The following is a 56,875-nucleotide window of genomic DNA, read 5'->3' on the forward strand; positions in this document are numbered from 1 at the left end:
AAGAAGCCCCATTCTTAAATCCGCTTTTTAAATGCAATCAAGTGCTATATTTAGTTTAAATCCGCAAAATACTCCTTAACCAATGCAATGTATTGCTTTTTAGCTTCCTCCTCGCTAAGTCCGCGAGCTTGGAATAGGGCATTAGCCTTAAAAGCGTTTATAATGGCTCTTCGGCTACTGGGCGGTTCGCTATTTTGAGTGGCCTTTTTGTAGTAGGCATATAGGCGCAGCAGAAAATCTGCTGGAAAAGAATTTTCATAATTATTGACTCTTTCCACGGCATCTTCGAATTCCTTATGTAGTTCCTCTGCTGTCATTTTTTTAAGAAGCTATAATATCGATACCTCCTTTTACTTTTTGGTTAAGCGCTACTTTCACATCGCTTCCTAGTGGAAGGAATAAATCTACTCTAGACCCAAATTTAATAAAGCCACCATCGGCTCCTTGAGTAACTGTTTCACCTTCTACGGCATAATTTACAATTCGCTTGGCAAGGGCGCCTGCAATTTGTCGGTAAAGAACCTCACCGTAAACGGGATTTTCTATTACAACCGTTGTTCTTTCATTTTCTTCGGAAGACTTTGGGTGCCAGGCCACTAAAAACTTACCAGGGTGGTATTTGCTGTATTTCACAATGCCACTTAATGCATAGCGGGTTACGTGCACATTAACTGGGGACATAAAAATAGAAACCTGAAGTCGCTTATCTTTAAAATATTCTTTTTCAAATACTTCTTCAATAACCACTACCTTACCGTCAACGGGAGCTATGATGTTCTCGTCGGTAACTTTTGTTATTCGCTTAGGGTTTCTGAAAAATTGAAGGATTAGAATTAAAAGGATTAAAAATGCTACTTGAACTGTAATTTTCAACCAATTTATATCCACATAAAAATGCGCTAAAAGTATTCCAATAGCGGCTATAATGAAGGTGATGGCTATAATTTTATGCCCTTCTTTATGAAACATAATGAAAAATTTGTAGTGTTAAATATGCAAAAGGAGCTGCGAAAATAAGGCTATCAAGTCGGTCCAACAATCCTCCATGTCCGGGTAAAATAGCTCCACTATCTTTTACACCTGCCAATCGTTTAAATTTAGATTCAACCAAATCCCCGAGGGATCCTGTAACAACCACGACTACCGTTAAAATAAGCCATTGGATTAAATTTAGCTCCTTGGTGGTTATATACAAAACATACGATGCTATAAGGGCAAATACCAAACCTCCCAAAAAACCTTCAACAGTTTTCTTAGGTGATACACTTGGGAAAAGTTTTGTTTTGCCAATGGTTTTTCCTACCAAATAGGCAAACGAATCGTTAACCCAGATCAATATAAAAATACCAATTATTAAAGATTCGGCAAAATCGTCTGGTTCTTTATATGGAATCATAGTAAGGAAAATACAGCCTCCTCCAATATAGCATAAAGTGAGAACGAATCGCTGTGCATTGGTATAGACAATTCTTTTTTTTGAAAAAAGCTGACTAACAAGAATTAGGTTTACAGCGATGCAAACCAACAGTAAAGTGTATCTTAGAAAAGGTTGATGCTGAAGTTCGCCAAGAAGATAAATATAGAGCCACCAAACTACTAAAAAAGCGATAAAAATATAATAGCCAGTTAGTCGGATGATTTTTTTAAACTCGTAAATACAGGTGAGACCGAAAATCAAGAAAAGAAAGTCGAACGCATCATTACTTAAATATACGGCAGCTAAAAGTAAAAAAACATAAATAATACCGGTTAGGGCACGTTTAAAAAGTTCTTTCACAAAGTTGGGTTTTAATTTATATTCGGCTCTCGAAGTTAACCATTTTTAGAGGTCTTCTAGCAGCAGCAAATATAAGTTTTTTGAACTACTTCCATACGTAAGAAAATCATTTTCTTCTTTTATATTGAAGTGTTTTATAGTAGTAATGTTTGTGGGAATCTGATTCTTGTTTTTGTTCTTAATTCCTCTTAAGCCTTCTCCAATAGTGTCCACTAATTGACTGGTGGTAGCGAAAATGATAAAATTATCAGGAAGGTCGTTTAGTTTGCTTTCCTTTATTTGGTTAGAGGATATTAAAATAGCTCCATTATCGGCCACTAGGTTTTCGCATGGAGATAAGAGGATTTTAGCGTTGTTGCAATTGTTTGTATTCGAAAACTTTGAATCTTTAAAAATCTCATTCAGCTTTGGATCCAAGCAGCAAACACTTCCGGTTGACCAATTATTTTCAGATAATATATTTTTGAAACAGTCGTGAATTTCGGTCAGCGAATCGCAATACAAAAATTTACCTCCGTTTTTTTTGAAATTTATAGTGAACTTTTCATCGGTAGGAAGCTTAATTTCGGGCATAAACTTTCCTCGTTGATCAGCGCCGGTAGCAGTTGCTTCTTTTTTTTGCTTCGATCCGAAAAGTTTTTTAAATAAGCTCATTATTGTTTTAATGGGGGATTATTTTTAATCGATTTTTAGTCTCGTATATATAAAAATATGAAATTAATAAGGATAACGTAGAAAACAGGAGGAAATTTTATGAACTCCTCCTGTTTATAACTATTATTTTTCTTGCAGCTTTTCCTGTTCTTCTTCGTTTGTTTCCTCTTCTTTGTCAAAAGGACGTTTTCCGAAGATACGCTCTAGGTCATCTTTAAAAATAACCTCTTTTTCCAACAGGCGTTCTGCAAGCTCTGTAAGTTTATCTTTGTTTTTCTCTAATAAATCAATAGCTCTTTGATATTGCTCTTCAATTATTTTAGAGATTTCTCTGTCTATCAATTGTGCAGTTTCTTCACTATACGGCTTAGAGAAATTGTAATCCGTTTGTCCTGAAGAATCATAATAAGTAAGGTTACCGATTTCTTTATTCAAACCATAAATGGTAACCATTGCACGTGCTTGTTTGGTTACTTTTTCTAGGTCGCTCAATGCTCCAGTTGATATTCTGTTAAACATTACTTGCTCTGCGGCTCTTCCTCCCAAAGCAGCACACATTTCGTCTGACATTTGTTCTGGAAGCACAATAAGTCTTTCTTCAGGAAGATACCAAGCAGCTCCTAAACTTTGCCCTCTTGGCACGATAGTAACTTTTACCAAAGGCGCGGCATGTTCTAACATCCAACTTACCGTTGCGTGACCAGCTTCGTGGTATGCAATGGTTTTCTTTTCGTTCGGAGTAATAATTTTATTTTTCTTTTCAAGACCACCAACAATTCTATCAACGGCATCGAGGAACGATTGTTTATCCACCGCTTTCTTGCCATTTCTAGCAGCGATTAAGGCAGCTTCATTACAAACATTCGCAATGTCAGCTCCGGAAAATCCGGGAGTTTGTTTTGCCAAGAAATCCAAATCTAGGGTTTCGGAAGTTTTAATAGGGCGTAAGTGTACCTCGAAAATTTCTTTACGTTCGCGCACATCCGGAAGGTCAACATAAATCTGTCTGTCAAAACGTCCAGCACGCATCAATGCTTTATCCAATATATCGGCACGGTTGGTCGCGGCCAACACAATAACATTGGTGTTAGTGCCGAAACCATCCATTTCCGTAAGCAATTGATTCAGCGTATTTTCACGTTCGTCGTTACTTCCGGTTAGATTGTTTTTACCTCTTGCTCTACCAATAGCATCAATTTCATCTATAAAAATGATAGCAGGAGATTTATCTTTCGCTTGTTTAAAAAGGTCACGAACCCTAGAGGCTCCTACTCCTACAAACATTTCAACAAAATCAGAACCTGAAAGTGAGAAGAAAGGAACTTTTGCTTCTCCCGCCACTGCTTTGGCTAATAAAGTTTTACCAGTACCTGGAGACCCTACAAGTAAAGCACCTTTTGGTATTTTACCACCTAAAGAGGTGTATTTTTCTGGATTTTTAAGAAAATCTACAATTTCCTGCACTTCTTCTTTAGCACCTTCCAATCCAGCAACATCTTTAAAAGTTACTTTCATGTCCGTTTTCTCATCGAATAAACGGGCTTTTGATTTTCCTATGTTGAAAATTTGTCCACCCGCGCCACCGGCAGCACCACCCGACATTCTTCGCATAAGGAATATCCAAATTCCAATAATAAGAACAAAAGGAAGGATAGAGAAGAGTAGTTCTCCAAATAAGTTTGATTCCTGCTCGTACTCTACCGAAGCCGCTAGGTTGTCTTCGCTAATGGTATTGTTTATATCATTCTCGAAATTCTGTAAATCACCGTACTTAAGTTGATACTGCGGGATTTGTGTAGAAGACGGTAAAATAGATTTACTTAAGGCGTCTTTATGAATGTCTTTTTGCTGTGCTTCTTTCGTTAAAAAAACTTTCGCTTGCCTTGTATTGGTAATAATCTGAATTTTTTTAACATCGCCATCTTTCAAAAACTCTTGCAATTTGGCAGGAGTTATGTCTGGTGGTGTTTGCCAACTGCTACCACCAGAGAAAAATTGCATACCTATTATAATAACCAATATAGCCCCATATATCCAGTAGGAGCTAAATTTTGGCTTTTTAGGGTTTGAATTGTTGTTGTTTTCTTTTGCCATTAATTCTTATTCTTGTTCCGCCCACGAGGGCATTATATTTCTATGCTTTTACGTTAAAAAGCTCGTTTTAACTATTCACTACTTCGTATGGAGTACAAAGGGAGTAGATAGATTTAGTTAGAGATAGCAGTCACTTTTGCGTCCCCCCATAATCCTTCAATATCGTAATATTCACGTACGTGTTTTTGGAAAACGTGAACTACCACATTCACATAGTCCATTAGTACCCATTCGGCGTTGTCTGTACCTTCTACATGCCAAGGTTTGTCTTTAGTCTCCCGACTCACAATTTTTTGAATGGAATTTACGATGGCGTTTACCTGTGTGTTTGAAGTACCGTTACAGATTATGAAGTAATCGCAAACCGTATTCTCAATATCTCTCAAATCCAAGATGTTCACATCTTTTCCCTTAACCTCTTCAATCCCTTTTAAGATAAATGTTATTAATTGATCTGCGCTACTATTCGTTTTTGCCATTAAAAATTTTTATTTTCACAAAGTTATTATTTTTTTAGTTTTTGAACTATTCTAAACGGTTCAAATTAACATAAGATTACATATTTAAGATAGTAATTCTCTATGAATTTAATCAAACTTAATGCCACTGATTCCACAAACACTTTTTTAAGGCAGTTGGCGCAGCATCATGCGGTGGAAGATTATACGGTTGTGATGGCAGAAAAACAACTGAACGGCCGGGGGCAAATGGGTACCACGTGGGTGTCTGAGCCGGGGAAAAACCTTACGTTTAGTGTCTTTAAGAGAATTGAGCATCTTGATAAAAGTGAACAATTTTACATAAGCATGGCGGTGTCTTTGGCTATTTATGATGCACTTACATACTTTACTATCCCTCAATTGAAAATAAAATGGCCTAACGACATTTTGTCAGTGAATAGCAAAATTTGCGGAATTTTAATTGAAAGCATTATCCAGAAAGGGGAGATGTTTGCTTGTATCGTTGGTGTTGGACTTAATGTTAATCAAACTGATTTTAATGGCGTTACTAATGCATCATCTTTAAAATCCATTACTGGAATTCATTACGAAAAAGAGGAAGTGCTTCAAAAGATTATCGAGTGTTTTAGACAATATGAAACTTGGGTGGCAAATAAGAAACTTCAAAAGATAAAAGAAAAATACGTCGAACACCTTTTCAGAAGAGATAAGCCTTCGACTTTTAAGCTACAAAATGGAGAACTCATTATGGGTTTTATAAAAGGAGTCGCTGATAATGGCTGTTTACAAGTGCTTTTGGAAGATGAAGTTTTAAAGGAATTCGATTTGAAAGAGTTGAAATTGCTGTATTGAAGAAGAGTTTAAAAGTTTGAAAGTTGAAAGTTAAAAAGTTCTAAGTCAACTCTAAGTTAAGTAGTTAATAAGTTAATAAGTTAAAGAGTTAAAGGTTGAAAGTTATTCCTAATTAAATTGATTTTTACTGACCACTGACCACTGACCACTGACCACTGACCACTGACCACTGACCACTGACCACTGACCACTTCAAGACCATAGTCTAAACTAAACCTCCTTAATATAGATTTCCCTTACTTTTTTGAATAAATCGGAAGAATAAACAAAACTGGTTACCGCTTCGTTATCCGTTTTGAAAATTTCTTTGTTGGTACCTTCCCATTCTTTATATCCGTTTTTAAGGAAAACAATTTTTTGTCCGATTTCCATTACCGAGTTCATATCGTGGGTGTTGATTACGGTGGTGATATCGAATTCCTGTGTAATTTCCTGAATCAACTGGTCGATAATGATGGCTGTTTTAGGGTCCAGACCGGAGTTTGGCTCATCACAGAACAAATATTTAGGTCGGTTTACAATAGCACGGGCAATGGCAACCCTTTTTTGCATTCCTCCAGAGATTTCCGAAGGTAATTTATGATGGGCATCTACCAAATTTACTCTTTTTAGAACTTCATCAACGCGGTCGTTCATTTCGTTTTTAGGGAACTTGGAGAACATCTTCAAAGGGAACAATACATTTTCCTGTACCGTCATGGAATCAAATAACGCACTTCCTTGAAATACCATGCCCATTTCCTGTCGAAGATCCGTTCGTTGGTCCTCGTCCAAATCGGCATACTTTTTATCATTGTAAATAATCTGACCTTCTTCAGGGCGATGCAGCCCTAGTAAACATTTTAAAAAGACAGTTTTCCCCGAGCCACTTTGCCCAATAATTAAATTGGTTTTGCCTTTTTCAAAATTGGTAGAAATACCTTTTAGTATTTCAGTGCCTCCAAACGACTTGTGTATGTTTTCAACTTTTATCATTATCCTAATAACATTTGAGTGAGCAAGTAATTAGCAATAATAATGGCAACACTCGTCCAAACGAAAGCGGTTGTACTTGCTTTACCAACCTCAAGGGCACCACCCTTCATGTAATATCCGTAAAAAGAGGGAATGGTGGCCAAAATAAACGCAAAAACGATGGTTTTGGTAAAGGCGTACACCACATGAAATGTGTCAAAATCTATTTGTAATCCTTTAATAAACTCGGCGCTGGTACTGTAACCACCTAACACTACCGCTACCCATCCACCTAAAATTCCCATGTACATGGCAATGGCCGTAACAAAGGGATAAAGCATTAGTGCGATAATTTTTGGAAAAACCAAATAGTTTAGGGAGTTTACACCCATAACTTCAAGCGCATCAATTTGTTCGGTTACCCGCATCGTCCCAATACTGGAAGTGATGTAAGAACCTACTTTACCAGCCATAATAATGGAGGTGAAAGTAGGAGCAAATTCCAATATAACCGACTGACGGGTAGTGAAGCCAACCAAGTATTTTGGAATAAGGGGATTATCAATATTGAGGGCAGTTTGTATCGCTACAACGCCTCCAATAAAAAAAGAAATGAATATAATAATCCCTAAAGACCCATAAATTAGGTCATCAATTTCTTTAAGTATCAATTGTTTGAGCATGCTCCATTTCGTGATCCTGCTGAAAACTTCCTTCAGCATAATAAAGTAACGCCCAATATTTTCAATATAAGTCATACATCCATGATAGATCAGCTAAAGTAAAAAAATAAAATTACATCTCTTTTAACCATTATTTAAACTTGTGAAAAGTTTTAAAACTTTACTTTTGGTCAAAACTTAATAAGAATGAAGAATATTTTTCTGGTTGGCGCTTTTTTCTTTGCAAATTTAGCGTTACTGGCTCAGCAAAAAAAAGAAGAAAAACCTTTTACCAGACCTAAATTGGTAGTTGGGATCGTGGTTGATCAAATGCGTTACGATTATTTAACCCGATTTTGGGATCAATATGGGGAAGGTGGTTTTAAAAGGATGGTGAACGAAGGCTTTAATTGTAAGAACAATCATTTTAACTACATCCCAACGAAAACTGCAGCAGGACATGCTTCCGTATACACAGGGGCTACTCCTAAGGTGCACGGTATAATTGGTAACGATTGGTACGATAAGACAGAAGATAGAATGGTGTACTGTACGGAAGATGGTGTCGTTGAATCCTTGGGAACCGATTCGGATGCTGGAAAAATGTCGCCGCGCAGAATGGTTGCCAGTACGATGACAGATCAGTTAAAGTTGGCTACGGTTTCCCGTGGGAAAGTCATTGGAATTTCTTTAAAAGATAGAGGTTCTATTTTGCCTGCAGGCCATGCTGCCGACGGAGCTTATTGGTTTCACGGAAAGAAAGAAGGACATTGGGTAACCAGTACGTACTATATGGAAAAGCTTCCGAAATGGGTAAAAAAGTTTAACGATTCTGATGCTGCTGAAAAATATAAAAAAGTATGGAATCCGCTTTACGATATAGAGACTTACACGGCAAGTATTGAAGATGATAATGAGTTCGAAGGCACTTTTTCCGGTGAAAAGAAACCAACATTTCCACACGATCTTCCTAAATTATGGAAGGATAATGGCAGATTTGATTTGTTGAAAGGAGTTCCTTTTGGGAATTCTTTAACTACAGATTTTGCTGAAGCCGCTATTGAAGGAGAGGATTTAGGGAAAGATGATATAACCGATTTCTTAGCGGTAAGTTTTTCCGCAACAGATTATGTAGGTCACCGCTTTGGGGTAAGTGCCAAAGAAACACAAGATACTTATTTGCGGCTCGATCAAGATTTGGAAAGATTCTTCGCCTTTCTCGATAACAAAGTGGGTAAAGGGGAATACACAGTGTTTTTAACCGCCGACCATGCCGCAGTGGAAGTGCCGAGCTATTTGGAAAGCATGGAAATTCCTGGCGGATATTTCAGTAAAAAAGATTTTATTGACTCACTTACTGAGTTTTTAGATGATACATTCGGCAGTGATAAGCTGATAAAAAACTTTTCTAACGAGCAAATATTCTTAGATCAAAAAGAGATTAAAAAGTTGGGAATTTCTTCTGCTGAAGTTGAAAATGCCATTGTTACTGAAATTAAAAACTACAAACATATTACAGAAGCATATTCAGGAACCGATTTAAGGAACCAAGAGTTTACTGATGGTTTGGCAAATCGCCTGCAAAAGGGGTATCATTTTAAACGCTCTGGTGATGTCCTTGTGGTGCTCGACCCAGGTTTTATTAATTCTACAAACCGAAAAGGGACCACACACGGTTCTGGACATGCATACGACACTCATACACCTTTATTATTTTTCGGAAAAGGAATAAATCACGGTGCAACGGTAAGACGTACCGAAATACCGGATATTGCCAACACGGTGTGCGCGCTGTTGGGGATTACTTTTCCCAGCGGAAAGAGTGGGGAGCCTATCTGGGAAGTTATAGAATAGTGCGTCCAGCGTAAGAATTGTTATGCACCAATTAATTTTAAAATTGATTGGTGCGAACTCAAATAAATCGCTGTGGTTGCCATTTTTGGTGATAGTTAAAGCAATATTAATTTCAAAGCAAATTGAAAAAGATTAGTAGTTTTGCAGAATGCTAAATAAATTGAGAAATAGTGTGTTGACTAAAATCCTTTGCGGATTTATGGCAATTTATTTGCTCAATATTAGTGTAGATGCTGCGGATCCTCACCCAGACTATATTCCAGAAGACTTGTCGTTTAACGATCAAGAAAGTATTGCCGAGATTATTATTGAAAAAGTATTGGGCTTTGAAAATGCTTTTGAAGAGTATGACGACCACGATCCGGAAGATCATAATAAAAGCAACAACGTGAAAATTAATTTGTTGATGCATCAAGTCCAATCATCGGATAGCGGCATTAATGAGTTTATGCAAGAAAGAAAATTGCCCCCTCACTATAAAGTTCACTTCACAAACTTCTTTAAGGAGATAGATAGTCCTCCGCCCAATGTTTAATTTGTTTTAATAGTCTGCAGCTCCTGTAATCAAAATTTACTTGGAGTATTTTTTAGTAACTAAAAACAAATTAAATATGAATACAAGCAAAGTATCGATGCTTATGCTGGCATTGCTGTTATTTTCATCTACGTACGCACAAATTTCAGATAAAGAAAAAGATAGCCTTTACATACATCAAGTTGAAGAAGAGAAAGAACCCGCAAAAGTTTTGCACGCTGAACCTCTTTATATAGATTTAATTAGGGATTTAGGAGCGCGAAAGGGCGAAAGAGAATGGAATGTTGGGTTAGGAATTACCGATAATCTAAAATTCGATTCTTATGAAGCCCTTGTAGAATACGAATGGGCTCCAGCAGACCGTCTTGGGCTAGAAGTGGAATTGCCGTTTACATTTTATGCTCCTATGAGTGGCGTAGGTAGGGACTCCATTCCTTCAAACCAGTTAAACAGTATAAAAATTGCGGCGCAATGGTCGTTTTTTGTAAATGAGCCCATGGCTATCTCCATGGCACTCGGCTATATAAATGAATTTGAATTGTCCGATTTTAGGAGTTTTGGTAAACCATTAGTTACGGGGAATGTTTATAATCCATTTTTGGTAGTCGCTAAACGTTGGGGGGATAACTTCCATTCTTTAATTTATACCGGTCCAATGATTGCGCAACATTTTAGTACGAATACTTTTCATACTACATACGATATAAATACCAGTTTTCATTATATGATTCCAGGGTCAAGAAATTTTATCGGAGTTGAATTTAATAAAACGTTCGATCACGGAGATTTCGATATGACAGTGCGTCCGCAAATGCGGGTAGGAGTAGCCGACGATTTAATGATCGGGATTGTGGCTGGAGTTCCAGTAAGCAGGGAAAACGAAAGATTAAGTTCTTTTCTTCGCCTAATTTGGGAGCCAAAACATAAGTAGAGAGCAAAAAAAAGACTGCTTTTTGGAACAAAGCAGTCTTTTTTTATTGTTATTTCCAAAGCTTAAACCGCCTTGTCCATATTATTTGTTAGCGTATTGATGAAATTGGTAATAGGGCCTTTTATCATCATTCCCATCATGGCGTTAAATTCTCCTTCAAAAGTTAGTTTGGCTTCGCTTTTGTCTTCAGCTATACTATCTATATCTGCAGTAAGTGTAAAAGGTAACTTATCGCTAGCGGCGCCTAAAACAATTTTATCATGAGGTTGCTTTTCCTTCATTTTTAAAACAATCTCCGGCATTCCTTTAAGAGCAAATAGAAATTTTTCATCTCCCAAAACCTCAAACTTACTAATGTTTTCTGGCATTAGTTTTTCAAAGTTCTGTACATCGCTCAAAAAATTATAAAGCGTCTCTGCCGATTTATTTACGGTCTTTTTTTCAGTTTCTATTTTCATTATGTTGTTCTATTTCCAGTTTCCAGGATCTTTGCGCCAATCCTGCAACGTTTGTAATTCTTTTTCGTTAATATAATTGGTGTGTGCTGCCTGCTCCAAAAGATACTCGTAATTACTTAGGGTATAAAGTGAAACATTGTTCTCCTTAAAGTTCTCAACAGAAACGTCAAAACCGTATGAGAATATGGCAATCATTCCTTTTACCACGGCGCCTTCGTCTTTTAGGGCTTTTACCGCGTTTAAACTACTTTTCCCAGTACTAATTAGATCTTCCACGACAACCACACTCTGGCCTCGGTCTAAAAATCCTTCAATTTGGTTTCCTCTTCCATGTTTTTTAGGCTCTGGTCGAACATACACAAATGGCAGACTTAACACTTCGGCTACCAACATACCAATGCCAATGGCACCTGTGGCTACACCGGCAATTACGTCGGGTTTGCCATAAAGTTCTTCCAATTGCTTTGCCATGTGTTCCCGAATGTAATTTCGGATGGGCGGAAAGGAAAGTACAATTCGATTATCACAATATATGGGCGACTTCCATCCGGAGGCCCATGTAAAAGGATTTTTTGGATTCAACTTTATTGCATTAATTTGCAATAAGAGCTCTGCTGTTTTTTTAGCGGTATCTTTATCTAAAACCATGATGCAAATGTATGAAGTTTTTGTAAATGAACATCGTATTATTTTAACGGATAAAATTGAAAAAGAAACCAATTTTAAATTGTTTTTAATGGATACGGTAGATATTGATGATGTGGTTCATCAGCTTAATAAAGGCAAAATAACGTGTGCCCACATTTATTGTGAGGATAGAAAAGCGTTGCTGAAAAAGTTTCTTAAGAAAGTGCCACTGGTAGTAGCCGCTGGCGGATTGGTAAAAAATAAGAAGGATGAAATACTTTTTATTTTTAGAAACGGTAAATGGGACTTGCCCAAAGGGAAAGTAGATAAGGGTGAAACCTTGGAAGAAGCTGCCATTCGTGAAGTGGAGGAAGAAACAGGTGTTAAAAAACTAAAAATTGATTCTTTCTTAAATAAAACCTACCATATTTTTAAGCGAAACGGCACTTACAAGCTTAAAGAAACGCATTGGTATTTAATGAGCAGCAAGTACAAAGGTGAGCTCGTTCCGCAGTGTAAGGAAAATATCGAGATTGCAGAATGGCGTCCAGAATCTGACATACCGGAACTCATGGAGAATTCCTACGAAAACATAAAAACCCTTTTTGCTGAAGAATTACTACTTAAAACGGCTAAAAGTCTGCTGTAATTTCACTTTCATTCTAGAATTCTGTAAATAGGATATCGCAAATGCGCTTTCTCGTAGTTTGGTGACTTTTTATGAATCCAATCCAATTGGGCATACCAATTCTTTGCGAAATCAGGGTCATTAGCTTTTTTATTTTCAAATTCTTTTTTGATGGAAGGGTTTGCTTCTAAAAACGCGAGCGCTTTGTCTTCCCATACGTAAGGAGAAAATCCTTCTTTTTGCTGAAGGATGGTATCGAAAAAGTTCCAATTAAAGAAAGAATCCACCGCTTCTGGTTCCAGTGTTTCTAAAATATACCGAATAGAAGGTTGATTCGTTTTTACCAAATAATAATCGTTTGCGGGAACAGTTATTGTTTCATTAGTTGTGGTGACAGAAGTATTTTTATGAAGGTAGTGGCCTTCATAAGGAGATTGTACCGTTGTGAAATCATCAATGTGATAGACCTGAATATTAAATTTTTTGGCCTCTGTTATTCCATCCATCTCAACTTGGTTCAATTTCAATAAATCAACCACCTTTTTCCAGGCTTTTGGCACCAAATAAGCGTCTGGAATAGCAACAGATTTCGAAGGTTTAAAAACATCTTGATACGCCACCTTCTTGTTGAAAGGTCTTTTTCGGTTGTATTTTAATCGTTCTAAACCAGTTACTTCACTGATGATTTTTTCTCCTTCAAAACCTTTAAAGTTTAGTGTTGTTTGTTTTGTGGTATCCAATTCCCACTGCACGGGATAGGTCTCGGCGTTTAAAAAATGGTCATTGGTAGTTTCCCTAACTTGGGCTATTTGCTGGTAATCTTCCTCTATCACCTCAATCATACTTAGCATTAATTCATAGGTACCGTAAACCCTGTCTTTATAAGGTTTCAGCATGTGCGTTTCCACCATCATCCCTAGCGTATTCCAGAGTGTGGTGTAGCCTGTTGAATAGCGGGGAGCATCAAAAAACTGTGAAAAACCTTTTTCCGGCATTTCATTAAAAACATTCACATAAGGAGTAATATCATATTTTTTTTTCTTTAGGGAGGCTATCATTTTCGGCATCATTTCATTCTGCAAATACGTGCCCGCTTTGCTGCCTAATTTATTATGTTGCGTAAAAAGGTGGGTAAGTACATATTGGTAATCCGCACCGTTGCTTACGTGGTTGTCTATAAAAACATCGGGTTGTAAGTAGTGATAGATAGCCGCAAACGATTGTGCGTTTTTGGTATCACACTTTATAAAATCACGGTTGAGGTCGTAATTTCTAGCATTCCCCCTAAAGCCATAAGCTTCGGGTCCGTTTTGGTTGGTACGGGAGGTGCTGTTTCCGTTTAATGCGCCTCCAATGTTATAAATTGGGATGGTAGCAATAAAAGTATGCTTCGGAAGAGTGGTTTTCCCTTCTGCTAAATCTCTAAAAAGCATCATGGTAGCGTCTATTCCATCTGGTTCGCCGGGATGAATACCGTTATTGATAAAAAGAACCCTTTTCTCCTTCCGTACGGTTTCCATGTCAAAATTTCTGTCTGGATTGAATAGGGTTAGATGTAAAGGCTCTCCGCTATCGGTTGTTCCCATTTCTTTCATAACAATAGTGGGATAGCTTTCCGCTAAGCTTTTATAATAATTAATTACCTCGGGGTAGGTGGGGGTTTGTTTTCCATTGGATGTTTCGAATAGGGTTGTGAAATTAGACTTTTGACCAACTAACATATTCAGAAAAAATAAAGCGAAAAGAGTGGAAAGCAACTTTGTCATTATACTTGCAATTTAGATTATGTTTTCAAAAATATAACAATATAGTAGAGTAGTCTGTTTGTCTGTCTAAAAAAATGAAGTAGTTTTGCACCCTTTAAAAGTTAATGGCCTGATAAATAGGTTTGTGACTATGTTTCCCTAGATTAAAACAAATAATATGACAGAGTTTATAAGAAAAATAGTGCCCAATGCCAAAGATGATGTATTAGCCGGAATAACCGTATCCCTTGCTATGATTCCAGAGGTTGTGGCTTTTGCCTTTGTAGCACAAATTGACCCACTAGTTGCTTTGTCTGGAGCATTTATAATCGGACTTATAACAGCAATCTTCGGAGGGAGGCCTGGCTTAATTTCGGGTGCCGCTGGTGCTGTGGCCGTTATTTTTGTAAATCTTATTTCTGAGGGACATGCCAGAGGGATGGCTTTTGATGTTCCCGTAGAGAATATGGGGTATTACTATTTGTTGGCCGCGGTGGTGCTCATGGGTGTTTTTCAAATTGTAGCTGGAATTTTTAAACTGGGTCGTTTTGTTCGTTTAATTCCGCATCCAGTAATGATGGGATTCGTAAACGGATTGGCCATTGTTATTTTTATTGCTCAGGTAAAAATGTTTACCCACAAAGAATTGGTGGTGACCGAAAGCGGACTTAAAAAATATATAAACATACCTATGGAAGGTGCCGAGCTTTTAACCATGATCGGTTTGGTGTTACTGACCATGGGTGTAATTTGGTTGTTGCCAAAAATTACCAAGAAATTACCTGCCTCACTAACGGCTATTTTGATTACTTCGGCCATTGTTATTTTTGGTGGATTGGAAGTGAGTACCGTTGGTTCTTATATTGTTGAAGGGGGTGGAACTGGTTTAAAAGGGGAGTTGCCAACACCCAATATGGAGTTGTGGCAGTACTTGCCGTTTAACTTGGATACGTTTGGATTTATTCTTCCCTATGCATTTTTAGCAGCTTGTGTTGGGCTAATAGAGTCGCTTATGACTCTGAATTTGGTGGATGAACTTACTGAAACCCGTGGAAACGGAAACCGCGAGTGTGTAGCGCAAGGTGCCGGAAATATGTTGAGCGGACTCTTTGGTGGAACAGGAGGTTGCGGAATGATTGGGCAGACCGTGATTAACATCAATGCCGGTGGTCGTGGCCGATTGTCAGGTATTATGATGGCGGTAACCCTTTTAACTTTCATTCTTTTTACCGATAAATTAATTGAACAAGTGCCTATCGCAGCGCTCGTGGGTGTTATGATTATGATGGTGATTGAAACTTTTGCATGGTCTAGTTTCCGCATTATTAGAAAAATACCGAGAGCAGATGCTTTTGTATTGGTAATTGTTTCGGCGGTGACCGTATTTTTCGATTTGGCAATTGCCGTTTTTGTGGGGGTTATTATTTCTGCATTGGTATTTGCTTGGGAAAACGCCAAGAAAATTAGAGCTAGAAAACGCTTTAAAGAGGATGGTACCAAAGTATATGAGATTTGGGGGCCACTTTTCTTCGGAAGTATAAGCGCGTTCAATGAAAAATTCGATATAAAGAACGATCCTGAGCATGTAGAAATAGACTTTGTGGAATCCCGTGTGAGTGATCATTCGGCTATTGAAGCTATTTTTAATATTGTAGGAAAATACGAAGCTGCAGGGAAAACCATTCGATTGAAGCATTTAAGTGAAGACTCCAAAGCGCTCTTATACAAATCGTCTCCAAAATTTAGGGAAGTAATTGTAGATGCCGTAGATGATCCCCGTTATCACTTGGCTGCGAATCCAGAGAAATTTCCGAAGTCCCTTTCAGAATATAAATTGATTCCGGAGGAGTAGTTCTTGTTGTGTTTGTGATTCTTTAGAATTTTTTGAACAAGCTAGTTAGTTTGTTTTCAGAATAAACCTTTTGCACGACTTTCAGAAGGCTTTGCAGAGGTTACAGATGTCTTTGCACGACTTGGAGAAGGCTTTGCAGAGGTCGGAGATGTCATTGCACGACTTGGAGATGTCTTTGCAGAGGTTGGAGATGTCTTTGCACCAATATCATGCGTTCACTACATATTTTTCTTCAGTATAGTAAGCAGGACAGTTTAAAAATCTATTTCTTCTCTTCCGGCTCCAAATGGAAAGAAAGCGAGCTTAGTTTGTCTTTCGTTACGGGTTTAATTAAATGCTTAATAGAGAAAGGGTACTTATTGTTGTATTCCTTTACTTTATTTACATCCTCAGGATTTATGGAAGAAGTGAGAATGTAGATGTATGTTGTTTTACTTATTTCCAGTTTGCTGAAATTATCTATAAATTCCCAACCATCAATGATTGGCATATTTAAATCCAACAAAATAAGCTCGGGGAAAATGGTGTTGTTTTCGTTTCGGTAATGCTTTAATGCTTCAATACCATTATTGAAAGAGATGACGTTTTCGGTTATCCGTGTAACTTCAATAAGCTTTTTAACGCTAAAAATAGTAATCGGGTCGTCGTCGATTAGGCAAATGGCATTAATAGTTTTCATTAAAGTATATTTTAAAAGTTGTTCCTTTATCTATCTCACTTTCGGCTTCTATTTTTCCTTTCATCGCTTCGATTTGGTTTTTAGTGATAAAAAGTCCGATTCCCCTTGCGTCGGTATTTCCATGGAAGGTTTTGTACATTCCAAAGAGTTTATGGCCGTGTTTTTCCAAATCGATGCCCAAGCCATTATCTGTAACGCTTAAAACGGTAAAACCTTTTACGCGTTCGCAATTAATTACAATTTTAGGGTATCTTTTTGGAGCCTTGTACTTGATAGCATTCGTAAAAATATTCAATAAAATGCTTTCAAGGTACGCTTTAACAACTTTTATATCAATATTTTCCGGAACATTGTTCTCAACTTCAGTAAAAGTACTCTTTATAAGTTCGCTAATATTGGTAAATGCTTCTTCTACTTCGGTACGCAGATTTACTCGTTCCGTTTTAATGTTTAAGTTGGTGTTTATGGCAATAATTTCGTTTAGGTTGGAAATAGTTTCGAGCATATTTTTAGACGCAGACCCCAGCATGTCTATTATTTCCACTTTTTTAAATACGTCTTCTTCTACTCCCAATAGTTCTATCAACATAGAGAAATTAGAGGCGTGTGAGCGTAAGTTATGCGAAACAATATGAGCGAAGTTTAGGAGGCGATTGTTTTGTTCACTCGCTACATTAATTACCTCCATGAGTTCTTGTTCTTTTTCTTTAATGTGGGTAATATCTTGTACTACAGACCAAACCAGTTTCTTTCCTGTGGAATTGGTTATTAGCACCCGAGTGATGAGCGCAGGCACCAATTCGCCGTTTTTGTGTTCGTAAAAACCTTCATACGGTCCGTACATATGGTTGTTCAAAACCTCTTTTATAGCACGGAGTTCTTTCTTTTTATGGGTTTTTGGAATTACATCCAGATGAAACATTTTGTACAACTCATCATCGGTATAGCCAACACTCGCTTTAAAAGAATTGTTCATATCTAGAAATTCCCCGGTGAGTGCATCGTTTAAAACTAGACCAGTTGGGGAAAGCTCCAATAGCATGCGGTGAAGCTTTTCACTTTCCTTTAGTTTCTTTCGCGCTTCTACCATTTCCTGTATCACACGGCCTTCCGCAATAAGAAAAGTAACCCTTTTGTAGTCATCAAAAACCGGTTTCAAGGAGAAATCTATATAAACCGTTTTACTGTCCTTGTCGAGAATTTTAGCTTCGTACCTTACAAATTTTCCTTTAGCAGCCTTTTTAAAATTCTTTTTTAGTTTCTTTTGTTCTTTAGTAGATTCCCGCCACCAAGGTGTGTCCCAAAAGTACTTATTCATAACATCTTCTGCCTGCAAACCAATAAAATTAAGAGCAGGTTCATTAATGTCTATCAATCTTCCTTTGGTGTTTAAAAAACCGGTAAATTGAAAGGTGGAATTAAAAATACTGGTAAAAATCTGTTTGTTTTCTGCCAGAGCTCTTTTGGTACTTTTTATTTGCTTTTCATTAAGGGCAAGCTGTAATTGGGTGTTTTTCTTTTCGCTAATATCTTGAACCGTACCATAGATAGTGGTTTGTTCTTTATTTTTTTTAGGGGTTCCCCGAAAACGAATCCATTTATCTTGATTTTCTTCGGAAGTTATTTGTGCTTCAATATCAAACGATTCTGCTTTTTCAAGCGCTTGGTTAATGCTGTCCATTACCAACTCCAAATGATTACCTTCTTTAAAAAAAGCAAACATCTTTTCCATGGAAGGGGTATAGCTATCGGGCACTTCGAAGATATCTTTGGTGATATTAGACCATTCCAGTAGTTCATTATTGGAGGCATAGAGCCATGTGCCGATATTTGCTACTTGTGTTGTTTCTGAAAGGAAATGAAGGTTTTTTTCGTTGTTTTTTTCTGAAGAAATATCTTTTACAGATACTAGTAAATTCCCATCAACAGGTTGAATGAAAAATTGAAACCAGCTTTTATTTCCTTCAGGACATGTAAAGACACCTTCTCCTTCAGCTAGTTTATTTTTTACAGCAGCGGTGATACAGTCTGGGAGTAAATCGTTGTATTCGTTATTAAAAAAAGTATTCCACGGCTCGGTTGTTTCCATCACTTTACCATTGGCACTTAACAAGGCCATTGGGAAAGGACTTGTTTTTAATATATGTAGGTTAATCATAAAACTTAAACGAAATTATTGGGGCTTTTCTTATATGTTTACGCGAACTGTTTCTGGTACCAGACCGGTATAATCACCTCCATTTCTAATAACATCCCTTACAATGGAAGAAGAGATATAGCTTTTACCAGAAGAGGTAAGTAAAAATACGGTTTCAATTTCCGATAGTTTGCGGTTGGTATGGGCAATAGCCTTTTCAAATTCAAAATCAGCTGGATTGCGTAGCCCCCTTAAAATAAATTGGGCGTTTATTTTTTTACAGAATTCAACAGTTAACCCTTCGTAAGTCATTACTTTTATTTTAGGTTCATCTTTAAACGCATCTTCAATAAACTTCTTGCGTTGTTCCAGGGAGAACATATATTTTTTTTCGGCATTTATACCAATAGCAATTACCAATTCGTCGAAAAGGGTAATGCCACGGGAAATAATATCATAATGCCCTAAAGTAATCGGGTCGAAGGACCCCGGAAAAATAGCTCTTCGCATCTTGCTTTTGTTTACAAAGGATTTGATTATAGCGTTGTAAATATAGCAAAATTGATTTTGGAAACACTTTAAAGTTACTCAATACTGTTTTTTGAAAGGATTCCATAACTTTTTCATTTTTGTCTTGACACAAAAACGAAACAAAAAAGTCAAGACTGATTTAAAAAGTATAAAAAAATCTACGGAAACATCCACCACAGATAAAAAGAACTCGCTATGCTCAAACAGCTTTTTATCTTTAGTCCCACGCTGCTTCCTTGATTTTCAATACTTTTTAAAGAGGTCGGCTTTTATTTATGTTCAAAACTTTTATCACAAACTTATATATCGCGAATTTTTAAAAGGCTAAAAGCGTACTGATTACTTCAAAGCTTCTTCGATAGCATTGTCAAACAAATCGTTTAAGGAAATTCCTGCTTTGGCGGCTTGTTGCGGTAATATACTTTCTGTCGTCATTCCAGGAATGGTGTTTACTTCCAAAAGATGTGGTTCTCCGTTTACAAAAATGTATTCGCTACGGCTAAAACCTTTCATTTTTAGTGTGGTATATACTTTTTTGGCTACCTCTGTAACCTTGGTTTCCATTTCTTTACTAAGGCGTGCAGGTGTTATTTCCTGTGATTTTCCTTGGTATTTGGCTTCGTAATCAAAGAAATCATTTTCAGTAACTATTTCTGTAATAGGTAGTACAGTAACTTCTCCTTTGTAAGTAATTACACCTACGGAAACTTCTGTCCCATCTAAAAACGATTCAATGATTATTTCATCATCTTCTTTAAAGGAAGTTTCAATAGCAGCCGCCAAATTCTCTTTGGTATGAACCTTGGAAATTCCAAAGCTAGAACCGGCCTTATTGGCTTTCACAAAACAGGGCAGTCCTACTTTTTCTATAATTTCATATTCATTAATTTCTTGTCCCTTGTTGATATAATAGGAAGAAGCGCATTTTATTCCAAAGGGCTTTAAGGCTGCTAAACAATCCCGTTTGTTAAATGTTAATCCAGCTTGGTACATAGGGCAGGAAGTATGCGGAATCCCCAATAATTCCAAATACCCCTGCAAATAACCGTCTTCCCCGGGAGTACCGTGAATGGCGTTAAAAACACAGTCGAATGCAACCGTTTTTCCATTGACTTCAATAGTGAAATTTCCTTTATTGATAGGCTTTTCTGTACCGTCTTCGGTAACATATACCCATTTATCTTTTAGAATATGGATTCGGTATACATTATACTTTTCCGCATCTAAATGTTGGCAGACTACTTCCCCGCTTTTAAGGGAGATTTTGTATTCAGAGGAATATCCTCCCATCACCACGCCTATATTTTTTTTCATCTTAAATATTATAAAAAGGGATTTTACGTTATTCAAAAGTATTAATTAATTGATTTAAACAAAGCAGAAAAATCATTTTGAGCTTTAATCTTATGTCACCTAAAATTAGGTGGTAGGATTTTATATCTTTGCTGAATAATAAAGAACCATGAATTTTATAAAATTTATCACCAGTAAGACTTTTTTAAAGCAATTAGGTTTAGCCGTTGTTGCTATTATTGTTTTAGTGATTGTTGTACTTCAATACTTAAAAATAACCACCAATCACGGAGAATTTGTTATGGTACCCGACCTTTCCAAAAAGTCATTACGGGAAGTGGAAGAAATTGTGGAAAAAGCAGATTTAAATTATGTGGTGCTCGATTCTACAAATTACAATCCTGATTACCCAAGGTTTTCGGTGATAGAGCAAAATCCAAAGGCCAACAAAGAAGTAAAAGAAGGAAGAAAAATATACTTAACCATTAACCCTTCGGGCTATAGAAAGGTGAGTGTTCCCAATGTAATTCAAGTTACCAAAAGAAATGCTGAGTCTATGTTAAAGGCCGTGGGTCTTAATGTGGGCAAAGTTTCTTACATCAACGAAATTGGTAAGGATATGGTGTACTACGTGCGCTATGAAGGCGAGAATATTTTGCCTGGTCACCAGCTGCCAAAAACTACGGAAGTAGAATTGGTTTGTGGAAATGGGAACGATGCTGAAGTAGTGGTAGAGTAATTGTAGTAGAAAAATGGCGGAAGATATACAAGACGATTTTAATCAAGACGACGAACTTTACGAGCATTATAGTTTTAAAGCCGGAAAGGGTCAGGAGCCCTTGCGAGTGGATAAGTTTTTAATGAACTTTATTGAAAATGCTACGCGGAATAAAATTCAGCAAGCTGCCAAAAACGGTAATATATACGTGAATGGAAAAGCTGTAAAATCCAATCATAAGGTAAAAGCAAATGATGAGGTAAAGGTATTGTTTGAGCATCCTCCACATGAATATTTACTAACGCCGGAAAATATCCCACTGGATATTGTTTACGAAGATGAAACCTTGTTGGTTATCAACAAGCCGGCCGGAATGGTGGTGCACCCAGGACATGGCAACTACTCTGGAACACTTATAAATGCATTAATTTACCATTTTGAAAATCTTCCATTGAACAGCAATGAACGTCCTGGTTTAGTCCATAGAATTGATAAAGATACCAGCGGATTGCTAGTTGTTGCCAAAACGGATGAGGCTTTGGCACATCTTTCGAAACAATTTTTCAATAAAACGAGTGAACGCGAATATCTAGCACTAGTTTGGGGGAATATAGAAGATGAAGAAGGCAGGGTAGAGGGACACATTGCCCGCCACCCCAAAAACCGTTTGCAAATGACCGTTTTCCCAGAAGGCGACCACGGAAAAGATGCGGTAACCCATTTTAAAGTGGTGGAACGTTTTGGGTATGTTACCCTAGTTTCCTGTAAATTGGAAACGGGGAGAACGCACCAAATTCGTGTGCATATGAAATATATTGGTCATACCCTATTTAACGATGAGCGCTACGGAGGGGATAAAATTTTAAAAGGAACTTCCTTTACTAAATACCGCCAGTTTGTGGAAAACTGTTTTAAGGCGCTCCCAAGACAAGCACTACACGCCAAAACATTAGGTTTTGAACATCCCGTTTCGGGAGAATTCCTGCGTTTTGATTCTGAAATTCCTGAAGATATGGAGTCGTGCCTAGAAAAATGGAGAAACTACGCCAAGCATCAAGAATTTAGTGAAGAATAGATTTTCCCGATTTACCCATAGAAAAGAAGAAAATGTTTAGGTTTTACAAATAATGCCTTAGTTGTATATTTATAGCTGGAACACATTTGAATGAAAATCGGGACTGATATTAAAAATTGGAAAGAATTTTTGGAAAGAAAGTTTTCTGACAATGCAATTTTCAAGATTGAAGACAAAACATATGACTTGTCAAATGGAGTCTATACGATAACGGCCAAAGGAAGCGAAACCAAAATAAATTTTATTTGGCCTGATAAGGATTGGCTTGCTATTGAAGATATACAATTTTACAACTCCAAAGTAAACAGTTGGTCTGGAGAATTATTGGGCGGAAATAATCCAAAACTAGGGAAGTTCAATAAAGAAAATGTTGATTTTGTGAGTCAGATCCTTGAAATACCCTTAAAAAAAGGCTGGACAAGTACTGATTATTATTTGTTTGGTAAAAATTTTAAATCGATTTCTAGGGAAGGGATGAAACCAAATCATGGCAAAAGAATATGGATTGATTACAATTTCGGTTGTATCGGAACAATATTATTTCCATTTACAATTATTATTGATTTTGTAATAGATAAGGGTGTAATGGGAGACAAAAAAATAACTGTTGTAAAACCAATGACAGAATAAAACCAACTTCATAGTAATTTATTCCAATTTAGAGTAAAGTATTAAAATATAACTATAACATCAATGCATCCCGTTTCTGGGGAATTCCTGCGTTTTGATTCTGAAATTCCAGATGATATGGAGTCATGCCTTGAAAAATGGAGAAACTACGCTAAGCATCAGGAATTTAGTGAAGAATAGATTTTCCCGATTTACCCATAGAAAAGAAGAAAATGTTTAGGTTTTACAAATAATGCCATAGTTGTATATTTACATTTGGAAAAGAGAGTAATTAAAAAAATATACAATTGAAAATAGTAGTATCTCCCGCAAAATCGTTGGATTTTGAAAGCGAATTGCCCACAGAAAAATATACGGAACCTAAATTTCTAGCTGAAGCTGAAAAGTTAAATGGCGTGCTTCAAAAAAAATCGCCCAAAAAGCTTTCGGATTTAATGAGCATTTCTGAAAAGTTGGCTGATTTGAACTGGCAACGCAATCAAGATTTTACAACGCCTTTTACACCGGATAATGCCCGTCCCGCTATCTATGCTTTTAATGGTGATGTGTACACTGGATTGGATGCGTATACGCTTCCTAAGGAAAAAATAGATTTACTGCAAGAACGATTACGTATTTTAAGCGGATTGTATGGCGTATTGAAACCGTTGGATTTAATGCAGCCTTATCGCTTGGAAATGGGCACAAAATTACCAATTGGCAAGAATAAGGATTTATACGATTTCTGGAAAAAGAAAGTTACCACTGCTTTGAATGAGGAGCTGAAAGAAAATGAACTTTTTTTAAATTTGGCAAGTAACGAATATTTTGGCGCCGTAGACGAAAAGGCTTTAAAAGTTCCTGTAATTACACCTGTTTTTAAAGATTGGAAAAACGACAAACTCAAAATCATTAGCTTTTATGCTAAAAAAGCCCGAGGTTCTATGGTGCGTTACATTATAGATAAAAATGCCAAAACGCTGGATGACCTAAAGGGATTTGATTACGACGGCTATTCATTTAGTGAAGAACACACCAAAAAGAAAAATGAGTTGGTGTTTGTAAGATAAGAACTAAAAATCCCAAAGGTGTTCAAGCCCTTTGGGATTTTTTTATTTTTTGGTATCCACGCTCACTTTTTCTTCAATGGGTGTACGTTTTTTAATTTTTCTTCTTCGGCGTTTGCCGTAGCTCCCTCTATTAATTTTTCCTCTTTTCGATTTTTGATCTCCTTTTCCCATAATTCAATTTCATTTTTTGTTACTTCATAAAGTTACTTATTTTGCCAACAGAAATCAAGTCTATGTTTTTGCACCAACATCCATACAAACCTTTTATTCCGAGGGACGCTACTAAATTGATTATAGGGACGTTGCCACCACCGAGGTTTACAATAGGAGAATTTAAACCCGGAGACGTAGATTTCTGCTATGGAAGTAGGGACGGCTATTTATGGCAGATTATAGATCGAATGTTTAATTTGAATCTAGATTTTGAAACTACTACACATGCTGTTCAGCAACGAAAAGATTTCCTGAAGAGTTATAAAATCGGTATTTGTGATATTGTGGAATCTGCGGAAAGAGCTAACATCGATGCTTCTGATTTGGGAATGCATAATATAGTTTGTAGGGATATTATTCATCAATTAAATGAAAACCCATCGATCGAAACGATATTGTTCATGGGCGGAAACAGTAAAAACGGACCTGAATATTTATTCAGAAAACAACTAAAAATCAAACAAATAAAGCTATCAGTAGTTTCTTCTGAAGTTCCCCGGCAGCATGAGTTTCAATTAAACGGGCGAAATATCCAAACGGTTTCTTTAACGTCCCCATCGGGAGCCGCTAATCGGGCAGTGGGAGCTATTTCTGAATACAAAGAATTAAAAAAGAAGCACCCAAACTTCAATACAATTGACTTTAGAGTGCTTCAGTATAAAACTTATTTCAAGTAATTTAAATACTTGTTGTAGTATTTAGGAGAAATAAAATCCTATTTCTTATTCTGTTGATCCTTTATGGTTTTTTCATCAATATCAAATTTATTGGTATCGATATTTCTGTTACCAGTAGGATTAGTAGGATTGTTTTGTTCTTCTTTTCTTTTCCACTTTTTATCTTTGATAGTACTCATAATATTCTTTTTTTTGATTCTACTCTAATATACAAACCAGTTGTTGGAAACTCTATTAAAGCAATGGTAAAATCTTGTTAATGGTTTAACAATTAAGGTTTTAGTTCGCTTTTTATAATAAAAAAAGGTCGCTCAAAATAATTGAACGACCTTTAAATAGTTATAGCCTTTATGGCAGTCTTTTAAATATTTTTGTTTACACCATTAAATTTAGGGTAACATCAATATTATCTTGAGTAGCTCTTGAATAAGGGCAAATTTCATGCGCAGAATTGATTAGTTCCTCACCAGTTTCTTCATCAACTCCAGGAAGAGTTATGTCCAATACTACTTCCAAAAGAAAACCACCCAGTTCGGGATGTTCTCCTATTTTTACGGTAGCTTTTACATCGAAATCATCACTAAGGTCTACCTTTTGTTCTTTAGCTACATGCTGAAGCGCACTACCAAAACAAGCCGAATAGCCTGCTGCAAAAAGTTGTTCTGGGTTGGTGAACTTTCCACCTTTTCCGCCCAGTTCCTTTGGAAGTTCGAGTTTCATATCAATAACGCCATCTTCACTTTTTACGTGTCCTGCTCTTCCTCCAGTTGTTGTAGCGCTCGCTTTGTATACTGCTTTCATTTTATGTTTTTTTATGGTTTAATCCCTAAGATACTTTTATTAACAGGAAAAATCATAATTTTAGTTATTAAATTTGTTTTAAAATTTAGTCATTTGTCCCACAAAGAATCACATAAAAATACATCAGAGAAGAAGGAAGGTGCTCGCCAAAAGGGAAACACCAACCGAGATGCTATTGCTAAATTTAAGGCGAAAAGAAACGTAAACACTTCCGCAGAAAATATAGCGGAAGCTATTCTAAAAGGGGATACGGTTGCGCTTAGTAAAGCCATCACCTTGATAGAAAGCACAAATCCAATTCATACTGAAAAAGCCAATAAAATTCTATCACTTTGTCTTCCCTACGCCAATGATTCTATTAGAATTGGGATAACCGGGGTGCCAGGAGTTGGGAAAAGTACTTTTATTGAATCATTAGGGAATTACGTTGCCGAGAAGAATAATAAACTTGCAGTGTTGGCAGTAGACCCAAGTAGTTCACTGAGCAGGGGAAGTATTTTGGGCGATAAAACCCGAATGGAGCAATTGGTGAATCATCCTCACGTTTATATTCGTCCGTCTGCGGCTGGAACATCGCTGGGAGGCGTTGCGAGAAAAACCCGGGAGAGTATTGTTTTATGTGAAGCATGCGGATTTAAAACCATATTCGTGGAAACTGTTGGAGTAGGGCAAAGCGAAACGGCCGTGCACAGTATGGTAGATTTCTTTTTACTGCTGAAATTGGCTGGTGCCGGTGATGAGCTTCAAGGAATAAAAAGAGGAATTATTGAACTGGCAGATGCCATTGTAATCAACAAAGCGGACGGTGATAACGTTAAAAATGCAGAGAAAGCTAAAACACAATTTAAAAAGGCTTTGCATTTATACCCACCAAAACAAAATGGATGGGAGCCTAAAGTATTACTTGCTTCCGCACTTGAACAAAGAGGTATAGAAAAAACATGGAAACTCATTGAAAACTATATTTCTGAAGTAAAAGCAACCAATCATTTTTCTGCAAAGAGAATACAGCAAAATAAATTTTGGCTCCATCAGACCATTGAAGACCTATTAAAATCGAATTTCTACCAAAACGAAAAAGTCCAGTCAGCTATTGACGAACAAATCGCAGCGATCGAGCGAAATGAGACTACTCCTTTTGCCGCTGCCCAGTACTTGTTTACATTACAGTAACTTTATATTGATAATTGCTTTAAATGACTACCTTTGTCGGGATTTTTAATTAAAAGGTGACGGCTGTCATGTTTTAAAATAAAATAAACCCTCAACAGCAATTATTAAATGAATTACGAATTCACCATTATCGTACCTGTTTATAATGAAGAAGAAAGTTTGGAACGGGTAGAGAAGGAACTTACTGATTATATTTCAGTTGCCACAAAGGTAACCAAGGTGCTTTTTGTGAATGATGGCTCCACAGATGATAGTCAGCAACTTATTGAAAAAATCTGTGGGCGCTCTCCACATTTTACATTTATTTCATTTTACGAGAATTGCGGATTAAGCGCTGCCATAAAAGCAGGTTTTGACTATGTTGATACTCCATTGGTGGGATATATTGATGCAGATTTACAAACCTCACCCCAAGACTTCAACCTTTTATTAAAGCACATTGAGCATTACGATTTGGTTACAGGGGTGCGGTCGCAGAGAAAAGATTCATTTGTAAAAAATATGTCTTCTACAATTGCCAATGGAATCCGGAGGGCGTTCACGCATGATGGGATGGACGATACAGGTTGCCCGTTAAAAGTTATTAAATCCGAATATGCCAAACGCATACCTATGTTCAATGGATTACATCGCTTTTTACCTGCTATGATTTTACTGCAGAAAGGGAAAATAATACAAATACCCGTTCAGCATTTTCCACGGATGGAAGGAACTGCAAAATTTGGTTTTTGGAACCGTTTAATCGGTCCGCTCCAAGATTGCTTCGCCTATCTATGGATGAAAAAAAAGTATATAAACTATTCCATAATCAAAAAAGGATAAATGTCGCATTGGCTTGTTTATGCAGTTGGATTTTTAGCACAGTTGCTCTTCTCTGGCCGACTTATTTTTCAATGGTTAGCTTCAGAAAAAGCAAAAAAGGTGGAAACACCTTCTTTGTTCTGGGTGTTAAGCTTATTGGCTTCTTTTCTTTTGTTTGTTTATGGCTGGCTAAGGGATGATTTTGCCATTATGTTGGGGCAAACACTAACCTATTTCATTTATATAAGAAATTTGCAGCTACAGGGGCAATGGCAGAAGTCGCCTTTGGCCTTGCGCACTTTTCTATTGATTTTCCCATTGCTAATTATTGTTTACGGTTATAACAACAATGTTTACGACATGGAAGATTTTTTCAGAAATGAGAAAATTCCATTTTGGTTACTGGTTTTGGGAATTGTAGCCCAGTTACTCTTCACATTTCGATTTATTTATCAATGGATGTATTCAGAAAAGCATAAGAAATCCTCGCTTCCAGCAGGCTTTTGGATATTGAGTTTGCTGGGGGCATTATCAATTTTAAGTTATGCCGTTTTCAGACAAGATCCTGTTTTGCTGGTAGGTCATTCTTTGGGGACTGTTATTTACATTAGAAACTTATTGATATTAAGAAAACAACATGATTGAAGCCATAGAGAGAAATCCCGTTAAAACAATCCTGTTCGTCTGCGCAGCTATTTTTTTGGCTCACTTAGACGTGATTTACGTTAATATTATGGAAGCCAGAAACTTTGTAGCTGCCCGCGAGATGGTTACTCAAGGAAACTGGTTGCTTACCACAATGAATGATTTTCCACGTTATGAAAAACCACCGTTGCCAACATGGTTAACTGCTATTTCTGGTGCTATATTTGGAATTCATAATTTATTTGCATTAAGACTTCCTGCGGCTCTAATGGCCATTTTATTGGTGTTTTTCCTTTATAAATCGGTAAAACTTTTACTTGATAATGAAAAAGTAAGTCTGTATGCCGCTTTAGTATTATCCACGTCATTTTATATCGTTTTTTCTGGAAGAAATGGGCAATGGGACATATTCACACATAGTTTTATGGTTGTGAGCATTTATTTCTTGCTGAAAATGATAAAGCAGAATGAACAAAAGTGGATGAATGCTATATTGGCCGGGTTATTTTTTGGCTGCTCCTTTTTAAGTAAAGGTCCAGTTTCTCTTTATGTATTGTGGCTTCCTTTTTTAATCGCTTTTGGAGTCGCTTATCGCAATGAATTTAAAAAGAAGCATATATTACCCTTTGTTGCTCATGTTGTTATTGGCTTAATAATTGGTGTTTCCTGGTTTGTGTATGTTCGTTACGCCGACCCTAAATCGTTTCTGGACATCGCTTCTGAAGAAGCAGGGAATTGGACGAGTTATAATGTGCGTCCGTTCTACTATTATTGGAGTTTCTTTACGCAAAGCGGAATATGGACGATCCCAGCATTCGTGGGATTACTTTATCCATATCTTAAAAATAAAGTATTCAATAAAAAAAGCTATTTGTTTTCTTTTGTATGGACAATAGCTGCAGTTGTTTTGCTTTCCGTTATACCAGAGAAAAAATCGAGGTACCTTATGCCTGTGTTAATCCCATTGGCATTAAATACTTCTTTTTATATTGAATACGTAATACGCTGTTTTGCAGATTTTAAGAAGACTGAAAAATTTCCGGTTTATTTTAACTTCGGATTAATAGGTCTTATCGGAATAGCCTTTCCAATCATTGGGTTCTTCTTTCTTAATGAAAAATTGCACGGGTTTTATTTGGTGTTTATATGTTCAAGCATCGCATTGTTTTCGTTGGGTGCAGCCATTTTTTATTTCCTTCTGAAGAAAAAAATAAAGCATGTTTTCTATCTAACCTGTTTTTTTATAGTTTCCATCTTACTAATTGGATTTCCGCTTGCTAAATCGTTTAATAGCAATACAAGTTTTAATAATATAGATACACTTCAAACCAATTTCCCGTTGTATTCCATTGGGGAACCGGCTCCGGAGATGATATGGCACCTAGGCTATGCTGCTCCAGAAATAATGCGTGGCGAACAAATAGAAATTCCAATGGAGAATGAGTTTGGAATTTTGGTGACTACAGCAAACAAAGAGAAAATTAAACGTATCTTTGCGGATAATTATTCTCTGACTTTTAAAGAGACTTTCGATATTAATTATACTGCAAGTCCAGGAGAAAGTGCTTACAAAGACCGACTCGTAAGCCATTATTACATAGTAAAAAAGATAAATTGATGATGTCGTTTAACAAAACAGAAAAATTAGGATACGCTTTTTTAGTCGTTATTTTTATATACAGTTTATACATCGGTTTTACCAACCCTGATTATTTTAATAACACTTTTGCCGCGGAAGATAACACCGTAGAGTCGGCTACTGCATTTATGCTTTTGTGTATTTCATTATTGTGTTTGTACCGTTTCTTCGCCCAAGGAAAAGGTAAGTCTGCTACTTGGAAACTGGGAGTGTTTATGTTTGCACTGCTTTTCTTTTTTGGAGCCGGTGAAGAAATCTCTTGGGGTCAGCGTATTTTCGGGATTGAATCCAGCGAGTATTTTGTTCAAAATAATGCCCAAAAAGAAACTAATCTACACAATTTGGTAGTGGGAGGTAAAAAGATTAATAAAATTATCTTCAGTCAGCTTCTCATGCTAACCATGGTAGTTTATCTACTTTTGGTTCCAATACTTTATAGGAAAAAGCAATGGGTTAAAAGATTAATGGATCGGTTTGCTGTGCCTGTGGTTAAATGGCACCAAACGATTGCTTTTATAGCATCCACTATTATTGTTGCTATTATTCCGCCGGATAGAAAGTGGGAAGTGTATGAATTCGCTTTTGGTGTAATTTTCTTCCTGATATTTCTTTATCCGCTAAATCTTCATATTTTCAGCAGAGACTAAAAATCGTGGCGTAAAATTACCTTCGGCCACCGCCATAAACTCCAATACTCATGCTAGGGACCACTCTCGGTCCGTGAGAGCCCCAAACAACATCTACGCCTGCACTACTGGCAATGTGCGCATTGGCACAAGAAGTTAAAGAGTAAATGGAAACTATAACAAAGATACTAGCTAATATTTTTATAAGGTTTTTCATGTTTTATGGTTTTAGTTATTTGCGAAATTTTCAAAACACAAAGTAGCTCCCAAGGGATCCTGAAAAACAACAATGTTTCCGTTTCGCACTTCCGGGGTGGGTTTTAAATACACATGGGCATCCGTTTGCTGCAATAAGTTGTAAGCACCGTCAATATCGGTTATTTTCACGTAAGGTACCCATTGCGGATTTGCACCTGTCAATGGATTCGTCATTAAGCCGGCCACTTTTTTGTCCCCATTTTTAAAAATCCAATAAGGTTTTCCGTCGTCTTCTGTTTCAGTTACAGTTAAATTTAATGTCGTTGTATAAAATTTTTCGCTTATGGAAGGATCACTGGACCATAATTCTTGCCAAATCCATTTTCCTTCTTTATTTTCCAGTAAACTCATTTTAGGTTGCATGGTTTCAATAAAAGAAAGTTTTTCGCCCAACGGACCTTCAACAATAACTTGCTCTCCTACGCTTTGGTTAATCTTGAATTTGTCAATAATCACACGCCCGCCGTTAGCAACAAAATCGCTAATAGAAGCGTCTATATTATCGGTTTGAACGGAGGCAATCCAAGCACTGGAATCTGCCTTTTTAATTTCAATCATACTGCCGATAGGCTGACCATTGTTGGAAATAATAGCCAATTTTTGACCTTTAACGACGAAATCTTGAAAAGTCCATTTGCAAAGCTTTGCATAAAACTTTTTGGAAGATGAAATGTCAGGGGTGACTAAATTATACCAAACGACACCGCCATAGTCTTGAAGATTATTAAATAATGGGGATTTTGAATTTACATTAGAAAGCCCAATTTGAACTACCAATAGAAAAGCAAAGAACCCAAGAATTGATTTTTTCATATAGCCTTAATTTTAAATGACTTACAGTAAAGTTAATTAAAAAAAATAAGTATTTGTAATCACTTTCTCAAGAAGTTGCCGTGGCAAATTATTCATTTTGTGACTCTTCCGGTAGACTGGTGAATTCTTTAATGGCATCATTCGGAGGAATAATGTTGTAGCCTTTCCAAAACTCGGGATTGTAATTAGGTAAATAAACTGGCATCACGTCGGCTTCAGGTGTAAAAGCTTCATAATCTTCTTTATTAATAGTTTCGTTTTCAAAAACCACCAATTCAAATTTTTCAATATTCTGTATCGTAAGATCTACATGTGTAGAAACTTCATTCTGTTTCCTTCTTCCCTTAACGTTCTTATTCTTTTCAATGATTTTAAACGGACGATCGAACCCAACTTTCTGACCTTTGGTTTCCTCTTGATATTTTAAAACATATTTATCGCGGTTGTTTTTTGTGTATAAGAAAATTCCTTTTTGTAAATATTCATAATATGAAACTCCGAAAAGATTGAATTTCTTTACAGGTTTAACATTTTCATATTCCAACCGGATAACGGCAAAATCGTAAGCGTTCACATACATAACTCCTTTATAATCTGGACCTCCGGAAGGACGAAAGATTATCTTGTAAACTAAATCTTCCTGCAGGTAAAGTAGCCCGTCCAATTCAAAATCGTATTTTCTGGATTTATGGATAAAGTTTAAATCAGAATCCTCATATAAAAAGTTGTCCTTCAGCAAAGAATTTAATTGGCCTGCTCTGTAGCTTAAGAAGTTTTTCTTTCTTTCTTCTTCTTTTTTCATTCGCTGTTCTGCCAAAGTATCCAAGGCTTCATCTTCAAAAAGAGAAGAATCGATTTCCGATTTTGTACCAATAATTCCCGACTTAATTTTAAAATACGAATCACGTTTAACGTGCTTCCGCATGATTTTTTGCAGTTTATCTTCAATGGCAGAAAAAGAAAGTTGATTGTTTTTGTCGTACAGCTCCGATGCTTTTTTTATGTCCAATTTTACGGTTTGTTCATCTTCCTTCACCCGTCCATAAAAATCTGCCAATATTTCCGTGTAATATGAGGTGTTTTGGGGGATGGTTTGCAGGATACTATCTGTAAACGCTTGATTTATTTCTGGGATGGTACTTTCTTTTATTTTAATGTGATTGTCTAAAATCGTGGTATGGTCGGCACTTCGGTAGAAAATCTTTTGTTTTATAAAGTCCTGGTCGTAATTCTTTTCCAAGCTGTCTTCTACTTTCTCAATAATTTCATCCACTGTGTAGTTTTTATTGAGCAGGACAACTTCATCCAGTTCAATATCTTTTGTTTGTAAGCGAATGAGTTCTTGATTGAAATCTTGCGCGGCAAACTTTTTTTCTTCATATCCGAGACAGCTTATCAAAAGCGAATCCGACGCTGTAACTTCCGAAGAAATATGCAAAGAAAATTCACCGGATTCAGAACTAATAACGCCGCTTTTGTCGTTAACGGAAATTGTAGCAAAGGGAATAGGCTCGTTGGTGGTGGAATCTATAATTTTTGCTGAAATAGTTGTTTGTGAAAAAATGGTTCCCGTAAAAATGAAGAGGGATAGAATTGAAAGGTATAGATGCTTCATTTAGATTTTTTTGTTAAAATAAACGATTCAAAACTAATTTGATAACAATTTATAGTTTCATTAAATGACTTTTATTATTTTTTAACATTGCAAGCTCATAAAGTCTTGATGTTACATCTGTCCTAACTTCTTCTTCCTTTGTGATGAAGCATTCAAAAAACCAAAAATATTTACCCTTTAGAAAGTTATTCCTTAACTTCGTATCCGCAAAATTTTAGATAATTAAAAAATCTACGATATGAGTAAATATGACGTAATCGTTTTAGGGAGCGGACCCGGTGGATATGTAACCGCTATTCGTGCCTCGCAGCTTGGTTTAAAAACGGCTGTGGTAGAAAAGGAAAACCTTGGAGGTGTATGTTTAAATTGGGGTTGTATTCCAACGAAGGCACTGTTAAAATCGGCCCAAGTATTTGAATATTTGAAGCATGCAGACGATTACGGGATAAAGGTAAGTGAAGTAGATAAAGATTTTGAAGCCGTTGTTAAAAGAAGCCGCGGTGTGGCGGAAGGAATGAGCAAAGGCGTTCAGTTTTTAATGAAGAAAAACAAAATTGATGTTATTGAAGGTTTTGGGAAGCTAAAATCAGGCAAGAAAATCGATGTAAAAGATAAAGACGGTAAAACTACCGAATACAGCGCCGACCACATTATTATTGCAACTGGTGCGCGTTCCCGTGAATTGCCAAGTTTGCCGCAAGACGGTAAAAAGGTAATTGGTTACCGCGAGGCAATGACTTTGCCAGAGCAGCCTAAGAAAATGATTGTTGTTGGGAGTGGAGCTATTGGTATTGAGTTTGCTTATTTTTATAACTCAATGGGTACGGAAGTTACCGTGGTAGAATTCTTGCCAAATATTGTTCCTGTTGAAGATGAGGAAGTTTCTAAGCAATTGGAACGCAGCTTCAAAAAATCTGGAGTGAAAATTAAAACATCTGCAGAAGTAACTAAAGTAGATACCTCTGGAAAAGGCGTTAAGGCCACTATTAAAACCAAAAAAGGCGAAGAAGTTTTAGAAGCAGACATCGTTCTTTCTGCGGTAGGGATTAAAACGAACATCGAGAACATTGGTTTGGAAGATGTAGGAATTGCAACCGACCGTGATAAAATCTTGGTAAACGATTATTACCAAACCAACATTCCTGGATATTATGCAATTGGAGACGTAACTCCTGGACAGGCTTTGGCACACGTTGCTTCTGCGGAAGGAATTCTGTGCGTTGAAAAAATTGCTGGAATGCATGTAGAAGCGTTGGATTACGGTAATATTCCAGGTTGTACATATTGCAGTCCTGAAGTTGCTTCTGTTGGTTTAACCGAAAAGCAGGCAAAAGAAAAAGGATACGATATCAAAGTAGGTAAATTCCCGTTCTCTGCAAGTGGTAAAGCAAAAGCTTCTGGAAATTCTGATGGTTTTGTAAAAGTTATTTTTGATGCTAAATACGGCGAATGGCTAGGCTGCCATATGATTGGTGCAGGTGTAACCGATATGATTGCAGAAGCGGTGGTTGCTAGAAAACTAGAAACTACTGGACACGAAGTGCTTAAAGCAGTTCACCCGCACCCAACAATGAGTGAAGCAGTAATGGAAGCCGTTGCTGCCGCTTATGATGAGGTGATACATATTTAAAAAACTTCTTTTTTAAAGATATGAAAGCAGGATGTTCTAGACAGATTATCCTGCTTTTTGTTTTTCTGAAAAGAGGCTCTGAGGTTTAAAAAAAAAGATTACCATATGGTAGATATTTAAATTTTAGCATGACAGCCTATTTTTTTTAAGCTAGCAAATCGCAATACCAAAAGGAAGTATCCCATGTAACTGTATCCTTATCCTGAAAACAGGAATCTTCTTCACTTTTTGAAGGGGAATACGACTTTAATACTTTTTCCCCAATCTCATAATTTACGGGATTCTTAAAGATTGGACCGTCGAACACAAAGGTGTGGAACTCTCCGTTTTCACCGCAAGGGTCTACATTTTCAGGTAAATCTTCCAAAAACTGATGGTCTAAAACCCTTCCCACAAAGGTTTCATCTAAAAGCTTGGCATTTACACTCACTGTAATTGCCTTAAAACCCAGAGCCAAAAACTCTTTCAACAATTCTTTGGTGTCCAATTTCCATAATGGAAATATTGGTTCGACACCAACTTCATGTAATTTCGACTCACGGTATGTTTTTAAATCTTCCAAAAAAATATCCCCAAAAACGGTATGGGTAAAGCCTTTTTGCTTTAATTCGTTCATGGCATTTTTCATAACCTTGTCATAGGTTTTCATTGATACATCCCCTGATAGCTCAATTGTTTTAAGCGGAATTCCAATGCTTTCGGCTTGTTTGTATAATAAATCGTTTCTCAAACCATGCATAGAAACCCGATTAAGGTCCGAATTTACAGTAGTTACCAAAAGGTCTATATTAAAAGCTGACTGTTGCAGTATTTTATACAAAGCCAAAGCACTGTCTTTTCCAGTGCTCCAGTTGAAATATGTTTTATTGGGCATGTTGATTTTCGTTTACTTTAAATTGAAAAATGAGTAGATGTCTCTGCGAAGGAGGAACGACTGCGGCAGTCACCTAACAGGGAATAACTATTTTAACGGGGGATTACCACACTTCACTGTGAAGACGATTACATAAAACTCTCCACCGCCAAATCGTAGCTTTGCATGCCAAACCCTAGGATAACTCCTTTAGCGTTTGGGGAAATATAAGATTGATGTCTAAATGCTTCCCTTCCAAAGGTGTTGGAAATATGAACCTCAACAACAGGGGTTGAAATACCTTTTATTGCATCTCCAATGCCAACGGACGTATGTGTATAAGCCCCAGCATTTAAAATAATACCATCGTAATCGAACCCTTTTTCATGAAGTTTGTTTATAATTTCCCCTTCCACGTTAGATTGGTAATATTCAATAGAAACATTTTTAAATTTCTGCTGAAGTTTTTCAAGATAATCTTCAAAGGTTTGGGAGCCGTAAATTTCAGGTTCACGTTTTCCGAGAAGGTTTAAGTTAGGTCCGTTAATGATAATTAGCTTCATAAAGTGTTATTTTCAGTAAAAGTAAAAAATAAAGCATAAAAAAAGAGGCTGAGGCCTCTTTTGTCTTTGTGTATAGCGGTATTTTTAAAAGTACAATGAGAAACCTACATTCAAGGAAATTCCGGCCTGATTGTCTGCATCATCGTTAAGGTCTAAATCGTAACGGAGTCCGGGTTCTATGGCTACATTATTGGCAACAAACCAAGCATAACCTCCTTGTAAGCCTAAAAATAGCGGACTATAATCGTCGCCAAAACTTCCGTTAAAGTCAGCTTGAACAGGGAATTTAGATGAAATATAATATTTAGCACCCATTTTGTAGGAAAAACGGCCATCGCTTTGCTTGCTATCTCCATAACCTAATCCTAATTTAAGAGCCAAATCATTCATTACGAAGTATCCTCCTTCAAAACCTATATTCCAAGTAGAATTGTCATCTTCTGAATACAGACTAATAGAAGTGTTTGAGCGATGAGCGGCACCAAAATTTGTATTGGCTTCAATTAGAAAACTGCCTTTTGCTAATGCAGAATTGCTAGTTTGGGAATTAGCACTGAAGATGATAGCAAAAAGTAAAATAATTGTAATAAGAATTTTGTTCATTGTATCGATTATTATAAAGTTAATAGCCCTAATTTACATAGTAAATAAATGCTATCTGTTAAGGATGTGTTAAAATTAAAATTTGGTATAAAAAAAGCGAGAGCTGTTAAACTCTCGCTTTTCAATATATTCTATCTATTTTCTAGAAGAAGAATCCAGCACCTACTTGCCAAACACCGTTCTTTTGTTCAATATTCAAATCGTCGCCATCATCAACTATGTTGGAAAGTCCTAAATTATATCTTCCTGTCAGAAAAAGCCCACTTGTAAATTCATAAGAGACACCAAAATTTAGACCGAAGTCAAGATCTTTATAGAAATCATCAGGATCTACTTCTAAAGAAGCTCCATCCCCTTCTGCTTCCCATTCTTTAGATACTAAAACACCGACCTGTGGTCCTGCTTCTAAACTAAATCCATCAGCAACAAAGAATTTTGCCATTAAAGGAAAGTTTATGTATCCTAACTTGGCTTTAATATTATCATTTCCACCAAAATCTCCTTCACTACCTTGAGATGAGTAAAGTATTTCAGGTTGGAAGGCAAATTTTTCAGAAAACTTGAATTCTGCAAGTCCACCTACAAAAAAAGAGGTTCTTACTTCAGCGTCATCGGTATCGTCACCGATAAAATTCGCGAAGTTAAATCCCCCTTTTGCACCCAATCTAATGTCCTGTGCATTTGTAGAAAATGAAAATGCTACCAAGGCAATTATGGCAATAAAATAATTTTTCATATTTGATATTTTTTAAGATTTGTTCCGCTAAACTACAGATAAAGACTACAAACGTATGTTATCGCTTTGTTAAAAGGTTGTCAAATTTTTCTAAAACACTTCGGATTATTTCTATTAATTTTACCCACATGAAGTGGAGCCAAGCCTTAAAAGATTATGAGAGTTACCTTAAGATAGAACGCGGACTATCTAAAAATTCGGTAACTAATTATTGTTTGGATATCCATAAATTAATTTCATTTTTGGAACTTCACCAAATAACAATTTCCCCCGTAGAAATTTCTTCGGAAGTCCTTCAGGATTTTATTTACGAAAGCGCAAAATCCATAAATCCACGATCTCAAGCACGCTTAATTTCCGGATTGAAGAGTTTTTTTAATTACCTTATTTTTGAAGACTACAGAAATGACAACCCCACAGAACTTATTGAGTCGCCAAAAATAGGGAGGAAACTACCCGATACGCTCAGTGTAGAAGAAATTGACAGGCTCATTGCCACTATAGACTTGAGCAAACCAGAAGGAGAAAGAAATAGAACAATGCTGGAAACCATGTACAGTTGCGGACTGAGGGTTTCTGAATTGGTCAATCTAAAAATTTCTGATATTTTTTTTGAGGAAGGTTTTATAAAGGTTAGTGGAAAAGGGGATAAGCAGCGTTTTGTACCTATTGCTGCTGCCACCATTAAATATATTGATACTTATATTTCAGAAATAAGATCACATGTAACTATTGAAAAAGGCTTTGAAGATTTTGTGTTTTTAAACCGAAGGGGAAAAAGCCTTACCCGCGCCATGATTTTTACCATTATAAAAAATGCAACGCGCGATGCCGGAATCAAAAAAAATATTAGTCCGCATACCTTTCGGCATTCCTTTGCAACTCACTTACTACAAAATGGAGCTGATTTACGTGCCATTCAGCAAATGTTGGGGCACGAAAGTATCACTACTACAGAGGTTTATATGCATTTAAACCGAAAAGACCTAGCCAAAGTAATAGACAAACATCACCCCCGAAAAGATTTTTAACTTTTTGTTATCGTTGATTCTCTGTTTTTATTTAGAAATTTATAGTTCTTTCAGAAAAAAATAGAATCAAATACTATGAAGTTTTATACACTTAAAAACGATACAAAATTACCAGCTATTGGTTTAGGAACATGGAAATCGGATCCCGGAAAAGTAGGGGAGGCCGTAATTGAAGCCATTAAAGCGGGATACAGGCATATTGATTGTGCGGCGGTTTATGGCAACGAGGCTGAAATTGGAGAGGCTTTAAAAACAGCTTTTGCACAAGGTTTAGTAAAAAGGGAAGACCTTTGGGTTACTTCTAAACTTTGGAACAACGCCCATGAAAGCGACAAAGTGATTCCAGCTTTACAAAAAACACTTACCGATTTACAATTGGATTATCTAGACCTTTACCTCATCCATTGGCCTGTGGCTTTTAAAGCAGATGTAGATTTTCCCTCGAAGGCAGACGAATTTTTATCATTGGAAGAAGTACCGATTATCGAGACTTGGAAAAAAATGGAAGAAGCTCATGAAAACGGATTGGTAAGAAGTATTGGAGTTTCCAATTTCAGCATTGAAAAATTAAAGGATCTTTTGGTTGATGCCAATTTACAACCGGAAGTTAATCAGGTAGAATTGCACCCATTATTGCAGCAAGATGATCTTTTAGAATTTTGCGATAATAATTCCATCATCTTAACAGGATATTCACCACTGGGTTCAGGAGACCGTTCACAGCGGTTAAAGAAAGAGGATGAACCAAACATGTTAGAGAATGAAGTGGTTACAAAAATCGCGAAAAATCACGATTGTACTCCGGCACAAGTGCTCATTGCATGGCATATAAGTCGAGGTACCGCCGTGATACCAAAGTCCACCAACCCGAAACGAATCAAGGAGAACATAGAAAGCTACGAAGTGGAACTTACCGATAAGGAGTTGGCGGAACTTAAAACTCTCGATGAGCATTACAGATATGTGGACGGAAAATTCTTCGAAATGGAAGGCAGTCCTTACCACAATATTTACGATGAATAGCATTCAATAGATTGAAAGATTATTTATAGCAGGCTTTTTAAGTCTGCTATATTTTTTTACCCCTCAGAGTAGTCGGTTTTAAGCATTTAATAAATATTGTATTTTTATAAGCTTAAGACCAACTATTATGTATCACCATTACTTACTAACTCGAACAAGAAATGTGTTTCTTGTATTTTCGTTGTTAACCATATTTTCTTGCAACGCTCAAAATAGTATTCAATTAACCGAGAAAGATATAATTCCCGTTCCTAAATCGGTTATTTCTTCGGAGGACGGGTTTTCGTTTAGCGAGAATAGTGCCGTTTTGTACAACGATGAATCTTTGGAATTTTCCGTGGAGTTTTTCAAGAATGAAGTTCGAAACAATACCGGACTAGCAATTTCTTCTGAAATAAATTCTGATACTGCTTCAGAAGGAATTCATTTTCAACTGATAGATGCTATAAAGGGAGAAGCCTATCGCTTAACCATCAAAAAGGAACGAATACTTTTAGAAGCGGGTACTTCTGAAGGTATTTTTAGAGGCGTTCAAACGTTACTTCAATTAATTCCGAAGAAAAAACAAGACACTTCAATTTTAAATTCATGGTCGTTGCCAGCGTTAATCATAAATGATTTCCCAGAATATGCCTACCGAGGGAGTATGTTGGATGTTTCCCGCCATTTTTTCACGGTAGAACAGGTGAAAAAATACATTGACTATTTGGCTGCGTATAAGTTTAACTATTTTCACATTCATCTAACGGACGATCAGGGGTGGCGAATTGAAATAAAGTCATGGCCGAAGCTTACAGAAATAGGTGCCCGCACAGAAGTTGACGGTGGGGAAGGCGGTTTTTATACTCAAGAAGATTACAGAGAAATTGTGAAATATGCCCGAGAAAGATTTATTACCGTTGTGCCAGAAATAGATATGCCAGGCCACACCAATGCTGCCTTGACATCCTATCCAGAATTGAATTGCGATGGAAAAGCTCCTGAATTATACACGGGAACAAAAGTAGGCTTTAGTTCGTTTTGTATAGAGAAAGAGGTTACTTACACTTTTGTAGAGGATGTTATTCGTGAGCTGGCTGCCATTACTCCAGGCCCTTACATCCACATTGGCGGTGACGAGTCCCTTTCAACAGAAGAAGAAGATTATATTTCGTTTATAGCTAGAGTACAAGATATTGTTTATGAAAATGGAAAAACACCGATTGGTTGGGATGAAATTCAGCATGCCCCGTTAAAGTCCGAAACGCTGGTGCAATTCTGGGGAAAAGAGAAAAATGCCATTGAAGCAGTAAAGAAAGGAGCAAAATTAATTATGTCTCCTTCAACAAAAGCTTATATGGATATGAAGTATGACTCCCTAACTAAACTCGGGCTTAATTGGGCGGGATACATAGACGTAGAAACTGGTTACAACTGGAATCCCGACGAAATTTTGACAGGTGTAACCCGAAAGGATATTCTAGGAGTGGAAGCGCCTTTATGGACAGAAACTATTGAGGACATGGCCGCTATTGAATACATGGTTTTTCCTCGGCTAATGGGCTATGCAGAAATAGGCTGGTCTGCAAAAAAAGACCGAAACTGGGAAGCCTACAAAAAAAGATTAAAAAAACACCTCGAAATTCTAGATGTTAGAGGGGTTAATTTCTATAATTCGGAAGAGGTTTTAGATGAAAAATGACACAAAAACACGCAAAAGAGATCTTAAATTTATCTTTTTCTTAATACGTTTCAATAACTTAAAACTTTAAATTCAACAAAAAAATCAAATGGCGGTATTAGGGTCTATAATAAAAGGAGTTATTGAATTGGCAGATACTTTTTCTTCGGAAGTAAATGCGGCGGAAGCACAACGGGAAATCTTAAAGAAGCTTCTCGAAAAAGCGAAAGAGACCAAGTTTGGTAAAGATTATGCTTTTGAAGAAATTTTAAAATCGGAAGATTTAGAAAAACAATTTGCTCAAAGCGTTCCTTATTTCGACTATCATAAAATGAACGATGCTTACTGGAAACATCTCCATGAAGGTGAAGAAAACGTTTCATGGCCTGGCACTCCAGAATATTACGCATTGAGTTCTGGCACCACAGGAAAAACAAGCAAAAGAATTCCGGTAACGGAAGATATGCTCGAAGCGATACGAAATACGGGTATAAAGCAAGTAAGTGCTTTGGCAAACTTCGACTTGCCCGCTGATTTTTTTGAAAAAACAATCATGATGCTCGGTAGCTCTACCGACCTAAAAGAAAAAGACGGTCATTTGGAAGGTGAAATAAGTGGGATAAGTGCCAGTAACATTCCATTTTGGTTTCGTGGTTATTATAAACCAGGAGAAGAAATTTCCCAAATAGACGATTGGGATGAGCGTGTACAAAGAATTGCCGAGAACGCTAAAGAATGGGATATAGGCGCGTTAAGTGGTATTCCCTCCTGGATGGAGCTCATGCTTAAAAAGGTAATTGATTACCACGGGGTGCAAAATATCCATGAAGTTTGGCCTAATTTACAAGTTTACACTTCTGGTGGGGTGGCTTTCGGACCGTATAAAAAGAGTTTTAATGCATTGCTTGCCCATCCTATTACGGTGATAGATACGTATTTGGCTTCCGAAGGATTTTTGGCCTATCAAGCGCGTCCTGAAACCGAAGCCATGAAGCTAGTTTTGGATAATGGTATTTATTTTGAGTTCGTACCATTTAAGCCTGAATACATTAATCAAGATGGTTCTATAACTGATGATGCCCCCACAATTCCGATTGCTGAGGTTGAGGAAGATGTTGAATATGTGTTGCTCATTTCAACGGTTTCCGGGGCTTGGCGATATTTAATAGGAGATACCATTAAATTTACGGATGTTGAGCGTCATGAAATCATAATTACGGGTCGTACTAAGTTTTTCTTGAATGTAGTTGGTTCCCAACTTTCGGTAAACAAAATGAATGACGCCATCCAAGCAATGGAAGAAAAATATGATATGGAAATCCCGGAGTTTACCATCGCAGCTACAAAAATAGACGGTGATTATTACCACAAATGGTATATAGGTTCTCCACAGCAAGACATCGATAAGGAAGACTTGGCAAATTCGTTGGATGAAGCGCTGAAGGACGCTAACAAAAATTACAAAGTGGCAAGATCTAAAGCCTTAAAAGGAGTAAAAGTAGAAATTATAGCACCGGCTATTTTTCATTCTTGGAGCGAGCAGAATAAAAAGAAAGGCGGACAAGTTAAGATGGAACGCGTAATGGGCGAAGAAAAATTTAAAGATTGGGAAGCTTTTGTAAAGCAACAATCATCTTAAGACGATATCTTTTCACTGGGCGCTAACTCTTGCGTGAGTTGTAAAATGTCTTCTGGGGAAAGGTAAAGTCTTTTAATACGGTTTTTATAGGTTTCTGATAGACTAGTGTGGTTCAGAATAAAATTTTTGGTTTCTAAAATGTAATCGCCCATACCGTGGTTTACTGCAAAGACATCGGCAGCGCGTTCTGCTTCCCGAATATGTTTTCCTACAAATATATATTTTATGCCAAACCAAATAAGGTTTAAGCTTCCTCTGTGCAAATAGTCCATAATATGTCCTAATTCATGGCCAATCCACCCAATAAGCACATCCTTAGGAACCGTATCTATCGTAAACTTTTCCCCTTCAATATTGAAACTACTACTAATAAAAATATAATAGCGCCTTCTTTTAGGTTTATTGAATACCGTTGAAAATTCTGGCTGTGCTTGCATGAAAGAACGCTCTAATTTCTCTTTAAATTTAAATTCAATGGGCACATTTTTTAAATCGGGAAAATAGCTTAGCGCAGTTTCAACTTCTTTTCTTATGGATATCGGGATACGTTTGTTGGTAAAAGTTTCGCTTGTTTTTTCCATACTTACAAACTACAAAATATACTTATTAACACTCTAATATGGATTGATAAAATTCTCTTAATAATCTCTAATGCAAACTAAAAATTATTGAATTTCAAGTGATTAATTTAAATACAAGGCTTTTCTTTTAACAAGAAAAGTAGTATTTTCATTAGATGATAGTTCCATTTATTTTAGGAGTTCCTGTGGTGTTGCTCTTCACCTACTGGGGGTTTAACCTTACAGATCTTGCCTATTCCAAAATTTATGGAAAGCCATTGATAGTTTACGATCATATTTATTTCAAGAAGTTAGAGGAAGAAGATGTTGCTATTATAAAACGGCATTCCGTTTTTTACAATAATTTGAACAAATATAAGCAGCGGGTTTTTAGGCACAGGGTAGTGATGTTTATAAACAGCAAAACCTTTATAGGTTTAGATGGTTTTGAATGCACCCGCGAGAAGAAAATATTGATCGCCAGTATTGCGGTGATGCTCTCTTTTGGCATGCGTAGATACCTTATTGAATCGGTGAATAAAATTATAGTATATCCAGAAGCCTATTTCTCTGCCATTACCCAAAAATATCATTTGGGGGAGTTTAATCCACTATTAAAAACCATTGTATTTTCTTGGAAAGATTTTAAGGCTGGATTAAACGACAATAACAACAATAGTAATTTGGGAGTCCATGAATTTGCGCATGCGCTCTATTTTGCCTCTAAGCATTACAATGATGTTAGTTCCATTTTATTTGCTCACGGCATTAAAAAAATAGACGATTTATTGTACACAGATGTTTATATTGATAAAATACGGCATACAAAATATTTGAGAGGTTATGCCTTTGCCAATAAGTTTGAATTCTTTGCGGTGTGTTTAGAGCATTTCATTGAAACGCCGGTAGAGTTTAAAAAGGAGTTTCCGGAACTATTCATCATTATAAAAAATATGATGAATTTTGAAACTTCAATAGTTTAATGTACCTGCTTACTTTCAATATTTTCTAGAATCATTTTTGCATGTACCCTAGAATTTTCTATAAACCACAAATGGGTATCCATACCGCCACAGATAACGCCAGCCAAGTATAGATTTTCAACATTGGTTTCCATAGTGTCCTCGTTGTATTGCGGATAAAACTTCCCATCTTCGGATAATTGAACGCCTAGTTTTTCCAAGAAATGGAAATTAGGTTTATAGCCTGTCAATGCCAAAACATAATCGTTTTCGATGGTTTTTTCACCTTCGGAAGTATTCAGAACAATGCAATCTTCTTTAAACTCTTTCACAGTGGTATTGAAAAAAGCTTTTACACTGCCTTCTTTAATTCGGTTTTCAATATCGGGTTTTACCCAGTATTTTACCCTTGGTCCAATTTCCGGTCCGCGAACAATCATTGTAACGTCGGCGCCTTTTCGGTAGCATTCCAAAGCGGCATCCACTGCCGAATTGCTTGCGCCTACAACGGCCAGCTTCTGCATGGAGTAAAAATGAGGATCTTTATAGTAATGCGCTACTTTTGGCAGATTTTCCCCCGGCACATCCAAGGTGTTTGGAAGATCGTAAAAACCGGTAGCTACGATTACAAAATTAGCTTGGTACGTTTCTTTATCAGTTTCAATTACAAAACGGTTGTTTTCTTGTTTTTTAACTGAAGTTACTTTTTCAAATAAATTAATATTGAGGTCGTTGGAGGTAACAATTCTTCTGTAGTATTCCAGCGCTTCATTACGTTTGGGTTTTGCTTCCTTGCTGATAAACGGAATATCATCGATCTCCAGTTTTTCAGAAGATGAAAAGAATTGCATGTTCATAGGATAGTTAAAAAGGGAGTTTACAATAGGCCCTTTTTCGATAATCAAGGAATCGACACCTCTTTTTTTTGCTTCCAGTCCGCAGGCAATCCCGATGGGGCCACCACCAATTATAATAAGTTCTTTTTCAGTCATTAAGCAATTTTGTTTTTCAGGTCTGAAATAGTCTGATTCGGATTATCACTATTGAAAATAAAGCTCCCGGCAACGAGGATGTCGGCACCGGCATCCGTTAGTTTTTTGGCATTTTCGTCATTAACACCACCATCAATTTCTATAAGTGTGTTAGCGTTATTTGCTAGAATCATTTCTTTAAGTTGAGCGATTTTTTTATACGTGTTTTCAATGAAAGATTGTCCGCCAAAACCTGGATTCACACTCATAATTAACACCAAATCCAACTCGTTTATTACTTCTTCCAAAACCCGAGCACTTGTATGGGGGTTTAATGCTACGCCAGCCTTCATACCAGTAGCTTTTATGGCTTGAATGGTTCGGTGTAAATGTGTGCAAGCTTCAAAATGTACAGTAAGGTAATCTACCCCTAAATCGGCAAAATCCTGAATGTACCTATCTGGATTTACAATCATTAAATGGGTGTCCAACATTTTGGTAGCATGTTTGGAAATCGCTTTAATTACGGGCATCCCAAAAGAAATATTTGGTACAAACTCACCGTCCATCACATCCAAATGAAACCAATCGGCCTCACTGTTGTTAACCATTTCTATATCCCGTTGCAAATTGGCAAAGTCTGCCGCCAGTAAAGAAGGTGCAATTAATTTTTTGTTCATTACACTGTATTTGTTACGTAACTATTTTCCGTTGCTAATACCATTTACTCATCAATATTACTGGAATATCAATTAATATTTGGTATAACAAAAATACGGGAAATAATTTTTAGAATAATGGTTCTTGGGTATGGTTAACAGCTTTATAACGAAATGAAGATGGGTTGTAAAAAACCAATAAACCGCAACAAGTAAGAAACCAGAATCAAAAAAGTTAAAATCACTTCATTAATACTCAAACGTTCCGTATTCGCTGGAAATCGTTAATTTTTTGGTTTCCGAAGCTTCAACGCGTCCAATAATTTGTGCATCCACATCAAAAGATTTGGAGATGGCAATGATATCTTCTGCGATACTTTCGTTTACATAAAGCTCCATTCGGTGTCCGCAGTTAAATACTTGGTACATTTCTTTCCAAGAGGTTTTGGATTGCTCCTGTATTAGTTTGAAAAGCGGCGGAACATCAAATAAATTGTCTTTAATCACGTGAACGTCGTCAACAAAATGAAGTATTTTAGTTTGTGCGCCTCCGCTGCAATGCACCATTCCGTTTATTTCTTCGGAAGAATACTTTTTCAAAATTTCCTGAATAATAGGCGCATAGGTTCGGGTTGGGGAAAGCACTAATTTTCCAGCGTCGATAGGTGAATTTTCAACTTTATCGGTAAGCTTCGTATTTCCGGAATACACCAAATCATTCGGTACGGCGTGGTCAAAACTTTCAGGATACTTTTCAGCTAAATATTTATGGAACACATCGTGGCGCGCCGATGTAAGTCCGTTGCTGCCCATGCCACCGTTGTATTCGCTTTCGTAAGTAGCTTTTCCAAAGGACGCCAACCCCAAGATTACATTTCCCGGTTGTATATTGGAATTATCGATTACCTTTTTACGCTCCATACGGGCGGTTACGGTAGAATCTACAATTATGGTACGTACCAAATCCCCAACATCAGCAGTTTCACCACCGGTTGAATGAATTTCCACTCCAAACTTCTTCAGATCGGTAATTAATTCTTCTGTTCCGTTGATGATGGCTGAAATAACTTCCCCTGGAATTAAATTTTTATTTCTCCCGATGGTAGAAGAAAGCATAATGTTTTGGGTTGCCCCAACACATAACAAATCATCAATATTCATGATTAAAGCATCTTGAGCGATACCTTTCCAAACAGAAATATCCCCAGTTTCTTTCCAATACATGTAGGCTAGAGAGGATTTTGTGCCCGCTCCGTCGGCATGCATAATAATGCAATGATCCTCGCTACCAGTAAGGTAATCGGGAACAATCTTACAAAAGGCTTTAGGGAACAATCCTTTGTCTACATTTTTTATGGCGTTGTGAACGTCTTCTTTTGACGCGGAAACCCCTCTTTGCGAATACCTTTTGCTGATTTCTGAACTCATGAAAATTGTTTTTGCAAAAATAGCCATAAATAAAAAGCACACAAACTTTTGTTTGTGTGCCCGATTTTTTGAAGGTTGGTTATTTCCTTCTAAAGTGATAAATACAAAAGCTTCAAAAAACTTTCCGTGTAAAAATCACTTCATTAAATTGATTAATAGCATTCCAAATATATAAAAACTTACTGCGGTTCGAACAGGGAAATCCCCCTTAATTAAGGGGTGATTAATTCTTTTCGACCAATGTTGGTTTATGTCGGACAAACTGATAATCAGTTGGTAAGCCTGTTTAATGTCTTCGGTTATTTGGTAAACAATAGTTCTCTGTATTTTGTTAAAGGCCAAAGTGTATCGTCTACCAGTAGCTCCAATTTATCACAATGGTAACGTATTTGTTCAAAATAGGGAAGCACCTTTTCGCAATACGCTTCTGCTTTTAATTGCGCTTTTTCCAATTTGTTGGCGTTTTTCCTTTCTTCAATCATAAAATTCACTTTGGAATTTATTTCAGAAATATGGTTTGAAATTTCTTCAATAAGATCCAATTGCTCCGGAGCAAGCTTTTTAAAATCATTTCCGAAGACCTCTTTTAGTCCTTTTACATTTTCAATAAGCGTATTTTGGTACCGAATGGCGGTCGGGATTACATGATTTCTAGCAATATCACCTAAAACCCTTCCTTCAATTTGAACTTTATGTGCGTATTCTTCCAGTTCAATTTCGTGGCGAGCTTTTATTTCTACGGAATTCATCACTTTCATTTCCTCGTAAAGGTCAATAGCCTTTTTTGAAATGGCCGCTTTTAATGCTTCTGGAGTGGATTTGCTGTTGCTTAATCCTCTTTTTTGAGCTTCTTTCACCCAAGCCTCGCTATATCCATCTCCTTCAAAACGTATTTTTTTGGAAGCTTTGATGTATTCCCTTAAAACATTAAAAATAGCTTCATCCTTTTTTAACTTCTTTTTTTCAATGAGTGTGTCCACTTCTTTTTTAAACTCCATTAGTTGTTTTGCAACAATGGTATTTAGCACGGTCATTGGTCTAGCGCAATTGGATTTGGAACCTACAGCCCTTAATTCAAATTTATTTCCGGTAAAGGCAAAACAGGAAGTTCGATTTCTATCGGTATTATCCAATAAAATTTCAGGAATTTTACCAACTACATTCAGTTTTAGGTCCGTTTTTTCTTGAGGTGAAAGTTTTCCTTTGGAAACATCTTCCAATTCGTCCAATACTTTGGTAAGTTGCGAACCAATGAAAACGGAAACAATAGCCGGAGGCGCCTCGTTAGAGCCTAATCGGTGGTCGTTGGTTGCAGAAGCTACAGATGCTCTTATTAATTCTTCGTTGTCGTGCACCGCTTTAATGGTGTTGATGAAGAACGTTAAAAACTGAAGGTTTTTGGTAGGCGTAGTCCCTGGGCTTAATAAATTGGTGCCATTGTTGGTCGCCAAAGACCAGTTGTTGTGTTTCCCTGAGCCGTTAACGCCTACAAACGGTTTTTCGTGAAAAAGCACTTTAAAGTTATGTTTGTCGGCTGTTTTATCCATTAAATCCATTAATAATGAATTATGGTCAACGGCTAAATTAGCCTCTTCAAAAAGCGGCGCCAGCTCAAATTGGTTGGGTGCCACTTCGTTATGCCTTGTTTTAACAGGAATACCCAATTTAACACAATCATTTTCAAGGTCTCTCATAAAGCTAAGTACCCTATCTGGAATCGAGCCGAAGTAGTGATCGTCCAACTGCTGACCTTTGGCTGGCGAATGGCCGAGCAATGTTCTTCCGGCCAAAACAATATCGGGGCGAGAGAATGCCAAGGCTTTATCAATTAAAAAATATTCCTGCTCCCAACCCAATGTAGCATTTACCTTGGTAACACTTTTATCAAAATATCGCGCAACCTCTGTAGCGGCATTGTCAATGGCTTGTAATGCCCTTAATAAAGGAGCTTTGTTGTCTAAAGCTTCTCCAGTATACGATACAAATACGGTAGGTATACAAAGTGTAGTCCCATAAACAAAAGCGGGAGAGGTAGGGTCCCAAGCGGTGTAGCCACGTGCTTCAAAAGTGTTTCTAATTCCGCCATGCGGAAAGCTGGAAGCATCGGGTTCTTGTTGAACGAGTTGACTTCCTCCAAATTTTTCTACCGCTTGCGAATTATTTATAGGCTCAAAAAACGAATCGTGCTTTTCTGCAGTTGCTCCGGTTAAAGGTTGGAACCAGTGTGTATAATGTGTTGCGCCTTTGGTCATGGCCCAATTTTTCATGGCAGCTGCAATCTCATCTGCCAGTTTTCTATCGATTTTCACACCGCCTTCGATGGCCGAAATAACACTATTGAATGCCTCTTTAGACATTACTTGGCGCATCACCTGTTCATTAAAAACATTGGCGCCATAGATTTCAGATCGTTTCACACCAGCTTCGATGGGGAGTGGTTTCCTTTCGAAAGATTTTTCAATAGCCTTAAACCGTATTGTTGACATAGTCCTCGTTATAAAAAAGTTGTTTTAATAGCCTAAATGTTTGAGCGATAACAAATTTCCGTTATCAGAATTAAAATGGGTATATTTAAATGAAATAAATATTAAATTATTATTAACAAATTTCTGAATATTTATACAAAAAAGAAAATACCCCATGCAAAAATAGGGTATTAATAAAAATGGAGTGTATTTTTCAAAAACACCCCTGTAATTTTCGGCAGCAATATTAAAAAAACATATTTTTGCCTACGAGTAAAGTTCAATTAATTAAAATTTATTAAAAATGAGTAAGGCTAAACTTGAGTACATTTGGTTGGATGGTTATTATCCTACCCAAAACATGAGAAGTAAAACTAAAGTTGAAGATGATTTTAGTGGAAAATTGGAAGATTGCCCTATTTGGTCTTTCGACGGTTCTTCAACTAAACAAGCAGAAGGAGGTTCTTCCGATTGTCTTTTAAAGCCAGTTGCTATTTATCCAGATCCAGCACGTAAAAACGGATATTTGGTAATGGCAGAGGTTTTGAATGCTGATGGAACGGCACATGAAACTAACTCAAGAGCTACAATTGATGATGAGAATGATGATTTCTGGTTCGGTTTTGAGCAGGAATATTTCATAATGGATACTAAAACACAACTTCCTTTAGGTTTCCCTGTTGGAGGATATCCTGGACCTCAAGGTCTTTACTACTGTTCTGTAGGTGGTTTAAACACACACGGAAGAGAAGTAGTTGAGAGACATGCAGATTTATGTATTGAAGCAGGTATCAACTTTGAAGGTATTAACCAAGAGGTTGCTTGTGGACAGTGGGAATTCCAAGTTTTTGCAAAAGGAGGTAAAAAAGCTGGTGATGAAATTTGGGTTGCACGTTATTTACTAGATAGACTTTGTGAAGAGTACGGTTACTATATTGAGTACCACCCAAAACCAGTAAAAGGTGATTGGAATGGTTCTGGTATGCACGCAAACTTCTCTAACACATTGTTGAGAACTTGTGGTTCTAAAGAGGTTTACGATAAAGTTTGTGAAGCATTTAGACCTGTAACTAAAGAACACATTGCTGTTTACGGTGAGTTTAACGATGAGCGTCTTACAGGTAAGCACGAAACAGCTTCAATCAACGATTTTAGCTATGGTGTTTCAGATAGAGGGGCTTCTATCCGTATTCCAATTATTACAGTAGAAAAAGGATACAAAGGATGGTTGGAAGACAGACGTCCTGCTTCTAACGCAGATCCATACAAAGTAGCTGCAAGAATCATTCAAACTGTAAAAACAGTAGATGAAACTGTAGTAGCTTAATTTTTTAGTATTTCCCCGAAATACTACACATTTTTCATTAATAAAAAATCGTCTGAAATTTTTCAGGCGATTTTTTTTATGCTAAAGTAGTGGCAACAAAAACGCCATAAAGAATAAGCAGAATAATCCCGTCTCGCCAACCTAAGCGAAGCCCTTTGGGAATAAAAACAAGAGGCAAGATTAAAAAAGAAATGCCTAGCATCCATAAAATATCATTGTCTAGCAATCCAGGATCATTAATTTTTATAGGTTTTATCATGGCGGTGATTCCTAAAACGGCTAAAATATTGAACATGTTAGAGCCAATTAAATTACCCAATGAAATTGCTTTTTCTTTTTTTAGCACAGCAATTATTGATGCAGCCAATTCTGGAATACTGGTTCCAACAGAAACTATAGTTACCGCAATTACACGTTTGCTAACACCGTAAGTTTCTGCCATCCCGACAGCACCATTTATTAGTAATTCAGATCCGCCCCAGAGCGCAACCCCTCCAAGTGCAAGGAATAATACAATTTTATATAAGGGAATTTCGGTTTCTTCGTGTTTCTCTTCTACTACTGCTTTTTTCTGAAATTTAAGTAAGTATATCAAGAATAAAGTTAACATAATAAAAAGTATTGCCCCTTCGTAGCGTTGTAATGTGCTATCAAAATAAATAAAGCCAAAAAGCATTATAGAGGCAATCATCATTACGGGCCAATCAGTTTTATAAAAACTCTTTTCAACTTCAATAGCCGATAAGGAGATAGTTGCGGCAAGTACCAAACCTAAATTTGCAACATTGGAGCCAATTACATTTCCCATGGCCAAATCGGGGAAACCAATTAAGGCTGATTTTATACTTACAATAAGTTCTGGTGCAGAAGTAGCTAAAGAGACCACCGTCATCCCAATTACAATTTTTGGAATATTTAGTTTTAACGAAAGTCCGACAGCAGATTTTAAAAGCCAATTGCCTCCCAATATCAAAAGTGTAAGGCCTAGGGAAATAAAAAGTAAATTCATGAATTAGGTTTGTATAAAGATACGTAATCAATAGAAATGGTCGATAAAAACTATATTTTTAGTTAAATAACTATAAAAATAGTTGTAAAACTAAAAATATAGTTATATGTTTGGTGGATAAGATTTTAAATTGCTACGTTTTATGCAAAAACTCACCAATAAAGAAGAAGAGGTTATGAAGATTTTATGGAAGCTAAAAAAAGCTTTTGTGAAAGAAGTGCAAGCTGAAATAGATGGAGAAAAGCCACATTACAATACGCTGTCTACTATTGTGCGTAATTTAGAAGAAAAGGGTTATGTGGCGCATAAAGCCTTTGGGAACACGCATCAATATTATCCTATAGTTGAAAAAGAAGCGTATCGAAAAAGGTTTTTTACCAATGCTATTGAAGATTATTTTAACAATTCTTACAAGGGTTTGGTTTCTTTTTTTGCTGAAGAAGAAAAGATTAGCGTGGAAGATTTGAAAGAAATCATCAATCAAATTGAAAATAAAAAGTAATGGAATCATTTTTAATTTATTGTTTAAAATCATCCCTAGTTCTTGCTATTTTTTGGGGTGTTTACCGGATTCTATTATCAAAAGAAACGTTCTTCATCGCGAATCGATGGTTTTTAAATGTTGGGATGCTCGTTTCTATTTTATTGCCTTTGATATATTTTAAAAATGTAATAACGGTAGAGGTTTCTGCGAGCGAAATGGTTGGAGAGAGTTCAAATAATGTTGTTCCAGTAGAATCCATAGATTATGGTTTGCTGATGGTTAAATTGCTGTTCGGAATTTACTTGTTGGGTGTACTCTTTTTAATGGGTAAGCTTATTTTTCAACTAAGTTCTTTGTTTAAATTGATTAAAAGAGGAAGCTTCCGTAGAAAAGAGAATAACATTCACATTTTAATCAATGAGAAGATAAGTCCGTTTTCCTTTTTCAATTACATCGTTTACAATCCCAAAAAACATTCAGAAGAAGATTTACAAACTATTATTGCTCACGAAAAAGTACATGCAAAGCAAGTGCATTCTTTGGATGTTATTTTCGTTGAGCTTTTTAGTGTGCTTTTTTGGTTTAATCCGTTAACATGGAGTTATAAAAAGCTGCTAACACAAAACTTAGAATTTCTGGCGGACAGGACTACCGTAGAAAGCACTCAAGAAATTAAAAAATACCAATATTTATTGTTGGAGACGGTAAGTGGAGTGCCATATTCCATTGCCAATCCATTTTATAATTCATTAATCAAAAATCGAATCGTTATGTTACAAAAACAAAAATCACAGAAGAAGAACATTTGGAAATATGCGTTAATATTTCCTTTGCTAGCAGGATTTATGATGTTGTTTAGCTTTAAAACGGAGACCAAATTCAAAATTCAGGAGAATTTACAGAAAACTGAAATAGTTCAGGATTCTACTTTTTCAGATAATCCGCTTGTAGTCATAGATGGCGTTGTAATGCCATCTGACTTTGATCTTGATGCAATTGATCCAGAGACGATTGCTACGATGAATGTATCCAAAGGAGAAATTGCCATTGCCAAATATGGGGAAAAGGCTAAAAACGGACTTATAGAAATCACATTAAAAACGGGAAATGAATTATTGTTGAAAAATGAAGACAGTCAAGAAAAGCAAAAAGACAAATCTTTAAAGTTTAGAAGTGTTGATAAAAACGGAAATGTGCAGGAGTCACTTAAAAACGTGTTGTATGTGGTGAATGGAAAAGTAATGCCAGCCGATTTTGATGTAAACGCAATTGATCTAAATAGTATTTCAAATGTGAATGTATATAAGGGTGAAAATGCCATCGAAAAATATGGGGAAAAAGCTAAGGATGGAGTTATTGAGATTTCTTTGAAAAAATGGGGATTAAGTGTTGGAGTTCATGACCAAAAAGATAAAAGCTTAGGTAATTTATTGAGTGATGAAGGTTCTTTGGAGCATGCGTTGTATATAGTAGATGGGGAAGAAAAATCAGCTGAGTTTGTAAAGTCTATCGAATACGACAAAGTAAAATCCGTAAGTGTTTTAAAAAACGAGCAAGCAGTTAGTTTGTATGGTGCTAAAGGGAAAAACGGAGTAGTGATAGTAGAACTTAGAAAGTGATAATTTTCTTTCTTTAACTATTCTTCTAAAGTCATACTTGGTGCGGCTATTTTGAGAAGTCTTAACTTAAAACAATTACGACAAACTGCCCAAATAAAAACTTGGGCGGTTTTTAACTAACCAAATAATGTTCAGAAACCAATCCATTTCGGCTTGTTATAAGTTTTGTATGCCCGTTTTTTAGTAGATATAGTTCATCGCATAATTCAATTACATGTTCATGGAGATGATCGGTAATAATAATTCCTTTTCTCGGACTTTCTTCTTTAATTAGTTTTATAATTTTTTCAATGAACAACGGAGCAATATGGGAGAAGGGCTCGTCAAGCAAAATGAATTTCGCTGATGATTTAATAACAATATAAGTTTCGATGACCCTTAATTCACCACCTGATATCTCTTTCGGGTTCATTTCTTTATAAGATTCAAAACTTGGAAAAACTTCAACAAAATCATTCCAAGACACGCTCATCATAAATAAAGCATCCTTTAGTTTTAAATTTTTGGGAAGCAGCGAGTGTTGAGGTAAATAGGTGACTAAACCAGTTTTGTAGAATGGTTTTAATATTGGTTTTTTATCTAAACGAAGTAACTTATATTTAGGTTTTAGACTTCCGAAGATAATCTTTAAAAGACTACTTTTTCCACAACCATTTCTTCCTAAAACTCCAGTAACTTTACCAATTTCATTTTCAAAGTAAACTCCAGATAAAATTTTCTTATCGGAATAGTACAGTTCGATATTGTCGATTTCTAACTTCAAAATAGAGGCTTCAAAAATGAATAAATTACAATATTGATTATAAAATCTACGAATAAAACTCCGATGAACAATTTAGATGTTGAGACAGATAGGTTGTGATAAAATGTAAATCTATTGTCATTACCAACTTTGGAGTAAGTAAAAAATAAGACGCTAAAAAAAACGATTTTAGTTAGTAAAATGGTAGGTAGCGGAAAACTCATGAACAATAGAACCAATTCTATTAAAACAGCAATTAGAAAGTAGCTTTTATAAAAATTTAAAATTAAGAGTAGCGTTCGCATCTATATAAATGTATGGTTTTTTAAAATAGAATTGATTGGAAAAAGGAAAATTTTAACGGAACAATTATCTAACTGTAATAACCTCAAAAATAATCGTAAATTTGTCAATCGAATTAGAAATGGAATATGTTAGATAAATTAAACATTGTTAAACAACGTTTTGATGAGGTGTCGGATTTAATCATCCAACCGGATATTATTGCCGACCAAAAGCGTTATGTGCAATTGAACAAGGAATACAAAGAGCTTAAACAGCTAGTAGATAAACGTGAAGTTTATAAGGAAGTACTTGATAATATTGAAGAGGCAGAAGAGATAATTGAAGATGGCAGCGATGCAGAAATGGTAGAAATGGCCAAAATGCAGTTGGATGAAGCCAAGGAGAAACTGCCAAGTTTGGAAGAAGAAATAAAATTTATGCTTATTCCAAAAGATCCCGAAGATGCCAAAAACGTGATGATGGAAATCCGTGCAGGAACGGGTGGGGACGAGGCAAGTATTTTTGCTGGAGACCTACACCGTATGTACACCAAATATTGCGAAGGCAGGGGTTGGAAGGTGAATGTGGTAGATTATAACGAAGGAACTTCCGGTGGCTACAAAGAAATTATTTTTGAAGTAAATGGTGTGGACGTTTATGGAACCATGAAGTTTGAATCTGGAGTTCACCGGGTACAACGAGTACCACAAACGGAAACCCAAGGACGTGTCCATACTTCTGCCGCCACTGTAATGGTATTGCCAGAAGCAGAAGAATTTGATGTTGAGTTGGATATGGGTGATGTAAAAATTATCCGTACTACATCTACCGGACCTGGAGGGCAGTCGGTGAACACTACCTATTCGGCTATTCAACTGCAACACTTGCCAACCGGAATAGAAGTGCGTTGCCAAGATGAAAAATCACAGCATAAAAACTTAGAAAAAGCCATTAAAGTGTTGCGTTCCCGTTTGTATGAGCGTGAATTGGCTAAAAAGCAGGAAGAAGATTCGGCACGAAGAAAAAGTATGGTTTCCAGTGGGGATAGGAGTGCGAAGATTAGAACCTACAACTATCCACAGGGTCGTGTTACCGATCATAGAATAGGACTAACGCTTTATGATTTGTCTAACATTGTAAACGGTGACATCGACAAAATCATCGAAGAA

Annotated in this window: 58 protein-coding genes (1 of these 58 running past the window's edge); 26 read left to right on the forward strand and 32 right to left on the reverse strand. The window is 36.6% G+C overall.

Features of this window, described 5'->3' with window-relative positions:
* Positions 1-50: 50 nt before the first annotated feature.
* The 6 genes from NDQ75_RS15465 to rsfS all read right to left on the reverse strand — a co-directional run bounded on the left by NDQ75_RS15465 (position 51) and on the right by rsfS (position 5,004).
* Positions 51-317 carry an acyl-CoA-binding protein gene (locus NDQ75_RS15465; protein ID WP_202029705.1) on the reverse strand — a complete coding sequence of 89 codons (267 nt, stop codon included), beginning with the start codon at positions 315-317 and terminating at the stop codon, positions 51-53.
* A gap of 4 nt (positions 318-321) precedes the next feature.
* Positions 322-969 (reverse strand): phosphatidylserine decarboxylase family protein, encoded by a 648-nt coding sequence (locus tag NDQ75_RS15470; RefSeq protein WP_202029706.1) that lies wholly within the window; start codon positions 967-969, stop codon positions 322-324.
* Entirely contained in the window at positions 959-1,777 is an 819-nt protein-coding gene (locus NDQ75_RS15475) for a phosphatidate cytidylyltransferase (protein WP_202029707.1), read from the reverse strand. The genes NDQ75_RS15470 and NDQ75_RS15475 overlap by 11 nt, the downstream gene beginning before the upstream one ends.
* A 45-nt stretch (positions 1,778-1,822) precedes the next feature.
* Positions 1,823-2,431, reverse strand: a complete 609-nt coding sequence (locus NDQ75_RS15480) for an LUD domain-containing protein (RefSeq protein WP_202029708.1) — start codon at positions 2,429-2,431, stop codon at positions 1,823-1,825.
* Positions 2,432-2,554: 123 nt separating this feature from the next.
* Positions 2,555-4,525, reverse strand: coding sequence for an ATP-dependent zinc metalloprotease FtsH (ftsH, locus tag NDQ75_RS15485; RefSeq protein ID WP_202029709.1), 1,971 nt, complete (start codon positions 4,523-4,525; stop codon positions 2,555-2,557).
* 113 nt (positions 4,526-4,638) lie between these two features.
* Complete coding sequence (gene rsfS, locus NDQ75_RS15490) at positions 4,639-5,004, reverse strand: ribosome silencing factor (RefSeq protein WP_202029710.1); 366 nt, start codon at positions 5,002-5,004, stop codon at positions 4,639-4,641.
* Positions 5,005-5,106: 102 nt separating this feature from the next.
* Here rsfS and NDQ75_RS15495 point away from each other — a divergent pair, with 102 nt between their 5' ends.
* Entirely contained in the window at positions 5,107-5,838 is a 732-nt protein-coding gene (locus tag NDQ75_RS15495) for a biotin--[acetyl-CoA-carboxylase] ligase (RefSeq protein WP_202029711.1), read from the forward strand.
* Between the two features lie 210 nt (positions 5,839-6,048).
* Here the strand turns inward: NDQ75_RS15495 and NDQ75_RS15500 are convergent, their stop codons facing one another.
* Both NDQ75_RS15500 and NDQ75_RS15505 read right to left on the reverse strand, forming a co-directional pair.
* Positions 6,049-6,813: an ABC transporter ATP-binding protein gene (locus tag NDQ75_RS15500; RefSeq protein ID WP_202029712.1), complete on the reverse strand. Its 765-nt coding sequence runs from the start codon at positions 6,811-6,813 to the stop codon at positions 6,049-6,051.
* Positions 6,813-7,550, reverse strand: a complete 738-nt coding sequence (locus tag NDQ75_RS15505; protein ID WP_202029713.1) for an MlaE family ABC transporter permease — start codon at positions 7,548-7,550, stop codon at positions 6,813-6,815. The genes NDQ75_RS15500 and NDQ75_RS15505 overlap by 1 nt, the downstream gene beginning before the upstream one ends.
* A 111-nt stretch (positions 7,551-7,661) precedes the next feature.
* Here NDQ75_RS15505 and pafA point away from each other — a divergent pair, with 111 nt between their 5' ends.
* The 3 genes from pafA to NDQ75_RS15520 all read left to right on the forward strand — a co-directional run bounded on the left by pafA (position 7,662) and on the right by NDQ75_RS15520 (position 10,774).
* On the forward strand, positions 7,662-9,308 hold the full coding sequence (pafA, locus tag NDQ75_RS15510; protein WP_202029714.1) for an alkaline phosphatase PafA: 1,647 nt from the start codon (positions 7,662-7,664) through the stop codon (positions 9,306-9,308).
* A gap of 199 nt (positions 9,309-9,507) precedes the next feature.
* Entirely contained in the window at positions 9,508-9,843 is a 336-nt protein-coding gene (locus tag NDQ75_RS15515; RefSeq protein ID WP_242513727.1) for a hypothetical protein, read from the forward strand.
* 76 nt (positions 9,844-9,919) lie between these two features.
* The gene (locus NDQ75_RS15520; protein WP_202029716.1) at positions 9,920-10,774 is read left to right on the forward strand and encodes an HAEPLYID family protein; all 855 of its coding nucleotides are present in this window, start codon (positions 9,920-9,922) and stop codon (positions 10,772-10,774) included.
* Positions 10,775-10,836: 62 nt separating this feature from the next.
* Here NDQ75_RS15520 and NDQ75_RS15525 read toward each other — a convergent pair whose 3' ends face one another.
* Both NDQ75_RS15525 and pyrE read right to left on the reverse strand, forming a co-directional pair.
* Positions 10,837-11,232, reverse strand: coding sequence for an SRPBCC family protein (locus NDQ75_RS15525; protein ID WP_202029717.1), 396 nt, complete (start codon positions 11,230-11,232; stop codon positions 10,837-10,839).
* A gap of 9 nt (positions 11,233-11,241) precedes the next feature.
* Entirely contained in the window at positions 11,242-11,880 is a 639-nt protein-coding gene (gene pyrE / locus NDQ75_RS15530; RefSeq protein ID WP_202029718.1) for an orotate phosphoribosyltransferase, read from the reverse strand.
* A 7-nt stretch (positions 11,881-11,887) separates the two neighbouring features.
* On the opposite strand from pyrE, the gene NDQ75_RS15535 reads away from it, so the two are divergent.
* Entirely contained in the window at positions 11,888-12,508 is a 621-nt protein-coding gene (locus tag NDQ75_RS15535; protein ID WP_202029780.1) for an NUDIX hydrolase, read from the forward strand.
* Positions 12,509-12,516: 8 nt separating this feature from the next.
* On the opposite strand, the gene NDQ75_RS15540 is transcribed toward NDQ75_RS15535, so the two are convergent.
* Positions 12,517-14,253, reverse strand: a complete 1,737-nt coding sequence (locus NDQ75_RS15540) for a M14 family metallopeptidase (RefSeq protein WP_202029719.1) — start codon at positions 14,251-14,253, stop codon at positions 12,517-12,519.
* 157 nt (positions 14,254-14,410) lie between these two features.
* Between NDQ75_RS15540 and NDQ75_RS15545 the strand changes: the two genes are divergently transcribed.
* A complete protein-coding gene (locus NDQ75_RS15545; RefSeq protein ID WP_202029720.1) occupies positions 14,411-16,084 on the forward strand; it encodes a SulP family inorganic anion transporter in 1,674 nt (557 codons plus the stop codon).
* 262 nt (positions 16,085-16,346) lie between these two features.
* On the opposite strand, the gene NDQ75_RS15550 is transcribed toward NDQ75_RS15545, so the two are convergent.
* The 4 genes from NDQ75_RS15550 to NDQ75_RS15565 form a co-directional block, all read right to left on the reverse strand.
* Positions 16,347-16,763: a response regulator gene (locus NDQ75_RS15550; RefSeq protein ID WP_202029721.1), complete on the reverse strand. Its 417-nt coding sequence runs from the start codon at positions 16,761-16,763 to the stop codon at positions 16,347-16,349.
* Positions 16,750-18,882, reverse strand: coding sequence for a PAS domain-containing sensor histidine kinase (locus NDQ75_RS15555; protein WP_242513728.1), 2,133 nt, complete (start codon positions 18,880-18,882; stop codon positions 16,750-16,752). Before NDQ75_RS15555 ends, NDQ75_RS15550 begins: the two co-directional genes overlap by 14 nt.
* A 69-nt stretch (positions 18,883-18,951) precedes the next feature.
* The gene (gene coaD, locus NDQ75_RS15560; protein ID WP_202029723.1) at positions 18,952-19,410 is read right to left on the reverse strand and encodes a pantetheine-phosphate adenylyltransferase; all 459 of its coding nucleotides are present in this window, start codon (positions 19,408-19,410) and stop codon (positions 18,952-18,954) included.
* A 360-nt stretch (positions 19,411-19,770) separates the two neighbouring features.
* Complete coding sequence (locus NDQ75_RS15565) at positions 19,771-20,745, reverse strand: D-alanine--D-alanine ligase (RefSeq protein ID WP_202029724.1); 975 nt, start codon at positions 20,743-20,745, stop codon at positions 19,771-19,773.
* 148 nt (positions 20,746-20,893) lie between these two features.
* Between NDQ75_RS15565 and NDQ75_RS15570 the strand changes: the two genes are divergently transcribed.
* From NDQ75_RS15570 to yaaA, 4 genes are all read left to right on the forward strand, one after another.
* Positions 20,894-21,463, forward strand: a complete 570-nt coding sequence (locus NDQ75_RS15570; protein WP_202029725.1) for a PASTA domain-containing protein — start codon at positions 20,894-20,896, stop codon at positions 21,461-21,463.
* Positions 21,464-21,476: 13 nt separating this feature from the next.
* Positions 21,477-22,517 carry an RluA family pseudouridine synthase gene (locus NDQ75_RS15575; RefSeq protein ID WP_202029726.1) on the forward strand — a complete coding sequence of 347 codons (1,041 nt, stop codon included), beginning with the start codon at positions 21,477-21,479 and terminating at the stop codon, positions 22,515-22,517.
* A 90-nt stretch (positions 22,518-22,607) separates the two neighbouring features.
* Positions 22,608-23,147, forward strand: a complete 540-nt coding sequence (locus NDQ75_RS15580) for a hypothetical protein (RefSeq protein WP_202029727.1) — start codon at positions 22,608-22,610, stop codon at positions 23,145-23,147.
* Between the two features lie 287 nt (positions 23,148-23,434).
* Positions 23,435-24,196, forward strand: a complete 762-nt coding sequence (gene yaaA / locus NDQ75_RS15590; RefSeq protein WP_202029728.1) for a peroxide stress protein YaaA — start codon at positions 23,435-23,437, stop codon at positions 24,194-24,196.
* Positions 24,197-24,238: 42 nt separating this feature from the next.
* On the opposite strand, the gene NDQ75_RS15595 is transcribed toward yaaA, so the two are convergent.
* Positions 24,239-24,367: a 30S ribosomal protein THX gene (locus tag NDQ75_RS15595; RefSeq protein ID WP_202029729.1), complete on the reverse strand. Its 129-nt coding sequence runs from the start codon at positions 24,365-24,367 to the stop codon at positions 24,239-24,241.
* 62 nt (positions 24,368-24,429) lie between these two features.
* Here NDQ75_RS15595 and NDQ75_RS15600 point away from each other — a divergent pair, with 62 nt between their 5' ends.
* Entirely contained in the window at positions 24,430-25,086 is a 657-nt protein-coding gene (locus tag NDQ75_RS15600) for a uracil-DNA glycosylase family protein (protein ID WP_202029781.1), read from the forward strand.
* Positions 25,087-25,124: 38 nt separating this feature from the next.
* On the opposite strand, the gene NDQ75_RS15605 is transcribed toward NDQ75_RS15600, so the two are convergent.
* Together NDQ75_RS15605 and NDQ75_RS15610 are read right to left on the reverse strand one after the other, a co-directional pair.
* A complete protein-coding gene (locus NDQ75_RS15605) occupies positions 25,125-25,265 on the reverse strand; it encodes a hypothetical protein (protein WP_202029730.1) in 141 nt (46 codons plus the stop codon).
* Positions 25,266-25,461: 196 nt separating this feature from the next.
* Entirely contained in the window at positions 25,462-25,887 is a 426-nt protein-coding gene (locus tag NDQ75_RS15610) for an organic hydroperoxide resistance protein (protein ID WP_202029731.1), read from the reverse strand.
* Between the two features lie 93 nt (positions 25,888-25,980).
* On the opposite strand from NDQ75_RS15610, the gene meaB reads away from it, so the two are divergent.
* From meaB to NDQ75_RS15635, 5 genes are all read left to right on the forward strand, one after another.
* Positions 25,981-27,060, forward strand: coding sequence for a methylmalonyl Co-A mutase-associated GTPase MeaB (gene meaB / locus NDQ75_RS15615; RefSeq protein WP_242513729.1), 1,080 nt, complete (start codon positions 25,981-25,983; stop codon positions 27,058-27,060).
* A 108-nt stretch (positions 27,061-27,168) separates the two neighbouring features.
* On the forward strand, positions 27,169-27,882 hold the full coding sequence (locus NDQ75_RS15620) for a glycosyltransferase family 2 protein (RefSeq protein WP_202029733.1): 714 nt from the start codon (positions 27,169-27,171) through the stop codon (positions 27,880-27,882).
* On the forward strand, positions 27,883-28,506 hold the full coding sequence (locus NDQ75_RS15625; protein WP_202029734.1) for a lipid-A-disaccharide synthase N-terminal domain-containing protein: 624 nt from the start codon (positions 27,883-27,885) through the stop codon (positions 28,504-28,506).
* The gene (locus tag NDQ75_RS15630; RefSeq protein ID WP_202029735.1) at positions 28,499-30,124 is read left to right on the forward strand and encodes an ArnT family glycosyltransferase; all 1,626 of its coding nucleotides are present in this window, start codon (positions 28,499-28,501) and stop codon (positions 30,122-30,124) included. Before NDQ75_RS15625 ends, NDQ75_RS15630 begins: the two co-directional genes overlap by 8 nt.
* The gene (locus NDQ75_RS15635; RefSeq protein WP_242513730.1) at positions 30,124-30,792 is read left to right on the forward strand and encodes a hypothetical protein; all 669 of its coding nucleotides are present in this window, start codon (positions 30,124-30,126) and stop codon (positions 30,790-30,792) included. The genes NDQ75_RS15630 and NDQ75_RS15635 overlap by 1 nt, the downstream gene beginning before the upstream one ends.
* A gap of 16 nt (positions 30,793-30,808) precedes the next feature.
* Here the strand turns inward: NDQ75_RS15635 and NDQ75_RS15640 are convergent, their stop codons facing one another.
* The 3 genes from NDQ75_RS15640 to NDQ75_RS15650 form a co-directional block, all read right to left on the reverse strand.
* Positions 30,809-30,988, reverse strand: a complete 180-nt coding sequence (locus NDQ75_RS15640; protein ID WP_202029736.1) for a hypothetical protein — start codon at positions 30,986-30,988, stop codon at positions 30,809-30,811.
* A gap of 11 nt (positions 30,989-30,999) precedes the next feature.
* The gene (locus tag NDQ75_RS15645) at positions 31,000-31,842 is read right to left on the reverse strand and encodes a VOC family protein (RefSeq protein WP_202029737.1); all 843 of its coding nucleotides are present in this window, start codon (positions 31,840-31,842) and stop codon (positions 31,000-31,002) included.
* Positions 31,843-31,930: 88 nt separating this feature from the next.
* Positions 31,931-33,457, reverse strand: coding sequence for a carboxypeptidase-like regulatory domain-containing protein (locus NDQ75_RS15650; RefSeq protein WP_202029738.1), 1,527 nt, complete (start codon positions 33,455-33,457; stop codon positions 31,931-31,933).
* Between the two features lie 238 nt (positions 33,458-33,695).
* On the opposite strand from NDQ75_RS15650, the gene lpdA reads away from it, so the two are divergent.
* Positions 33,696-35,087, forward strand: a complete 1,392-nt coding sequence (gene lpdA, locus NDQ75_RS15655; RefSeq protein ID WP_202029739.1) for a dihydrolipoyl dehydrogenase — start codon at positions 33,696-33,698, stop codon at positions 35,085-35,087.
* A gap of 145 nt (positions 35,088-35,232) precedes the next feature.
* On the opposite strand, the gene NDQ75_RS15660 is transcribed toward lpdA, so the two are convergent.
* From NDQ75_RS15660 to NDQ75_RS15675, 4 genes are all read right to left on the reverse strand, one after another.
* Positions 35,233-35,961, reverse strand: coding sequence for a Dph6-related ATP pyrophosphatase (locus NDQ75_RS15660; protein WP_202029740.1), 729 nt, complete (start codon positions 35,959-35,961; stop codon positions 35,233-35,235).
* A 128-nt stretch (positions 35,962-36,089) separates the two neighbouring features.
* Positions 36,090-36,503, reverse strand: coding sequence for a type II 3-dehydroquinate dehydratase (gene aroQ / locus NDQ75_RS15665; protein ID WP_202029741.1), 414 nt, complete (start codon positions 36,501-36,503; stop codon positions 36,090-36,092).
* 84 nt (positions 36,504-36,587) lie between these two features.
* Entirely contained in the window at positions 36,588-37,106 is a 519-nt protein-coding gene (locus NDQ75_RS15670) for a hypothetical protein (RefSeq protein ID WP_202029742.1), read from the reverse strand.
* Between the two features lie 142 nt (positions 37,107-37,248).
* Positions 37,249-37,842, reverse strand: a complete 594-nt coding sequence (locus tag NDQ75_RS15675) for a porin family protein (RefSeq protein WP_202029743.1) — start codon at positions 37,840-37,842, stop codon at positions 37,249-37,251.
* A 128-nt stretch (positions 37,843-37,970) separates the two neighbouring features.
* Between NDQ75_RS15675 and xerD the strand changes: the two genes are divergently transcribed.
* The 4 genes from xerD (at position 37,971) to NDQ75_RS15695 (ending at position 43,195) form a co-directional block, all read left to right on the forward strand.
* On the forward strand, positions 37,971-38,873 hold the full coding sequence (gene xerD, locus NDQ75_RS15680; protein WP_202029744.1) for a site-specific tyrosine recombinase XerD: 903 nt from the start codon (positions 37,971-37,973) through the stop codon (positions 38,871-38,873).
* A gap of 75 nt (positions 38,874-38,948) precedes the next feature.
* Entirely contained in the window at positions 38,949-39,896 is a 948-nt protein-coding gene (locus NDQ75_RS15685) for an aldo/keto reductase (protein ID WP_202029745.1), read from the forward strand.
* Between the two features lie 127 nt (positions 39,897-40,023).
* The gene (locus tag NDQ75_RS15690) at positions 40,024-41,577 is read left to right on the forward strand and encodes a beta-N-acetylhexosaminidase (protein WP_202029746.1); all 1,554 of its coding nucleotides are present in this window, start codon (positions 40,024-40,026) and stop codon (positions 41,575-41,577) included.
* Between the two features lie 88 nt (positions 41,578-41,665).
* Positions 41,666-43,195: a GH3 family domain-containing protein gene (locus NDQ75_RS15695; protein ID WP_202029747.1), complete on the forward strand. Its 1,530-nt coding sequence runs from the start codon at positions 41,666-41,668 to the stop codon at positions 43,193-43,195.
* On the opposite strand, the gene NDQ75_RS15700 is transcribed toward NDQ75_RS15695, so the two are convergent.
* Positions 43,192-43,776: an ImmA/IrrE family metallo-endopeptidase gene (locus NDQ75_RS15700; protein ID WP_202029748.1), complete on the reverse strand. Its 585-nt coding sequence runs from the start codon at positions 43,774-43,776 to the stop codon at positions 43,192-43,194. The two genes, NDQ75_RS15695 and NDQ75_RS15700, sit on opposite strands and share 4 nt — an antisense overlap.
* 155 nt (positions 43,777-43,931) lie before the next feature.
* Here NDQ75_RS15700 and NDQ75_RS15705 point away from each other — a divergent pair, with 155 nt between their 5' ends.
* A complete protein-coding gene (locus NDQ75_RS15705) occupies positions 43,932-44,738 on the forward strand; it encodes a zinc-dependent peptidase (RefSeq protein WP_202029749.1) in 807 nt (268 codons plus the stop codon).
* Here the strand turns inward: NDQ75_RS15705 and NDQ75_RS15710 are convergent.
* From NDQ75_RS15710 to NDQ75_RS15725, 4 genes are all read right to left on the reverse strand, one after another.
* Positions 44,735-45,709 carry a YpdA family putative bacillithiol disulfide reductase gene (locus NDQ75_RS15710; protein WP_202029750.1) on the reverse strand — a complete coding sequence of 325 codons (975 nt, stop codon included), beginning with the start codon at positions 45,707-45,709 and terminating at the stop codon, positions 44,735-44,737. The two genes, NDQ75_RS15705 and NDQ75_RS15710, sit on opposite strands and share 4 nt — an antisense overlap.
* Positions 45,709-46,368 carry a ribulose-phosphate 3-epimerase gene (rpe, locus tag NDQ75_RS15715; RefSeq protein ID WP_202029751.1) on the reverse strand — a complete coding sequence of 220 codons (660 nt, stop codon included), beginning with the start codon at positions 46,366-46,368 and terminating at the stop codon, positions 45,709-45,711. Before rpe ends, NDQ75_RS15710 begins: the two co-directional genes overlap by 1 nt.
* A gap of 228 nt (positions 46,369-46,596) precedes the next feature.
* Entirely contained in the window at positions 46,597-47,775 is a 1,179-nt protein-coding gene (locus NDQ75_RS15720; RefSeq protein ID WP_202029752.1) for an AIR synthase related protein, read from the reverse strand.
* 299 nt (positions 47,776-48,074) lie between these two features.
* The gene (locus tag NDQ75_RS15725; RefSeq protein ID WP_202029753.1) at positions 48,075-50,261 is read right to left on the reverse strand and encodes a glutamine synthetase III family protein; all 2,187 of its coding nucleotides are present in this window, start codon (positions 50,259-50,261) and stop codon (positions 48,075-48,077) included.
* A 283-nt stretch (positions 50,262-50,544) separates the two neighbouring features.
* Here NDQ75_RS15725 and NDQ75_RS15730 point away from each other — a divergent pair, with 283 nt between their 5' ends.
* Positions 50,545-51,567 (forward strand): glutamine synthetase beta-grasp domain-containing protein, encoded by a 1,023-nt coding sequence (locus NDQ75_RS15730; RefSeq protein ID WP_202029754.1) that lies wholly within the window; start codon positions 50,545-50,547, stop codon positions 51,565-51,567.
* A gap of 76 nt (positions 51,568-51,643) precedes the next feature.
* On the opposite strand, the gene NDQ75_RS15735 is transcribed toward NDQ75_RS15730, so the two are convergent.
* Positions 51,644-52,576: a calcium/sodium antiporter gene (locus tag NDQ75_RS15735; protein WP_202029755.1), complete on the reverse strand. Its 933-nt coding sequence runs from the start codon at positions 52,574-52,576 to the stop codon at positions 51,644-51,646.
* 142 nt (positions 52,577-52,718) lie between these two features.
* Here NDQ75_RS15735 and NDQ75_RS15740 point away from each other — a divergent pair, with 142 nt between their 5' ends.
* The gene (locus NDQ75_RS15740; RefSeq protein ID WP_202029756.1) at positions 52,719-53,078 is read left to right on the forward strand and encodes a BlaI/MecI/CopY family transcriptional regulator; all 360 of its coding nucleotides are present in this window, start codon (positions 52,719-52,721) and stop codon (positions 53,076-53,078) included.
* Complete coding sequence (locus tag NDQ75_RS15745) at positions 53,078-54,679, forward strand: M56 family metallopeptidase (protein ID WP_202029757.1); 1,602 nt, start codon at positions 53,078-53,080, stop codon at positions 54,677-54,679. The genes NDQ75_RS15740 and NDQ75_RS15745 overlap by 1 nt, the downstream gene beginning before the upstream one ends.
* Before the next feature lie 112 nt (positions 54,680-54,791).
* On the opposite strand, the gene NDQ75_RS15750 is transcribed toward NDQ75_RS15745, so the two are convergent.
* Positions 54,792-55,442, reverse strand: coding sequence for an ATP-binding cassette domain-containing protein (locus tag NDQ75_RS15750; protein WP_202029758.1), 651 nt, complete (start codon positions 55,440-55,442; stop codon positions 54,792-54,794).
* Positions 55,443-55,852: 410 nt separating this feature from the next.
* Here NDQ75_RS15750 and prfA point away from each other — a divergent pair, with 410 nt between their 5' ends.
* Positions 55,853-56,875 carry the 5' portion of a peptide chain release factor 1 gene (prfA, locus tag NDQ75_RS15755; RefSeq protein ID WP_202029759.1) on the forward strand. It continues 54 nt past the right edge of the window, so the window shows 1,023 of its 1,077 coding nt (coding positions 1-1,023); it begins with the start codon at positions 55,853-55,855; its stop codon lies off the right edge, out of view.

This window comes from Galbibacter mesophilus, assembly GCF_023721415.1.
GTDB lineage: Bacteria > Bacteroidota > Bacteroidia > Flavobacteriales > Flavobacteriaceae > Galbibacter > Galbibacter mesophilus.

What these genes read in the sequence shown, in the direction of transcription:
- ftsH (WP_202029709.1), bottom strand. Translation starts at nt 4,525, where the DNA reads ATGGCAAAAGAAAACAACAACAATTCAAACCCTAAAAAGCCAAAATTT.
- NDQ75_RS15545 (WP_202029720.1), top strand. Translation starts at nt 14,411, where the DNA reads ATGACAGAGTTTATAAGAAAAATAGTGCCCAATGCCAAAGATGATGTA.
- NDQ75_RS15640 (WP_202029736.1), bottom strand. Translation starts at nt 30,988, where the DNA reads ATGAAAAACCTTATAAAAATATTAGCTAGTATCTTTGTTATAGTTTCC.
- NDQ75_RS15645 (WP_202029737.1), bottom strand. Translation starts at nt 31,842, where the DNA reads ATGAAAAAATCAATTCTTGGGTTCTTTGCTTTTCTATTGGTAGTTCAA.
- NDQ75_RS15720 (WP_202029752.1), bottom strand. Translation starts at nt 47,775, where the DNA reads ATGAGTTCAGAAATCAGCAAAAGGTATTCGCAAAGAGGGGTTTCCGCG.
- NDQ75_RS15625 (WP_202029734.1), top strand. Translation starts at nt 27,883, where the DNA reads ATGTCGCATTGGCTTGTTTATGCAGTTGGATTTTTAGCACAGTTGCTC.
- NDQ75_RS15685 (WP_202029745.1), top strand. Translation starts at nt 38,949, where the DNA reads ATGAAGTTTTATACACTTAAAAACGATACAAAATTACCAGCTATTGGT.
- aroQ (WP_202029741.1), bottom strand. Translation starts at nt 36,503, where the DNA reads ATGAAGCTAATTATCATTAACGGACCTAACTTAAACCTTCTCGGAAAA.
- NDQ75_RS15725 (WP_202029753.1), bottom strand. Translation starts at nt 50,261, where the DNA reads ATGTCAACAATACGGTTTAAGGCTATTGAAAAATCTTTCGAAAGGAAA.
- NDQ75_RS15745 (WP_202029757.1), top strand. Translation starts at nt 53,078, where the DNA reads ATGGAATCATTTTTAATTTATTGTTTAAAATCATCCCTAGTTCTTGCT.
- NDQ75_RS15525 (WP_202029717.1), bottom strand. Translation starts at nt 11,232, where the DNA reads ATGAAAATAGAAACTGAAAAAAAGACCGTAAATAAATCGGCAGAGACG.
- xerD (WP_202029744.1), top strand. Translation starts at nt 37,971, where the DNA reads ATGAAGTGGAGCCAAGCCTTAAAAGATTATGAGAGTTACCTTAAGATA.
- NDQ75_RS15565 (WP_202029724.1), bottom strand. Translation starts at nt 20,745, where the DNA reads ATGAAAAAAAATATAGGCGTGGTGATGGGAGGATATTCCTCTGAATAC.
- NDQ75_RS15540 (WP_202029719.1), bottom strand. Translation starts at nt 14,253, where the DNA reads ATGACAAAGTTGCTTTCCACTCTTTTCGCTTTATTTTTTCTGAATATG.
- NDQ75_RS15635 (WP_242513730.1), top strand. Translation starts at nt 30,124, where the DNA reads ATGATGTCGTTTAACAAAACAGAAAAATTAGGATACGCTTTTTTAGTC.
- lpdA (WP_202029739.1), top strand. Translation starts at nt 33,696, where the DNA reads ATGAGTAAATATGACGTAATCGTTTTAGGGAGCGGACCCGGTGGATAT.
- NDQ75_RS15575 (WP_202029726.1), top strand. Translation starts at nt 21,477, where the DNA reads ATGGCGGAAGATATACAAGACGATTTTAATCAAGACGACGAACTTTAC.
- NDQ75_RS15480 (WP_202029708.1), bottom strand. Translation starts at nt 2,431, where the DNA reads ATGAGCTTATTTAAAAAACTTTTCGGATCGAAGCAAAAAAAAGAAGCA.
- NDQ75_RS15695 (WP_202029747.1), top strand. Translation starts at nt 41,666, where the DNA reads ATGGCGGTATTAGGGTCTATAATAAAAGGAGTTATTGAATTGGCAGAT.
- NDQ75_RS15730 (WP_202029754.1), top strand. Translation starts at nt 50,545, where the DNA reads ATGAGTAAGGCTAAACTTGAGTACATTTGGTTGGATGGTTATTATCCT.
- coaD (WP_202029723.1), bottom strand. Translation starts at nt 19,410, where the DNA reads ATGCGAAGAGCTATTTTTCCGGGGTCCTTCGACCCGATTACTTTAGGG.
- NDQ75_RS15735 (WP_202029755.1), bottom strand. Translation starts at nt 52,576, where the DNA reads ATGAATTTACTTTTTATTTCCCTAGGCCTTACACTTTTGATATTGGGA.
- NDQ75_RS15470 (WP_202029706.1), bottom strand. Translation starts at nt 969, where the DNA reads ATGTTTCATAAAGAAGGGCATAAAATTATAGCCATCACCTTCATTATA.
- NDQ75_RS15670 (WP_202029742.1), bottom strand. Translation starts at nt 37,106, where the DNA reads ATGAACAAAATTCTTATTACAATTATTTTACTTTTTGCTATCATCTTC.
- NDQ75_RS15595 (WP_202029729.1), bottom strand. Translation starts at nt 24,367, where the DNA reads ATGGGAAAAGGAGATCAAAAATCGAAAAGAGGAAAAATTAATAGAGGG.
- NDQ75_RS15710 (WP_202029750.1), bottom strand. Translation starts at nt 45,709, where the DNA reads ATGACTGAAAAAGAACTTATTATAATTGGTGGTGGCCCCATCGGGATT.
- NDQ75_RS15650 (WP_202029738.1), bottom strand. Translation starts at nt 33,457, where the DNA reads ATGAAGCATCTATACCTTTCAATTCTATCCCTCTTCATTTTTACGGGA.
- NDQ75_RS15495 (WP_202029711.1), top strand. Translation starts at nt 5,107, where the DNA reads ATGAATTTAATCAAACTTAATGCCACTGATTCCACAAACACTTTTTTA.
- NDQ75_RS15555 (WP_242513728.1), bottom strand. Translation starts at nt 18,882, where the DNA reads ATGGCCTTGTTAAGTGCCAATGGTAAAGTGATGGAAACAACCGAGCCG.
- NDQ75_RS15690 (WP_202029746.1), top strand. Translation starts at nt 40,024, where the DNA reads ATGTATCACCATTACTTACTAACTCGAACAAGAAATGTGTTTCTTGTA.
- NDQ75_RS15705 (WP_202029749.1), top strand. Translation starts at nt 43,932, where the DNA reads ATGATAGTTCCATTTATTTTAGGAGTTCCTGTGGTGTTGCTCTTCACC.
- NDQ75_RS15605 (WP_202029730.1), bottom strand. Translation starts at nt 25,265, where the DNA reads ATGAGTACTATCAAAGATAAAAAGTGGAAAAGAAAAGAAGAACAAAAC.
- NDQ75_RS15500 (WP_202029712.1), bottom strand. Translation starts at nt 6,813, where the DNA reads ATGATAAAAGTTGAAAACATACACAAGTCGTTTGGAGGCACTGAAATA.
- NDQ75_RS15600 (WP_202029781.1), top strand. Translation starts at nt 24,430, where the DNA reads ATGTTTTTGCACCAACATCCATACAAACCTTTTATTCCGAGGGACGCT.
- NDQ75_RS15570 (WP_202029725.1), top strand. Translation starts at nt 20,894, where the DNA reads ATGAATTTTATAAAATTTATCACCAGTAAGACTTTTTTAAAGCAATTA.
- NDQ75_RS15740 (WP_202029756.1), top strand. Translation starts at nt 52,719, where the DNA reads ATGCAAAAACTCACCAATAAAGAAGAAGAGGTTATGAAGATTTTATGG.
- rpe (WP_202029751.1), bottom strand. Translation starts at nt 46,368, where the DNA reads ATGAACAAAAAATTAATTGCACCTTCTTTACTGGCGGCAGACTTTGCC.
- rsfS (WP_202029710.1), bottom strand. Translation starts at nt 5,004, where the DNA reads ATGGCAAAAACGAATAGTAGCGCAGATCAATTAATAACATTTATCTTA.
- NDQ75_RS15580 (WP_202029727.1), top strand. Translation starts at nt 22,608, where the DNA reads ATGAAAATCGGGACTGATATTAAAAATTGGAAAGAATTTTTGGAAAGA.
- NDQ75_RS15700 (WP_202029748.1), bottom strand. Translation starts at nt 43,776, where the DNA reads ATGGAAAAAACAAGCGAAACTTTTACCAACAAACGTATCCCGATATCC.
- NDQ75_RS15610 (WP_202029731.1), bottom strand. Translation starts at nt 25,887, where the DNA reads ATGAAAGCAGTATACAAAGCGAGCGCTACAACAACTGGAGGAAGAGCA.
- NDQ75_RS15675 (WP_202029743.1), bottom strand. Translation starts at nt 37,842, where the DNA reads ATGAAAAATTATTTTATTGCCATAATTGCCTTGGTAGCATTTTCATTT.
- NDQ75_RS15630 (WP_202029735.1), top strand. Translation starts at nt 28,499, where the DNA reads ATGATTGAAGCCATAGAGAGAAATCCCGTTAAAACAATCCTGTTCGTC.
- NDQ75_RS15515 (WP_242513727.1), top strand. Translation starts at nt 9,508, where the DNA reads ATGGCAATTTATTTGCTCAATATTAGTGTAGATGCTGCGGATCCTCAC.
- NDQ75_RS15465 (WP_202029705.1), bottom strand. Translation starts at nt 317, where the DNA reads ATGACAGCAGAGGAACTACATAAGGAATTCGAAGATGCCGTGGAAAGA.
- NDQ75_RS15620 (WP_202029733.1), top strand. Translation starts at nt 27,169, where the DNA reads ATGAATTACGAATTCACCATTATCGTACCTGTTTATAATGAAGAAGAA.
- pyrE (WP_202029718.1), bottom strand. Translation starts at nt 11,880, where the DNA reads ATGGTTTTAGATAAAGATACCGCTAAAAAAACAGCAGAGCTCTTATTG.
- NDQ75_RS15550 (WP_202029721.1), bottom strand. Translation starts at nt 16,763, where the DNA reads ATGAAAACTATTAATGCCATTTGCCTAATCGACGACGACCCGATTACT.
- NDQ75_RS15660 (WP_202029740.1), bottom strand. Translation starts at nt 35,961, where the DNA reads ATGCCCAATAAAACATATTTCAACTGGAGCACTGGAAAAGACAGTGCT.
- NDQ75_RS15520 (WP_202029716.1), top strand. Translation starts at nt 9,920, where the DNA reads ATGAATACAAGCAAAGTATCGATGCTTATGCTGGCATTGCTGTTATTT.
- pafA (WP_202029714.1), top strand. Translation starts at nt 7,662, where the DNA reads ATGAAGAATATTTTTCTGGTTGGCGCTTTTTTCTTTGCAAATTTAGCG.
- NDQ75_RS15535 (WP_202029780.1), top strand. Translation starts at nt 11,888, where the DNA reads ATGTATGAAGTTTTTGTAAATGAACATCGTATTATTTTAACGGATAAA.
- NDQ75_RS15505 (WP_202029713.1), bottom strand. Translation starts at nt 7,550, where the DNA reads ATGACTTATATTGAAAATATTGGGCGTTACTTTATTATGCTGAAGGAA.